This is a genomic window from Parabacteroides sp. AM58-2XD, from assembly GCF_003463685.1.
GTDB classification, from domain to species: Bacteria; Bacteroidota; Bacteroidia; order Bacteroidales; family Tannerellaceae; genus Parabacteroides; species Parabacteroides segnis.
This window is the reverse complement of record NZ_QSDP01000025.1, coordinates 1-57,671: the sequence shown is the minus strand read 5'-3', so window position 1 is coordinate 57,671 and position 57,671 is coordinate 1. Positions and strand designations below refer to the sequence as shown.

General features: G+C 42.3%; 49 protein-coding genes and 1 pseudogene (1 of these 50 running past the window's edge). 18 read left to right on the top strand and 32 right to left on the bottom strand.

All coding sequences use genetic code 11. From position 1 onward, the window contains the following. From DXA15_RS08315 to DXA15_RS08280, 8 genes are all read right to left on the bottom strand, one after another. Window positions 1–1,093, bottom strand: the 5' portion of a protein-coding gene (locus DXA15_RS08315; protein ID WP_128133728.1) for an aldo/keto reductase. 284 nt of this gene lie to the left of the window's left edge; only the first 1,093 of its 1,377 coding nucleotides appear in the window; its start codon is at window positions 1,091–1,093; its stop codon lies beyond the left edge, outside the window. Between the two features lie 22 nt (window positions 1,094–1,115). Then, a complete protein-coding gene (locus DXA15_RS08310) occupies window positions 1,116–2,636 on the bottom strand; it encodes a 4Fe-4S binding protein (RefSeq protein WP_128133732.1) in 1,521 nt (506 codons plus the stop codon). Between the two features lie 112 nt (window positions 2,637–2,748). Next, window positions 2,749–3,501, bottom strand: a complete 753-nt coding sequence (locus DXA15_RS08305; protein ID WP_128133727.1) for a LytTR family DNA-binding domain-containing protein — start codon at window positions 3,499–3,501, stop codon at window positions 2,749–2,751. Between the two features lie 7 nt (window positions 3,502–3,508). Next, entirely contained in the window at window positions 3,509–4,531 is a 1,023-nt protein-coding gene (locus DXA15_RS08300; protein ID WP_128133726.1) for a sensor histidine kinase, read from the bottom strand. A gap of 105 nt (window positions 4,532–4,636) precedes the next feature. Further along, on the bottom strand, window positions 4,637–5,656 hold the full coding sequence (locus DXA15_RS08295; RefSeq protein ID WP_128133725.1) for an immunoglobulin-like domain-containing protein: 1,020 nt from the start codon (window positions 5,654–5,656) through the stop codon (window positions 4,637–4,639). Window positions 5,657–5,692: 36 nt separating this feature from the next. After that, the gene (locus tag DXA15_RS08290) at window positions 5,693–7,054 is read right to left on the bottom strand and encodes an energy transducer TonB (protein ID WP_128133724.1); all 1,362 of its coding nucleotides are present in this window, start codon (window positions 7,052–7,054) and stop codon (window positions 5,693–5,695) included. 117 nt (window positions 7,055–7,171) lie between these two features. After that, window positions 7,172–8,587, bottom strand: coding sequence for an energy transducer TonB (locus DXA15_RS08285; protein WP_128133723.1), 1,416 nt, complete (start codon window positions 8,585–8,587; stop codon window positions 7,172–7,174). A 19-nt stretch (window positions 8,588–8,606) separates the two neighbouring features. Next, window positions 8,607–9,995, bottom strand: coding sequence for an energy transducer TonB (locus tag DXA15_RS08280; RefSeq protein ID WP_128133722.1), 1,389 nt, complete (start codon window positions 9,993–9,995; stop codon window positions 8,607–8,609). Window positions 9,996–10,097: 102 nt separating this feature from the next. On the opposite strand from DXA15_RS08280, the gene DXA15_RS08275 reads away from it, so the two are divergent. After that, window positions 10,098–10,277, top strand: a complete 180-nt coding sequence (locus tag DXA15_RS08275) for a hypothetical protein (RefSeq protein WP_233566993.1) — start codon at window positions 10,098–10,100, stop codon at window positions 10,275–10,277. A gap of 345 nt (window positions 10,278–10,622) precedes the next feature. Here the strand turns inward: DXA15_RS08275 and DXA15_RS26115 are convergent, their stop codons facing one another. The 9 genes and pseudogenes from DXA15_RS26115 to DXA15_RS08240 all read right to left on the bottom strand — a co-directional run bounded on the left by DXA15_RS26115 (window position 10,623) and on the right by DXA15_RS08240 (window position 23,969). Continuing rightward, the gene (locus tag DXA15_RS26115) at window positions 10,623–11,354 is read right to left on the bottom strand and encodes a hypothetical protein (RefSeq protein WP_233566992.1); all 732 of its coding nucleotides are present in this window, start codon (window positions 11,352–11,354) and stop codon (window positions 10,623–10,625) included. Next, complete coding sequence (locus DXA15_RS08270) at window positions 11,321–13,123, bottom strand: alpha/beta hydrolase-fold protein (RefSeq protein ID WP_233566991.1); 1,803 nt, start codon at window positions 13,121–13,123, stop codon at window positions 11,321–11,323. The genes DXA15_RS26115 and DXA15_RS08270 overlap by 34 nt, the downstream gene beginning before the upstream one ends. Window positions 13,124–13,620: 497 nt before the next feature. Continuing rightward, window positions 13,621–15,204, bottom strand: a complete 1,584-nt coding sequence (locus DXA15_RS08265) for a sulfatase (protein WP_128133721.1) — start codon at window positions 15,202–15,204, stop codon at window positions 13,621–13,623. Window positions 15,205–15,217: 13 nt separating this feature from the next. Next, window positions 15,218–16,627 carry a sulfatase gene (locus DXA15_RS08260; RefSeq protein ID WP_128133720.1) on the bottom strand — a complete coding sequence of 470 codons (1,410 nt, stop codon included), beginning with the start codon at window positions 16,625–16,627 and terminating at the stop codon, window positions 15,218–15,220. A 158-nt stretch (window positions 16,628–16,785) separates the two neighbouring features. After that, a complete protein-coding gene (locus DXA15_RS08255) occupies window positions 16,786–18,603 on the bottom strand; it encodes a RagB/SusD family nutrient uptake outer membrane protein (protein WP_128133719.1) in 1,818 nt (605 codons plus the stop codon). Between the two features lie 21 nt (window positions 18,604–18,624). Then, the gene (locus tag DXA15_RS08250; protein ID WP_233566990.1) at window positions 18,625–21,069 is read right to left on the bottom strand and encodes a SusC/RagA family TonB-linked outer membrane protein; all 2,445 of its coding nucleotides are present in this window, start codon (window positions 21,067–21,069) and stop codon (window positions 18,625–18,627) included. Continuing rightward, on the bottom strand, window positions 21,066–22,139 hold the full coding sequence (locus DXA15_RS26110) for a carboxypeptidase-like regulatory domain-containing protein (RefSeq protein WP_233566984.1): 1,074 nt from the start codon (window positions 22,137–22,139) through the stop codon (window positions 21,066–21,068). The genes DXA15_RS08250 and DXA15_RS26110 overlap by 4 nt, the downstream gene beginning before the upstream one ends. 182 nt (window positions 22,140–22,321) lie before the next feature. Further along, window positions 22,322–23,308: a FecR family protein gene (locus DXA15_RS08245; protein ID WP_128133718.1), complete on the bottom strand. Its 987-nt coding sequence runs from the start codon at window positions 23,306–23,308 to the stop codon at window positions 22,322–22,324. Window positions 23,309–23,372: 64 nt separating this feature from the next. Beyond that, window positions 23,373–23,969: pseudogene (locus DXA15_RS08240) on the bottom strand (RNA polymerase sigma-70 factor). A gap of 201 nt (window positions 23,970–24,170) precedes the next feature. Between DXA15_RS08240 and DXA15_RS08235 the strand changes: the two are divergent. Next, window positions 24,171–26,234, top strand: a complete 2,064-nt coding sequence (locus DXA15_RS08235; protein ID WP_128133717.1) for a DNA topoisomerase 3 — start codon at window positions 24,171–24,173, stop codon at window positions 26,232–26,234. 18 nt (window positions 26,235–26,252) lie between these two features. On the opposite strand, the gene DXA15_RS25255 is transcribed toward DXA15_RS08235, so the two are convergent. Together DXA15_RS25255 and DXA15_RS08230 are read right to left on the bottom strand one after the other, a co-directional pair. Continuing rightward, window positions 26,253–26,429 (bottom strand): hypothetical protein, encoded by a 177-nt coding sequence (locus DXA15_RS25255; protein ID WP_158579648.1) that lies wholly within the window; start codon window positions 26,427–26,429, stop codon window positions 26,253–26,255. After that, window positions 26,426–26,674 (bottom strand): hypothetical protein, encoded by a 249-nt coding sequence (locus tag DXA15_RS08230; protein ID WP_128133716.1) that lies wholly within the window; start codon window positions 26,672–26,674, stop codon window positions 26,426–26,428. Before DXA15_RS08230 ends, DXA15_RS25255 begins: the two co-directional genes overlap by 4 nt. Before the next feature lie 102 nt (window positions 26,675–26,776). Between DXA15_RS08230 and DXA15_RS08225 the strand changes: the two genes are divergently transcribed. Further along, window positions 26,777–27,268 carry an NUDIX domain-containing protein gene (locus tag DXA15_RS08225; RefSeq protein ID WP_046147495.1) on the top strand — a complete coding sequence of 164 codons (492 nt, stop codon included), beginning with the start codon at window positions 26,777–26,779 and terminating at the stop codon, window positions 27,266–27,268. Window positions 27,269–27,378: 110 nt separating this feature from the next. Here DXA15_RS08225 and glmM read toward each other — a convergent pair whose 3' ends face one another. The 10 genes from glmM to DXA15_RS08185 form a co-directional block, all read right to left on the bottom strand. Further along, window positions 27,379–28,767, bottom strand: a complete 1,389-nt coding sequence (gene glmM, locus DXA15_RS08220; RefSeq protein ID WP_128133715.1) for a phosphoglucosamine mutase — start codon at window positions 28,765–28,767, stop codon at window positions 27,379–27,381. A 12-nt stretch (window positions 28,768–28,779) separates the two neighbouring features. Continuing rightward, window positions 28,780–29,172, bottom strand: coding sequence for a DUF4827 family protein (locus DXA15_RS08215; protein WP_233566982.1), 393 nt, complete (start codon window positions 29,170–29,172; stop codon window positions 28,780–28,782). Beyond that, entirely contained in the window at window positions 29,169–29,315 is a 147-nt protein-coding gene (locus tag DXA15_RS27915) for a DUF4827 family protein (protein WP_369683044.1), read from the bottom strand. Before DXA15_RS27915 ends, DXA15_RS08215 begins: the two co-directional genes overlap by 4 nt. Window positions 29,316–29,415: 100 nt before the next feature. Next, on the bottom strand, window positions 29,416–30,465 hold the full coding sequence (locus tag DXA15_RS08210; RefSeq protein WP_048315739.1) for a bifunctional oligoribonuclease/PAP phosphatase NrnA: 1,050 nt from the start codon (window positions 30,463–30,465) through the stop codon (window positions 29,416–29,418). A 45-nt stretch (window positions 30,466–30,510) separates the two neighbouring features. Further along, window positions 30,511–31,788 (bottom strand): ComEC/Rec2 family competence protein, encoded by a 1,278-nt coding sequence (locus DXA15_RS08205; protein ID WP_199676261.1) that lies wholly within the window; start codon window positions 31,786–31,788, stop codon window positions 30,511–30,513. 34 nt (window positions 31,789–31,822) lie between these two features. Next, the gene (rpe, locus tag DXA15_RS08200; RefSeq protein ID WP_010802573.1) at window positions 31,823–32,473 is read right to left on the bottom strand and encodes a ribulose-phosphate 3-epimerase; all 651 of its coding nucleotides are present in this window, start codon (window positions 32,471–32,473) and stop codon (window positions 31,823–31,825) included. 75 nt (window positions 32,474–32,548) lie between these two features. Next, a complete protein-coding gene (locus tag DXA15_RS25475) occupies window positions 32,549–32,725 on the bottom strand; it encodes a hypothetical protein (protein ID WP_007658566.1) in 177 nt (58 codons plus the stop codon). Between the two features lie 82 nt (window positions 32,726–32,807). Then, complete coding sequence (locus DXA15_RS08195; protein ID WP_007658568.1) at window positions 32,808–33,401, bottom strand: RNA polymerase sigma factor; 594 nt, start codon at window positions 33,399–33,401, stop codon at window positions 32,808–32,810. A gap of 202 nt (window positions 33,402–33,603) precedes the next feature. Next, entirely contained in the window at window positions 33,604–35,202 is a 1,599-nt protein-coding gene (locus tag DXA15_RS08190) for an OmpP1/FadL family transporter (RefSeq protein ID WP_128133714.1), read from the bottom strand. Between the two features lie 84 nt (window positions 35,203–35,286). After that, on the bottom strand, window positions 35,287–36,618 hold the full coding sequence (locus tag DXA15_RS08185) for a hypothetical protein (protein ID WP_233566980.1): 1,332 nt from the start codon (window positions 36,616–36,618) through the stop codon (window positions 35,287–35,289). Window positions 36,619–37,160: 542 nt separating this feature from the next. Between DXA15_RS08185 and DXA15_RS08180 the strand changes: the two genes are divergently transcribed. Genes DXA15_RS08180 through DXA15_RS08145 form a run of 8 tightly spaced genes read left to right on the top strand, consistent with a single transcriptional unit; the run spans window position 37,161 to window position 45,706 of the window. Next, window positions 37,161–38,354 (top strand): saccharopine dehydrogenase family protein, encoded by a 1,194-nt coding sequence (locus DXA15_RS08180; protein WP_128133712.1) that lies wholly within the window; start codon window positions 37,161–37,163, stop codon window positions 38,352–38,354. Window position 38,355: 1 nt separating this feature from the next. Next, a complete protein-coding gene (bcp, locus tag DXA15_RS08175) occupies window positions 38,356–38,814 on the top strand; it encodes a thioredoxin-dependent thiol peroxidase (RefSeq protein ID WP_010802567.1) in 459 nt (152 codons plus the stop codon). A 6-nt stretch (window positions 38,815–38,820) separates the two neighbouring features. Then, on the top strand, window positions 38,821–39,864 hold the full coding sequence (gene recA, locus DXA15_RS08170; RefSeq protein ID WP_128133711.1) for a recombinase RecA: 1,044 nt from the start codon (window positions 38,821–38,823) through the stop codon (window positions 39,862–39,864). 54 nt (window positions 39,865–39,918) lie between these two features. Beyond that, entirely contained in the window at window positions 39,919–40,956 is a 1,038-nt protein-coding gene (locus DXA15_RS08165; RefSeq protein WP_128133710.1) for a GNAT family N-acetyltransferase, read from the top strand. Continuing rightward, window positions 40,953–42,254, top strand: a complete 1,302-nt coding sequence (locus tag DXA15_RS08160; RefSeq protein ID WP_128133709.1) for a polysaccharide deacetylase family protein — start codon at window positions 40,953–40,955, stop codon at window positions 42,252–42,254. Before DXA15_RS08165 ends, DXA15_RS08160 begins: the two co-directional genes overlap by 4 nt. Further along, window positions 42,251–43,336, top strand: coding sequence for a non-hydrolyzing UDP-N-acetylglucosamine 2-epimerase (wecB, locus tag DXA15_RS08155; RefSeq protein ID WP_128133708.1), 1,086 nt, complete (start codon window positions 42,251–42,253; stop codon window positions 43,334–43,336). Before DXA15_RS08160 ends, wecB begins: the two co-directional genes overlap by 4 nt. Next, a complete protein-coding gene (locus DXA15_RS08150; protein ID WP_128133707.1) occupies window positions 43,333–44,580 on the top strand; it encodes a glycosyltransferase in 1,248 nt (415 codons plus the stop codon). The genes wecB and DXA15_RS08150 overlap by 4 nt, the downstream gene beginning before the upstream one ends. Then, entirely contained in the window at window positions 44,573–45,706 is a 1,134-nt protein-coding gene (locus DXA15_RS08145; RefSeq protein ID WP_128133706.1) for a glycosyltransferase, read from the top strand. Before DXA15_RS08150 ends, DXA15_RS08145 begins: the two co-directional genes overlap by 8 nt. 4 nt (window positions 45,707–45,710) lie before the next feature. Here the strand turns inward: DXA15_RS08145 and DXA15_RS08140 are convergent, their stop codons facing one another. Both DXA15_RS08140 and DXA15_RS08135 read right to left on the bottom strand, forming a co-directional pair. Further along, window positions 45,711–47,108, bottom strand: a complete 1,398-nt coding sequence (locus tag DXA15_RS08140) for a glycosyltransferase family 39 protein (protein ID WP_128133705.1) — start codon at window positions 47,106–47,108, stop codon at window positions 45,711–45,713. Between the two features lie 25 nt (window positions 47,109–47,133). Further along, the gene (locus tag DXA15_RS08135; protein WP_128133704.1) at window positions 47,134–47,529 is read right to left on the bottom strand and encodes a 2-amino-4-hydroxy-6-hydroxymethyldihydropteridine diphosphokinase; all 396 of its coding nucleotides are present in this window, start codon (window positions 47,527–47,529) and stop codon (window positions 47,134–47,136) included. 104 nt (window positions 47,530–47,633) lie between these two features. Between DXA15_RS08135 and feoB the strand changes: the two genes are divergently transcribed. The 7 genes from feoB (at window position 47,634) to DXA15_RS27910 (ending at window position 56,663) form a co-directional block, all read left to right on the top strand. Beyond that, on the top strand, window positions 47,634–50,117 hold the full coding sequence (feoB, locus tag DXA15_RS08130; protein ID WP_128133703.1) for a ferrous iron transport protein B: 2,484 nt from the start codon (window positions 47,634–47,636) through the stop codon (window positions 50,115–50,117). 515 nt (window positions 50,118–50,632) lie between these two features. Then, window positions 50,633–51,979 carry a lipopolysaccharide biosynthesis protein gene (locus DXA15_RS08120; protein ID WP_128133701.1) on the top strand — a complete coding sequence of 449 codons (1,347 nt, stop codon included), beginning with the start codon at window positions 50,633–50,635 and terminating at the stop codon, window positions 51,977–51,979. Further along, window positions 51,960–52,694, top strand: a complete 735-nt coding sequence (locus DXA15_RS08115) for a DapH/DapD/GlmU-related protein (RefSeq protein ID WP_233566978.1) — start codon at window positions 51,960–51,962, stop codon at window positions 52,692–52,694. Before DXA15_RS08120 ends, DXA15_RS08115 begins: the two co-directional genes overlap by 20 nt. A 30-nt stretch (window positions 52,695–52,724) precedes the next feature. Then, entirely contained in the window at window positions 52,725–53,771 is a 1,047-nt protein-coding gene (locus tag DXA15_RS08110) for a glycosyltransferase (RefSeq protein WP_128133699.1), read from the top strand. Window positions 53,772–53,804: 33 nt separating this feature from the next. Next, a complete protein-coding gene (locus DXA15_RS08105; protein WP_128133698.1) occupies window positions 53,805–54,479 on the top strand; it encodes an acyltransferase in 675 nt (224 codons plus the stop codon). A gap of 57 nt (window positions 54,480–54,536) precedes the next feature. Beyond that, entirely contained in the window at window positions 54,537–55,571 is a 1,035-nt protein-coding gene (locus tag DXA15_RS08100) for a glycosyltransferase (RefSeq protein ID WP_128133697.1), read from the top strand. A gap of 168 nt (window positions 55,572–55,739) precedes the next feature. Continuing rightward, on the top strand, window positions 55,740–56,663 hold the full coding sequence (locus DXA15_RS27910) for an acyltransferase (RefSeq protein ID WP_128133696.1): 924 nt from the start codon (window positions 55,740–55,742) through the stop codon (window positions 56,661–56,663). A gap of 118 nt (window positions 56,664–56,781) precedes the next feature. Here DXA15_RS27910 and DXA15_RS08090 read toward each other — a convergent pair whose 3' ends face one another. Continuing rightward, window positions 56,782–57,543 (bottom strand): WecB/TagA/CpsF family glycosyltransferase, encoded by a 762-nt coding sequence (locus DXA15_RS08090; protein ID WP_128133695.1) that lies wholly within the window; start codon window positions 57,541–57,543, stop codon window positions 56,782–56,784. Window positions 57,544–57,671 lie beyond the last annotated feature (128 nt).

The following is a 57,671-nucleotide window of genomic DNA, read 5'->3' as shown; positions in this document are numbered from 1 at the left end:
ATTTGCAATCATTGCAGGGGATTGTCGGATATTTAATCATCAGTTGCGCAGTCTCTTCCAGAAAATCCTTGTCCTCATCTGTCAGCGGAATAAGCGGGGAATACGTGCGGATATTATCCTGCAAATGCTCCATATACGTCATACCGCTCAAAGCCGTCAGCACCAGTTCGGGCGAACCGGCAAAACGGAAAGCCCATGAGGCAACGCTATCTTCGGGGCGGCGTTGTTTCAACCGGGTAACGATATGCTGGGGCACATTCGACAAACGGCCGCCCAACAACGGCTCCATGATTATAGCCGGTACATTCCGCTTTTCCAACTCCTGATAAAGATATTCGGCATTCACATTCCTACCTGTCGCATGCCGCCAGTCGACATAGTTCAACTGTATCTGCACGAAATCCCAATGAACGGTATCGTGCATAGCCAGCACCTCATCGAAAACGTCCGACGTTCCGTGAAACGACCAACCCAGATGGCGGATACGCCCCGCTTCCCGCTCTTTCATAAGGAAATCCAACATTCCGTTATCGACATAGCGGTCGTTGAATGTCTTCATTCCCTGGCCACCACCGATGGAGTGGAGCAGATAATAATCCAGATAATCGGTTTGCAACTCGCTGAATGAACGGCGGTACATCGCCATCGAGTTTTCACGCGTATAGTTCGAGAAATTCGACAATTTGGTAGCCAGATAATACGAGTCCCGGGGATGCCGGCTAAGGGCAATTCCCGTAGCCTTTTCCGACCAGCCCTGCACATAAACGGGCGACGTATCGAAATAGTTCACCCCATGGGCGATGGCATAATCCACCAGTTCGTTGACGGCATCCTGGTCAATCAAGTCGCCTTTCCCGTCGGGTGAAGGGATAGTCGGCCAGCGCATACAACCGTAACCCAGCAGGGACACTTTATCCCCCAGTCCGGGGAATGTGCGGTAAGCCATCTGGTCGGTCGGGACAGGCGAAGAGGATTTGCTTCCGGAACCTCCCTGGTCTTTCGGGGCACAGCCATAGAGTGCCGCCGTAGTAGTTGCCGCCGTGATGCCTACGATATTCAGAAAATCGCGGCGATTGATATGTTGATTCTTCATAGGTCTATTCTTTAAAAACGGATTAAATAACTCGATGTCTTTCATGCCCTTCCACATAGATGGCCGTAAACGGGCGCGACGGGCAGAGATGTTCACAGGCACCGCAACCGATGCAACGTTCGGTATTAATGACCGGTATCTTCAGGGATTTCGGATTATCCGCATCAGATACAACCATTTCTATCGCATTCGTCGGACAATGCCGGGAACAGTTACCGCATTCAACACTGTCGGTCAGCGGGATACAATTCGCTTTCACCCATACGGCATGCCCTATCTGGACAGATGATTTATCAGCTTTCGTTATCGGCTTGATGGCTCCTGCCGGACAGACTTCGGAACACTTTGTACATTCGGGACGGCAATAGCCCCGCTCATAAGACATCTCCGGCTGCATCAATGTCATCAAATCGCCGGAAAGACGCAGGACATGATTCGGGCAAACAGAGATACAAAGCTGGCAGGCCGTGCAATGCTGCCTCATATTCCGTATGCTCAATGCTCCGGGAGGCACAATCGCCGTCAGTTTTTCCTGTTCTTTCCGTTCTTTGATAGGTGCCAGTCCCCCGTCTCTCTTCATGATAACCTCTTCCCCCTTTTTCTCCTGGGCTTTCAGGGCACTGCCCATCACAACCAGGGCTGTTGCCGACAAGGCCCGCCGACGGGAAAGGTTCGTTTTATCTTCCGGTTCAGGTTTCTCCGTGCCGGTTGCCTGTTTCTTCGTTTTCCATACCGGTGCGTAGGTTAGCGCATTCTTACGACAGGCGTCCAGGCAATTCATACAGGCTACGCAACGGCTGCCGTCGATTTTATGTTCCTTGCTGTCGATGCAGGCAGCTTTACACTGGCGGGCACAAAGGCCGCAACTGTTACATTTATCCGTATCTATCGTGACACGATACAAAGAATAACGGGAAATAAACCCCAACACCGTGCCAACCGGACAAATCGTATTGCAGTAAGTACGCCCGTTACGCCAGACCAATATGACAAGAACCACCAGCGTAGCCAAAGCCACCAAAAACGTCGGCAGACTCTTCATCCATACATCCACCTCATAAAAAGCATAACTCTCCACCCGTGCCGCCAGATAAGCAAATAAATTATTCCCCCACATCCAAAGCGGCTGAAACAAATTATTAGCGATACGCCCATACGCACTGTAAGGAGCCAGCAAAGCAACCAGAGAGCCTACCCCCGCAACCAACGCCAGCACAAAAACGAACAATACTCCGTAACGCAACCAGGACAACGCCGGCGAATAAGAATAAGGCAACTTCTTCCCTCTCCTGCCAATCCGCGCAATAACATCCTGAAAAACGCCCAACGGACAAATCACCGAGCAGTAAACACGTCCGAAAGCCAGCGTCAGAAAGACTAAAAATAACACAACCCCCACATTCAATGCTAACACGGCGGGTAAGAACTGGATTTTAGCCAGCCACCCGAACCATCCGTGCAACGTTCCTGTAAAGTCGAGGAACAGTAGAGTGATAAGCACGAAACATAAGGTAGCCGCTATCAGTCTGATTTTTCGTAACATCATGTATCCTATTATTGATTAATAATCCGGTACAAATATGCCGGATTTTTAATGTAAAAGATACAGCCGTTTCGTCAAAACGAAAAAAAAGGGAATAATCGCGAAATGCCGGTCAATCGTTTACCAGCCACGCTTTAAACTCGGATGCTTTATTCTTGCTGACATAGATACGTTCGGGAACCTCCACATCGAGCGTCACCAGCAGACGGCTGTCGAACCAGATAGTGATGTTGGATATACTGTCCCTGTTTATGATGAACTGTTTGTTCGCCCGGGTAAAATCAGCCGGATTAAGGGACGGCATTATCTGTTCCAATGTCCGGGAATACGGGTAACTGGCTCCGTCTTTCAGATAGATGAAGGTGTTTTTGCCGGATGTGTAAAAGCAGGAAACATCCTTCAGGTTGACCGGCAAGAGCTTATCCTTATAAGGGACCAGCAGTTTATCCTTGTATTTAGGGGCAGGGGCCAGCCGGGTTAGCTGTGACAGGTATTGGAGAATGTCCTGCCGGTTCAGTTTGCCGTATTTATCCAAAGCATGCCTGATATCTTCGACTTTAATCGGTTTCAGCAGATAGTCGATGCTATTCACTTTAAAGGCTTCTATCGCATAACGGTCGTAGGCCGTCGTGAAAACGATAGGCGTCTCCAATTCTATTTTATCAAAGATATTGAAGGCCGAACCGTCGGACAGGTGTATATCCATAAATATCAACTCCGGAGCCGGGTTCGACTGAAGCCAGTGGACAGTCTGGGTGACACTTTCGGTATTCCCGGCAATCTGTATATCCGGGGCAACCTCCATCAATATATCCACCAGGTTTTCGTAAGCTGCTGTTTCGTCTTCTACAATCAACACGTTCATACAAGTATCATTTTAAAGGGAGACAGACGCGGAAAGTTTCTTCTGTCAATTCTATCCGTATCTGCTTATTCATTAACAAAGTAAAACGGCTCTCCAGGTTCGCAAGTCCTGTTCCGTTGGTATCGGGAGCGGACAGCTTCGGATAGACCGGGTTCGATACGACCAGTTCGTCCTGTTCGTTCAGTACGATTGAGATTTCCATTTTATGTTCGCTGTCTATCCTGTTATGGACAACCACGTTATCCACCAAAGGTAGTAAAGACAGAACGGGCAGCATCAACAAATCTTTCCGTTCTTCTTCCACCCGGACTGAAAAGGTCAGTTTATTCGCAAAACGTACTTCCATGACATACTGGAAAGACAGCATAAACTCCAACTCTTCCCGCAATGAAACCAGCCCTTTCCGGTCACTCTGAAGGATATAGCGGAAGATATCGGATAACTGATGGACATACATCAGCGTCTTTTCGTCATCCTTTTTACGAATCAATGAAGAGATGCCGTTCAGCGAATTAAAAAAGAAATGCGGATTAATCTGGTTGGCCAGTGCATCGCAGCGGCTTTGCAGATTTTCAAAACGCAAACGCTCTATCTCCGACTCCTTCTCCCGCTGCCGGGAATACAACATGGAAATATATCCGATAAACGTACAGAGAAAGCATGTCACGAAGAACTGGAATATCAGAATACTGCCTAAAGCATCCGTATGAATGCCCAAAGAAGAAACCCCGTATGATATGGAGGCATAAACCAGATAAGCGATAAAAGAAAACAGGAAGTTACGCATCAGCCGTTGCTTGAACAGGGTAGCCGGCATCTTCTTCAGATTATAGCGTATCAGCAAACTGATTAATCCCCAGAAGAAAAGGAAGCGATACACAAAGAAGGAAAGAAGACCGGTAACGCCAGTCCCTTCCATATATTTCAACTCCCAGGGGATACAGGCGATGTTTGGGTATATGATAAAAACCGTACTAATCAAGCTGACCAGCGGAAGTCTCCGGGCAATATAGGTATCAAACGAATCCATAGCATCTTATTTCCTGTAACAAAGAAAAACAAAATAATCGGCACTTCACAATCCCCAGGTAGGAAAACGAAAAAAAGCAGCGTGAAGACGAAAAGAAAATCACTGTCAGAATACCGGAAGAGGCGTTTTAGTTGCCTGCTCCAACTCTTTTTTATTATCGGACAAACGAAATTCAGCCATCATCTTCAATCGGGCCCCTTCCCGATGGTCGCCAACAGTAACCTCATAAAAGAAACGGTATCGCCCCGGAGGATTCGAGTGTATTTTCGGATAAAGAAAAGCAGTAAACTCCCTGTAATCATCATCCGCTACCCAATAGCCTATGTCTACAAAATTTCCATTAATCGGCAATTCACGCCAGACGCCTCCGACATCCTCATAAGTAATAAAATGACGTTCGCCGCAATGAATAATTTTACCGCTACGATTATATAAGATAAACTTCACGCTGTCGCTTTCTGTCGAATAAACTGTATATTCCGGACGGATGGCAACGCCTAATGTATCATTCACCCCGACCGTTATGTTTTCAACTGGCGTTTCAACTCCAGTGAAACGGAAAGCGGGAGAATCCATGACTTGTTCGCGAAATTCCCTCCGCTTCTCCGGCGTATTAACGATTAAATGGATTTCGATATCGTGCGTACCGACTCCAGCTCCGGTTACGTTTCTCATTACAGACGTATTTTCCAAGGCTCTCCACCGTTCAACCAGTTTATCGTTAATAGCAAACAAATCCTTTTGTGTATATGTTTTGCACGGTTCGACAATAAACTCTTTCGATTGCAGTTCTTTCTCCAGTCGCTGACGAACAGTAGCAGAATCGCCTTTGATTTGGATAACCAACGTATCCCGGTCGTTAATATAGATACCGCCTATAAAGTCGGGGCAATTCTTGCTTTCGACCGAAAAGCCTACAACTCCGGGAAGATTATCGCCATAGAGTTCTCCCAGCTTATTCAATAACAGCATCGGAACTTCCTGAACAGGCATCTCCCTGCCTGACAGCTGACCGACACTGTCTTTCGGCACTAAATCCGTCTGTTTGCGGGAAGTGGAAACATTGCAGGAAGCAACAAGCCACACGCAACCGATACATACCAGTGAAAGATAATAATTTTCCATACCGCTTTTTAATTTAATGCTTTTGACTAACGATTCTTATTTCCCCGGGTCTGTAAATATAACAGGAACAGTATATCGACATTTCATAAAACGAGGTTGCTGATAGTAACCGACAGCCGGTTTCCAACGTGGCATAAGCCGAAGTACCCGCAAAGCCTCTTCATCAAATGCAGGAATATTGCTACCACGAACAACTTCAATATCCTCCAACTCTCCATACGTATTTATAGTAAATGTACAAGTAACCCTCACATTCTTATTCGAACCGATATACGAAGAAGGATATTGTAGATGTTTCCTGATAAACTCTAAACAGGCAGCACTACCGCCGGGAAACTCCGGCATCGATTCATAATCGACAAATATTTGATTTTCCTCCATCCGTTTATCCCATGCTTCGCGAATTTTCTGCCGGGTATAATGATGTTGCGGACGGAACGAGACATAAACAGCGTACATACATTCCACCCGTTTGCCGGCTTTATCATAGGCCGGAAGCCAATGCGACATTGTATTTATCAGACGCTTTACCTCTTTTTCACAGGCCGGCTCACTACTGTCCAGCGTGAAAGCATCTTTTGCCATTCCCATTGTGTCTATCGTAAACTGGCAAACGGCGTAACCTCCCCTATTTGCTTTTAACATATCTACAGGATACTCCATCTTATCATAAAAATACTTTTCAAGATCTGCAAAACCGGGAAATTGAGGCTCCTCACTTAACTCCACCGGATTCTTCTGTTGTAATCCCAGCTGCCAGATGCCACGATAAACCGGATTACGGACTGTATCGACAGGTTCTTTTTCCAACTTCTCCAAAAGGGTGGCAGCAACCTGCTTCGTCAAAGCCCAATCAGTCTCATTCCTGACAATCCGGCTGTAAACGGAATCCCCCAGGTCGGTCAATTCGCGGCACAAAGAACCGGCCTCAGGTGCCCATTTCAAAGCGACGCTCACTTTTCCACAGGTATCCGTCGAAGCGAAATAACAGGTATACCCATCCAGTCCGAGACTATACCCGTCTACATCTTCTGCCAGCAGAAGGGCACGACGGAACAGATTCGAAAGCAGGTCGTACAACTCCCGGTCAGCCGGTGCTTCCATCGTTTTAGCAGAGAATCTGTCTGTAGAATAATGAAAAAGATGATGGCCCTCAATCGCTTTGAACCGATAGATATCGTCCAACCGTTCTATTTCCCAGGCTTTACAATCATCCATGCAATCCTTATTCATAAAGAAAGCCTGCGGAGCAGAAGAAAATGTCGTACGCAGGAAGTTAGTACCAACCATTTCGACAGAAAGAGTATCATGAGTGAGTTCAAGATACCGGTCTTTTACCTGTGCACCCAAATCGGCCAACGAAAACAGGTACACGAATAGAAATCCTATAATTCGCATAAACAAGCCCTCCAATTAGATATTATACGGTTTCCAAATATACAGAATAAAAAGATGAGAGAAAGCGTACTCTTCACTTATTTTTTAAAAGATACAGAAAATCCCCTGCCTTCCATCTCATTCTTGTCGGTTATTTTCTTCTTTATGAAAATCTACCGGAACGGTAAATTTTACTTTTACCGGTTTACCGCGTTGCTGGCCGGGTATCCATTTCGGCATTTTCCGGACGATACGGATTGCTTCGTCATCGAGTTCTTTATACGAAGAAGAACGAATGACCTGAATATCACTTAACGAACCGTTTCTTTCCACGACAAACGAAACAGCCACACGTCCTTCTTTTGTTATGTTCTTCGAGATATTATCCTTAATGAATTTTAAAAGACCGGAATGACCGCCATCCGGAAATTCGGGCATTTGTTCTACGACATCGAATACCCGCGTTGCGAATAAATATTCCTCCTTTTCGCGATATTCCTGTTCAGATAAACCGCCCAGAACCGTTTCGGGAACAGGAGTTTTGGTAGCCTGTGCCAGTTCCTGTTTGCTATCCGACAGGCGAAAATCTGCCATCATCAAAAGTTTGTCACCAACGTGCATATCACCGACGGTAACCTCATAGAAAAAGCGATAACGTCCGGTATGGTTCGGATACACATCGGGATAAAGGGAAGCAGAAAACTCCCAACTGCCTCCATTTTCTACCCCATAAAGGATATCGACTGCAAAATCATTGATAGGCAGTTTGCGCCAGACATCTTTATCGTCTTCATAGGTGATATAATAATGTGCACCACAACAAACAGGACCTCCGCTATGATTGTATAAGATAAATTTTACCTGCTTGGTTTCCGTTGAATAAACAGTGTATTCAGGACGAAGAGCAACGCCTTTTATATCGTTCACTCCTACTGTAGTATTTACAGGGGGCACCTCAGGACCGGTAAAACGGAAAGCCGGGGAATCCATCACTTTCTCACGAAATTCTTTCTGCTTCTCAGGAGTATTGACAATCAAACATACCTCGATAGCATGTGTTCCAACCCCGGTACTTTTCACATTACGCATCACAGAAGTTCTTTCGAGTTGCCGCCATCGTTCAGTCAGTTTTTCGTTAATTGCTAAAAGTTCTTTTTGAGTATAGGTCAAACCTGGTTCGACTACGAACTCCTTCGACCCCAATATCTCTTCCAGTTGTTTACGGCCAGTGGCAGAGTCACCTCTGATTTGGATAACCAACGTATCCCGATCATTAATATAGACACCGCCGATAAAGTCGGGGCAATTCTTGCTCTCGACCGAAAAACCGATAACACCGGGAGGGTTATCGCCATAGAGTTCACTCAGCTTATCCAATAGCCGCATCGGAACTTCCTGGGCAGAGACTTCCCGGTCTGACATATTGTGAGCCGGAGTCTCACAAATACTGTCTTTCGGCATCGTGTCCGCCAATTTACGAGAGGTGGAGATGTTGCAGGAGAAAGCAAACAACAGACCACCGATACATACTGATAAAAGAAGTCGATTTTCCATACCTCATCTGATTTATTGATTATCCATTACTCGCCTGCTTCTTACGGAAAGTGACCGGAATGGTGTATTTCACTCTGACAGCCTTTCCGCGGTATTTACCAGGTATCCATTTCGGCATTTTCCGGATGATGCGGATTGCTTCGTCATCGAGTTCTTTATACGAAGAAGAACGGATAACCCGGATATCGCTCAACGAGCCATCCTTCTCTACAGTAAATGAAACTGTTGCGCGTCCCTCCCCGGGTATATTTTCCGGAATGTTATCTGCTATAAAAGCTAACAGGGCTTTTTGTCCCCCTTCTGAAAACTCGGGCATCTGTTCAACGACTGTGAACACGGTTGTTTCCAGCATATGTTTTTCCTGTTTGCGAAATTCCTGTTCAGACAAACCACCCAGGAAACTTTCGGGCATAGGATTTTTAGTTATTTGATTTAGTTCCTCCTTATCCTCCGAAAGGCGAAATTCAGCCATCATCAGTATTTTTGTTGCAAATCCCACATCTCCGGGAAATATATGAAAGAAAAAACGGTAACGTCCCGCATGATTCTTATGCATATCCAGGTTGAGACCGGCTGAAAACTCTGTATATTCACCACTCCCTACCCCGTTAGCAACATCTAAAAAAGCATAATGATTCCCGGATAATTGATGCCATATGCCTTCTTCATCCTCACTGGTAATAAAATAATATCCGTCGCAATGAACCATATGCCTGCTACTATTATACAAGATAAACCGGATATCTTTTGTTGCCGTTGAATAGACGGGATACTCCGGACAAAGAACAATCCCCATCGTATCACTCACTCCCATCACAGTATTTCCATCGGGAATTTCCGGCCCGGTAAAACAGAAAGCCGGAGAGTCCATGACCTGCTCACGAAACTTTTTTTGCTCCTCCGGAGTATTGACAATCAAGCATATTTCAATATCATGCGTTCTTATTTTAGTATAAGATACATTCCTGAAAAGAGGTAAATCGCCCAGTGTTATTTGTCTATCGAGCAGTTGTTCTTTGAGTGCTATCAGTTCCTTCTGGGTATATATGGCATCGGTTTCAATAAGAAAGTCTTTCGAATCCAACACATCTTCCAATCGTTTGCGTACCATAGCTGAATCGCCTTTAACCTGGACCACCAGCCTATTGGAATCGTTCACATATACACCACAAATAAAATCAGGACAGTTCTTATTGGTGACTGAAAAGCCGGTAAATCCCGGAAGTTCATCCCCATAAAGTTCCGCCAGCTTTTCCAATAACTGCATCGGTACTTCATCCCGGCCCGTTATCTGACCGACACTGTCTTTCGGCATTAAATCCATCTGCTTGCGGGAAGTGGAGACATTGCAGGAAGAAACAAGCCACAAGCAACTGAGACATACTAGTGAAAGATAGTAATTCTCCATACCGCTCTTTTTAATTTGTTTCCAAATATACGGAATTAAAGAAAGGATAATGCTTATCTCCGGCAAAATCATGTCCAAATAGTGGAACAAACACGCTATTCCGTGACCACAACGAGCATAAATCAACTGGAAAAAGTGTTAAAAGTCGCCGTTTTTGAGTCACAAAAGAGACATGGAAAGCCTCTTTTTGCCGTCATTGGACTGACGAACGACCAGGTAGAAGCCCGCCATAAGGGATTTGGATATAATCTACAAAAGGGAGGTGAACATCCTGACAGATAGATCAATAACGAAGTAACCCTTCTTGATTCTACACTCCTGTTTTAAGAATCGGGGGCGGATGGGGGCGACAAAAAGGCTTTTTGGGAAACTTCTGTATAGTGTGTTCCTTGTTCTTCTACGAACTGATCGTAGAAGGAACAAGGAACGTCTTATTATAAAGTTTTCAAAAACCTCTTTTTGTCGCCCCCATCTGCCCCCGAATAGATTGGCTGCCGCAGCTATTTTATTTGATTGCAGTAGCCACCGGAAACAGCTGCCGCAGCCAGTGAAAACAGTTGGGGCACCCATTTTTTTTATCCGCGTTATCCGCGTCTATTTAACTCATATTCTAAAACGCCATCCTCTTTATTCCGTTATAAAACAACCGTTTTCCACACTCCAGTCGTTACCGAAGAAACCGGATACCTGGATGCCATGAATACCTTCTTTCAACATATCAACATTGAATATCAGCAAATCGGGAAAGCCGGTAATGCCGGAGATATAGTCGTTCGGATAAGTTGCTTTCATGCCTTCGATGCCTGTTCCGGCCACTACACCGACACTGGCCATAGGGCTGTCGGGACGCGGGTAGACGAAATAAGTTCCCAGGTCGTTGCCTTTAAGCACTTTGTCTCCCATGCGGATTTCTCCCTTCAAGACTTGTATAGGGGCGTTCTTCAGGAGCTTGTTCCAGGCTTTGTTGTTACTGGCATTTCCGTAAAGCACCACATTCCGGTCTGCATAGGCGGAAGGGATGAAATCTTTGTCGGCAATCACGTCGATAGAGCCATTGCCCCTGTACAGGAAAGTCTCCGCATCAAAGCGGGCCTTGTTCTGATACCAGGTATTTTCTTCCTTATTTCCTCCGGTAGCATATACAAATACAACACGATTATCGAATGCTTGCTTGAAGCCGCCGTAACGGGAAGGATATTTCTCCGTTACCGGAATCTCTTCCACCAATGTCCATTTGCCGGAAACCTTCTTCAGCACAGCCGGCCGGGTTCCGTCTGCCGGAATTGTTTCGTTATCGATAGTGATGCTGGCTTCTGCCGGAAGTTTCAGAGCCGGAAAATCGAATGTAAGCGCTGCCACATTGGACGTCGTGCCCGAAATACCGTTATCCGTCTGTTTGAAGGAGACGGAAGAAAATCGTAAGCCGTATCCTGCTGGTTGATAGTCACCCAATAATCTTTGGCAGAGATAGCCGGGGAAGCGGTATGGAACTCCAACTGTTTCACTTTGTCGGCAGACGGTACACTGTGCCAACGGAAGTAATCGAAGATTGGTTTCCAGTCAACGCTTTCATTGCTATACCAATGGGAACCGCCCGGATATTCATAATAACAGAAGTCGGGATGGAAAGTACCCAGTATTTCACGCATGCGGCGAACCTGTTCGATAGGAACGACATTGTCCGAATCGCCGTGAAGAATGTAAATGCCCGATTGCAGGAAGTTCTTTCTCAAATCGAGGACACGTCCGGCATTGGCCGCCTGGCAAATCATCGGGAAATGTTTCTCACCGACATTCGCTGCATCCGCATTCGGCCTTGAATATTTGGCAATATCCGGATAGCTGGCGCAAGGAGCGATAGCGGCAAAACGGTCGGGATAGGTTACACCCAGGAACCAGGTTCCGTGGCCTCCCATCGAATGCCCGGTAAGATAAGTATGGGCGGGATCTGTCTTAAAGACCTTTTCTGCTTCGGCAAGCACTTCCATCGCGTCGATACGTCCCCACTCTTCCCAGTTGAAGCCGAATGGGCGGCGGTTGGTCGGGGCAATGATATGTCCCCAGTCTTTCGGTGCATAGGCACGGGCCTGGTTGCGGGCCTCCACGGATGCACCGTGGACGGACAGGAACAATGCCTGGTTATCACCTTGCGTAGTAGAAGGATTCACGCTGTAATACTGCACGCTTCCGTCCACATCGCTGATAAAGGTACGTTCGTGGATGGAAGAAGCATCTTTCTGTTGCAGGGAAATCTCCGTGCGGTCAATCTCTTTGCCGGATTTATCCTGCAAGATAACAGTCGCCTTCGTCTCCCCTTTCTTTGAAGAGGTAGCGCCGGGGATACGGAATTTCACCTTGCGAACCATCATAGGCATGACATCGTCCGTCGTAAAGATCGCAGACTCTCCGTTTTCCAGCGTACATTGTATCTTCAGTCCGGTAAGAGCTTTCTCCTGTGCATTGACGATACGGATGGCGGCCCATTTCTCTCCTTCCCCGTTGATAATGTCGGGAAGAGTCATATCCCTCTTTGTCAGCATCACCGGCTTGGTGGGGATAATCAGCTTGGCTTCTACCCTGCCGAAACGGCCGGGAGTGAATATAAACTCATTCATCCCTTTCTGCATCCGGAAAGGAATCAGCGTATAGGCAAAGTCGTAATGGTCGCCCTCGTGAGGCATGCCATTGATGAACGTACGGGTATTCCCACTTGATTCGAACAAGGCAATCTGAGGTTTATCCGCTTTATATTCCGTAAAGACATAGGCACGGCGTAAAGCACGGTTGGCGAACTTTCCGGTAGAGTCGGCCTCGATAGGAATCCATTGCACGGCTTCGCGGGTCCGTCCGTAATTTGTTGCCGTCAGGTCATTTGCAGAAGGCGCACGGAATTTGCCGGTCGCGATTTCCCAACCCAGCCCGTCGGAGGTCGTGAACAAATAACCGGAAGGAGCCGTCACCGGAACAAAATATCCCTGTTTGAAGGAATGAAGTATGATACCTTCGTCCACACGTTCAACCCTTTCTTTTCCGAAATACTCGACGATATTACCTGTCGTCTGTTGTGCCACCAATGGACTCAATCCTAAGAACAGGCTGGCAACAGTCATGATACATCTTTTCTTCATCTGTATTGAATTAGTAATTTGTTTGGATAATAAAAACAATCTGTTAGGGGATTAATTGACTCAGTTTTTATCAGATATGAACTATCCGATTATTGACCGGTTGTACCTAACTCCCCTCTTGAGAGGGGGAAGGGGGTGTGTTATATCCCCGCCATACAACCACCATAATCAGAGTCACTTGACTATTACAGGTTCATTTGCCGTCTGCTTCAGCTGACGGTGTACAAGTTGTTTCTCTCTTTTGGCTTCAGCCACATTTCTCCTAGATAGAAAACTGTAAGAAATGGGACTAAAGTCCAATGAGATAGACCCTTTACTAATCCGTCAGCTGAAGCAGACGGCAAATAAACCTGTTACAAGGCTTGTTTTATTGACTGGCTTTAACACACCCCCTACCCCCTCTCAAGAGGGGAGACAGTTACAACCAGTCAATAAACAGATAGTTCAATTTTGTCTAAACATAAATATTATTCTCCTCCAATAGATAAGAGCGCATATTACCAATAATACTGGTCCATAATTTCTTTCATCCGGGGAGTATCGGCATCGGTGTCGCCGACTTCCTGGCGGAGTGTCAGCAATTCCTGTTTCATCTCTTTGATGATATCCTGATACTGCGGTTCATTATACATATTCTTATCTTCTTTCGGGTCGACTTGCAGGTCATGAAATTCCCAGGCCGGTGTTGTCGGAGTTTCTTCCGAGCCGGTTGCATTCAGACGGTCGCCGTAAAGGAACATCAGTTTATACCGTTCGTTGCGGATACCCATGTGGGCAGGGCGGATGGAATGGTGTGTCCAGTAACGGTAATACATTTCCTTACGCCAGTCGGCCGGTGTTTCACCTTTCAGGTTCTGACGGAAACTTTCTCCCTGTGATTTTTCCGGTGCCTTGATACCCGCGTAATCGGCAAGTGTGGCAGCGAAATCTACATTCAGGATAATATCCTTGTTGCGTGTTCCCGCCGGAATCTCTTTCGGATAACGAATCACGAAAGGCATGTGCAACGGTTCTTCATACATCATACGTTTATCGAACATGCCGTGTTCACCCAGGAAATACCCCTGGTCGGAGACATAGACGATAATTGTATTCTTAGCCAGTCCTTCTTCATCCAGCATCTTGAGCAAACGTCCGATGTTGTCGTCGATGGTCGCGCCGCAACGCAGGTAATCTTTAATCATTTTCTGATAGATTTTCTTGCGGGCAGCCACTTTATCCATACCTTTCGTAGAGAAAGGCAGTTCCGGATAGCGGCACCACCAGGCATCCGGGTCCTTGGAAGCAGTCTCCCAACGCCATCCCATATTCTCTAGTTGCTGTCCAGTGAAGGCCCTACCCGATTTCTCCGGTCCGAACTCCATCATACTTTCCGGTTCCGGAAAGACAACATCATCGTACAGATGTTTCATCCGTTCGGGAAAATCCCAGGGTTCGTGCGTTGCCTTGAAATGACAGCACATCATGAACGGTTTGTTCTTATCCCGGTTACGTATCCAGTCGATGGTCTGGTCGGTAACGATATCGGTAGAGAAACCTTTTACCTCGGTGCCTTGCTTGCCCTTATCGTCGTCCACCCAGTTCTCGGCAGTCTTGAAGATCGGATTGACATATTCTCCCTGGTCATGGAACACATTGAAGTGGTCGAAGCCGGCCGGTTGCCTTTTCAGATGCCATTTACCAATTAAGGCAGTCTGATAACCGCCGGCCTGCATTTGCTTAGCGATATTATCGACTGCCGGGTCCAGCCCGTCCTCCAGCGTATAGACACCGTTGCGGTGGCTGTATGCCCCGGTCATAATGGCGGCACGGCTCGGTGCGGAGATTGAGTTCGTACAGAAACAGTTATCCAGCACGCAGCCTTCGGCGGCCAGGCGGCGGATATTCTCGTTCTTCACATAGTCGGCCAGAATACCTCCGTAGATCCCCCATGCCTGACCTGTATGGTCGTCAGACAAGATAAAGAGAATATTCGGACGTTCTTCTTGGCTTTTCTCTGATTTATTGGCCGAGTTACAGCCAATAAAAGGCAGGCATGTTGCCAACATACCTGCTTTTACAATTAGATTAGCGTTTCTCATTTCTATATTATTATTATTTCAGTTTTCCCGGTTCGCGGCGTCCTGTTCCCTTCACACGTGTCAGGTTATCTCCCAGGTCTTTACGCATATCGTCAGCAATCTTCATCAGCTTGGCTGCTTCTTCCGGATATTGGGAAATAACGTCGTAACGTTCTCCCGGGTCACGGCGCAGGTCATACATCTCGGCTTTCTTCAATTCCAGGTTTGTCAAATCTCCCGGCTGTCCGTCGTTACCCGGCACATAAGCGCCGTAGGTGACATATTTATGCGGGAAGACCAGCTTGAACTTACCGTCCGTGACTGCTTCCAAATCATTTTTGTGATAATAATAAACGAACGATTCGCGCGGGTTGGCATCTTTCTCCCCTTTTATCAAAGGCAGGATGCTGACACCGTCAATCTTACGCTGGGGCAGCGGTGCGCCGCTGATATCTGCCAATGTAGGAAGAAGGTCGATATTGGAAGCCAACTTATTACAGGTTGTTCCCGGCTGGGTAGTACCTTTCCAGTACATCACGCAAGGGATACGGTTACCTCCGTCGAAAGTGGTAGCTTTAGCCTCACGCAATCCGCCGGCCGAACCGGCATGGTTACCGTAGTTCGCCCACGGGCCGTTATCAGACGTAAGGACAATCAGTGTATTTTCTTCCAACCCCTGTTCGCGGAGTGCTTTCAATACTTCACCGACACTCCAGTCCAGTTCCATCATGACATCGCCATACAGTCCCTGTTCGCTTTTTCCTTTAAACTTGTCGGAAACGGCCAGCGGAACATGCGGCATGGAATGTGCCAGATAGATAAAGAACGGTTTATTCTTGTTCTTCTTGATGAAATTGACCGTACGGTTGGTATAATCCGTTGTAAACTGTGACTGGTCGGTGTTATAACCGATAATCTCATTTCCGTCATAGGTCGGCAGGTCCGGGAAATTGAATACCTCTCCCTGCTGCGGATGGAAAGGCCACATATCGTTTGAATAAGGCAATCCGTAATATTCATCGAAACCGTTCTGCAAAGGCAGGAACTGTTTCGCATCGCCCAAATGCCATTTACCGAAAACTGCGGTACTGTATCCTTTCTGCTTCAACAACTCTCCTATCGTCATTTCGTCCGGACTGATGCCATAATCAGAACCCGGTCCCGGAGCACCGGCAAATCCGATACGGTTCGGATAGCATCCGGTCAGCAGTCCGGCACGTGAAGCGCCACTGATAGGTTGCCCGGCCAGAAAATGAGTGAAACGGACTCCCTCTGCCGCCATACGGTCGATATTCGGCGTTTTATATCCGTATGCGCCATTATAAGAAAAATCCCCATAACCGGCATCATCGAGGTTGATGATAATGAAGTTGGTGTAGTTTGCTGCAAGTCCCGTTACTGATAGTCCGGAGGCCGCAGCCAAAAACATTAGCTTACTATTCATGATATCGTGTTTTTATTAGATAATGTTGTTATTATTACCGCATAAGAGCGTTAAAGATACGAATAAAATAAATTTCTTCCGAATGAAAAAACGATTTCATTCGGAAGAAATCAGAATTACTCCCGCATCCTGGTCCGGATGCGGTAAGGTATGTTCAATTATTTCCAACCTGGGTTCTGCACCAGATTTTCATTTAAAAGAGTTTGTTTCAAAGGAATAGGATACAGATAGCATTTATCTTCCCACCCCGGATTCGGTTTCTCGATATAAGTAACGCAGTTTACATAGCGAGGCATTTCCGAACCTTTATACAGACTCTTTGCCAGCGCTTCGCTATTGTAATCTTCTATATTATTAATCTTGACGCCGACAGGCTGTTCATTCAGATAGTTACCTTTTTTCCAACGTTTGATATCGTCAAAACGGAAACCTGAACCCATCAATTCGGAACATCTTTCACGGCGTATCTCCCACAAAACAGGAGCGACATCCGAATCACGGAACTTGTCGAAATCAGCACCGATATTGTTTATCACCATAGCCGCAACGCCGGCACGTGCACGCAACTTGTTGACAGTAGCATCGGCAACGGACTGGTCGAAACGTCCCAGCTCAAACATTGCTTCGGCATGGTTTATCAACACCTCTCCCATACGAAAGATAGGCCCGTCGGTACCTTGTACCTCTCCTTTATCAGCTCCGGGTAACGCATTATAATATTTGTACATGAAGTAACCGGTCTGCGTATCCACACCGCTGACTTTTACTGCCGTCAAATTCGGTATATTTGCAATATAAGAAGCCTTCTTCGACAGAGGCAACATTTTCCTCTCCGGATTATTTTTAGATAACTTACCCATTAAATCCATATACTCACGTTCCACAGCGTTGCCCGTATATTCCCAATGGGATAAATCCGTAGAAACCGTCACTTTATAAGGAGGACAAATTGTATAATACAGACGTAAGTCACGATTTCTGAATTCATCATACACCGTATTGTCGCCATCATAAACGGTAGAAGTAGAAATAGGCCGTCCGTCAGCACATAAGTATTGTTCTACGAGCTTCTTTGAACCTTCATACAAACGTTCGCCAGTCGTACGCTGAGTCAAATCGTGCCCCTTTCCGCTTTCGTTTTCCAGGTACTCCCGATACAGAAGGATACTGCTTTGTCCTTTCAGGCTGGATGAGTTAAACACATCATCATAATCCGCCATCAGTCCCAGATTCTGGTCGATAAGTTTCTGGGAGGCTTTCACGCTTGCTTCCAGATATTTCGTACCGTCTACATTATCCACACTGCCATGATACTTTCTCCAGGTCCCTTCATACAGGCCGAAACGGGAAATAAAAGCACGTACTACATTCGGATTGACGGTATTGTCGCCGTCACCTTTCTCGTTTATATGCTCTTCGGCATACAACAGATTTTCCAACATATGATTGGCAACCACCTCACGGGAATCTTGTTTTGCATACAACACATCCACGTCTCCGGTCCCTACCAGATGTTCCAGCCAGGGCAAGTCACCGAACTTCTGAAGAAGTTTGAAGTATTCATGAGCACGGAAAAAATAACCGACTCCACGCCAGTGCGCTTTCTCCTTTTCCGTCATCTGTGAGTTTTCGATATTATCCAGCATCAGATTCACCCGGCGGATAAATTCAAACGTCCATGTATCCGCACTTACATTCGAAGCAGACATACGGTTGTTTACCCAGGCGATACCACGGGCATCATTCGAATCGAACAACATATCCGATACATCTCCTGCCTGAGGATAGTTCTGATAAGCAATCAGTGTTTTATTGTACAATCCCCACGCGTACATTTTAAAATTATCATAAGTCGTAAAGACCGTGTTTTCCGTTTCTTTATCGATCGGGTATTTATCCAGGAATTCATCATTCAGGCAAGAAGTACCTCCAATAAGAAAAGCAGCCAGACATGCTGATAAATATATTTTTTTCATAAGAATCAAGTGTTATACAAATTATAAAGTAACATTAATACCAAAAGAGAATTTCTTCATGAACGGATATAAGTCATTAATACTCATCGTTTGTTCAGGGTCCATTCCTTTATACATATGATGTTTTGTCCAGAGGTCTTCACCACTAAAGAATACTTTAAAAGCCGAAATCGCTCTTGTTTTCTCAAGCCAGCTACTCGGGAATGAATAACTCAATGTGATATTTTTCAGTTTGATGTAAGAGGCATCCATCAGATATTTAGTCTGATTCCTTCTGTTGAAACCATCCGTTCCCTGATTCACACCTGTCTGGTTTCCTAAACGGGGATAATAAGCATTCGGATTTTCAGGAGTCCAATAATCCAGGTGGTGTTTCAATACAGTAGCAGCAGCATTCGGGTTATCCGTGTTGGTATGCGGCCATGCCAGGAAATTTGATTTACCGTCCGTACCGACAATCAGGTCACGTTTTCCAATTCCCTGGAAGAATACGGTCAGGTCAAAACCTTTCCAACCCACACCGGCATTGATTGCATACGGATAGCGTCTGGAATTATTACCGATAATCTTTCTGTCACCCGCATCTTTAGCCGTGTTATCACCTGAGTTATCAATTTTACCATTTCCGTTTAAGTCTTTGAACAGGATATCACCCGGTCTCGGGTCACGTACATACGGGTCGATAGTAGGAACTCCTTCTTTCAGTTTATAGATACCTTTCGCCTCATCAATCGTTTCGAAATCATCTTCCGTATAGAAACGGTCTGTAACAAATCCCCAGATTTCCCCTATTTCCTGACCTACACGATAAGTAGACAATGATTCTGTCGGGTTATCGAACTTCGTTACTTTTGAACGTGAATCATACAGGTTCAAACCGATGTTATAACGCCAGTCTTTACCGATACGGTCTCTCCAGTTTATTGCCAACTCCCAACCTTTTGTACGCAAGTCGGCCGAATTTTCCAACGGAGAAGAACCGCCAAGCACAGAAGGAAGTTCCTTACCCGGAGCCAACATACCTTTCGTATCACGACGATACCAGTCAAATACCAGGTCTAAACGGTTATCGAACATACCCAAGTCGAAACCGATATCCAGCGTCTCTACCTTTTCCCAGGTAAAGCTCGAACTAACCAAAGCCGGAACTTTACGGGTTATATTCCATAAGCCATTTTCCAGCCATCCGTTTTCCGTAGCCATTACGCCCAGGAATGCATAGTTCTTAATTGCCTGGTTACCTACCTGTCCGAAAGAACCTCTCAGCTTGAAGTTCGTAACATATTCCTTCGACCAATCCATGAATTTTTCTTCAGAAACTCTCCAACCCAACGAGAAAGAAGGGAAGAAACCGAAACGGTTGCCTGAAGGGAATTTGGAAGAACCATCATAACGCCCGTTCGTTTCAAACAGATATTTTCCTTTATAGTTATAAGAAGCTCTGTAATACAAACCACGTAGCGAATATTCGTCATATTCATCGCCGGTAGTCATGGTACCGTCCGCGCCGCTCAATGAGGGATGTTCCGGATTTACCACATGCAATTTCTTTCCCCAAACTCTACGCATGTAACTGTATTCCTGGTTGAAACCTGCCATTACACTGAAAGAGTGGTCGTTTATCGTCTTATCGTAATTTCCGTAAACGTTGATTGCATTGTAGTTGATATGCTTTTCATCCAACTGGTATGAAGAGTTACCGCTATAGGAGTCCGCCACTGAGAAATAGTTGTTTTCCGCATTGACATACTTCACTGTTTTCTGGTATTCGTCCTGGTCGTAATTTGTTCTGTTGAAAGTATATTCAGCATTGATTAACAGCCCTTCCATCGGATTAAAAATAGCTTTACCGAAAAGACGGATATCTTCGTTGTTCTTTGCCTGGACCGGAGAATTCATGATATTCCAGCGGGGAGTACCGATTGGATAAGTTTCCCCGTTTATCTCAACGTCACCTTCCGGATAATAAGTCGGCAGCAATTGGGCCAGACGATACGGAGACCAGTTTCTCAACGTATTCATATTCGGGTTAGTCGTTTTCGACTTGGAGTATTTAATATCCGCCTGCACTTTCAACCAGGAAGTAATTTCCGTATTCACGAAAGAAGACAGGTTGTATCTGTTATAACCGTCCTTATCCGTAACCAGAATACCGTCTTCATCCAGGTATCCGAAAGATAGACGGTAAGCAGACTTGGCTGTACCGCCGCTCACTGAAACATTATGTGTCTGCTGGAAACCATAATTATCCATCATACGTTCCAAGTGGTTGTTCTCTTTTAAATCGTAGCGGTTACCATTATCATCCATATAATAGCCTAACGGATATTTACCCGGATTTGCCTGGTAATCTTCCAGATAGCCCAACCACGCAGTGATATCCTGTCCGTTGTTATAACGGCCGTTCTTATATCCCATATCATTATAGAAACGGACTGTTTCCAGCGGAGACGCTTTTTCTATCAAAGACTGAGGCTTTGAGAATGCAAAGTTGTTGTTGTAATTGATAGAACCTTTTGCTCTTTATTCGCCTGTTTGGTTGTAATCAAAATAACACCGAAAGCAGCACGTGCACCGTAGATAGCAGCAGAAGCCGCATCCTTCAAGACTGTTACCGTTTCAATATCGGACGGAGAAATCATATTGATATCCATCGGAACGTTATCGACCAATACCAACGGTTCGCCTTCTCCGTATTCGTCGATATTCAGACGGTTGGTACCGCGAACATTCAATGTCATACTCTTACCCGGGCTACCGGCATTGGTGGTAATTGTCAGACCCGGCATAGCTCCCTGCAACGCCTGGCTGGCGGAAACGACCGGACGGTCACCCATTACCTCTTCCATCTTCACCGTACTCACGGCACCTGTCAGATTGGCTTTTTTCTGTGTACCGAAACCTACGACAACAACTTCATCCAGCGTCTGGGTATCTTCCAGCAACTTAACTGCATATTGCGACTGCTGTCCGTCTACACGTATCTCTTTGTTCAGATAACCGATGTAGGAAATCGTCAGTGTACTGCCGGACGGAACATCCAGGCTGAATTTACCGTCGATATCTGTAATTGTGCCGTTAGTGGTACCTTTCACTACCACATTCGCACCGATAACAGCATCTCCTCTGTCGTCTGTTACCACACCTGAAATTTTCTTTTCCGGCTGTGCCTGCTGACGGGACGGAGCAGCGTTGGTTTTACGCACGCTGACTGCAATGGTATTGTTCTCCCGGTTAAAATCCAGACCGGTCTGTTTGGATATTTCAGTTAAGACGTCTTTCAACGGTTTGCTATTAAAGGACAAATTGACCGTTAACTTGTTGTTGGTGACGATCTCGCCGTAGAAGAACTTGACTCCCGTTTGCTGGGAAATCTCTTTGAGGACCTTTTCTACCGGTTGATTGTGGACCTCAACGGTCACTACTTCTGATTTTATCGTTTGGGCCATCGCCGGTTGTGCGCATACAACTGCTAAAAAAACAAAAAGTACAGCATAACAAGCCCAACAATACTTCTTAATATTAAGGAAGTTCATAAATTTGGAATGTTTTATGGTTGTTTTGAATAGTAATTTAAAACGACTCCGTATAGATTGTCTGGCCTCCACTCCGGACAATCGGTAGAGTATAAGGGAGGTCTCTGTGACCTTCCTTTTCTTTTTGTGGATAAGTTAACTGGTGTCTTTCATGTAAGTATCAATTTAGAATAAGTTAATAATCAATTCTTATATAAAACTATTTTGTCATTTTCTATCCTGTATTTTATATCTGTTGAATATTGTATCGATTTAAGTACTGCTTCCAGACTTTTATTATCATGTTCCCCGTAAATATAATCGTCATATTCCGCACCCGGGGCAAATTCAATAGTCCGGTTATACATGCGGACCAGTTCATTGACAACGGTCCGTATGGGAGTCCTGTTAAAGTAAAGACCACCTTTTATCCAGACAGTGGAAAGCCTTGCATCTTCATTCCGTTTCTGGAACTCGCCTTTCGTCTTATCCATCACGAACTGTTCATCCGGCAACAGGCGCATCATCGCTTCCGGTAAATCGACCTGCACTTTCCCCGTCTGAACACTAACAGTCAACTGCTCGTCCATATCGAAGGCTTTCACATTGAAGGAAGTACCCAGCACCTTTACATCGGCATCTTTCGTATGGATAAGGAAAGGTTTCTCTTCATCCCGGGTTACTTCGAAAAATGCTTCTCCATTCATCTCTATCCGGCGGACATCAGTAATGAACTCCCGGGGATATCTTAAATAAGAACCGGCATTCAATGTTACGGAAGTCCCGTCCGGCAAAATAACCCGTTTATGTTCGCCGTTCTTCACATGCACTTCCGTATATGTCAATACCTTTTCCTGATTCGAACGTATCAGGCGGAATCCGCCCCAACCTATCGACAAGATGACAGCCACGATTACCACATATCTCAAATAGGGAATAAAGGAGAAACGTTTCTCCGGTTTCCGGATGCGCGACAATAACAAACGGGCCTCTTCCCTGTATTGCTGATGCTGCAACGACGAAACCTCATCTTCCTCCATTTCTTCCCATACAGTGTCCATTGCTTCGGATATTTCCGTATTGTACTTTCCGGCATGGAAATGCTTCAACAAGTCGTCGGCATCTTTACGGGTGTAGAGGCCGTCGACGAATCGTTTCAATAGGTTGTTTATATACTTCAAATCTGCCATATTATCGGTGCATGTATTTATAGTACCACGAAACGAGGTACAACTGGGATATGATTAACTTTTATTATGAATTCAGACAAAAGAGCAGTACTAGTAAATCGGCATACGTCCCGGAGTATTTCACTAAATATGAACGTATTACTTTCAAAGACGCAGAGATATGCTGCTGGACAGTATAAACTGAAATATTTAATTCTTCCGCTATTTCCTTATGAGACTTCATCTCTTTCCGGCTCATATCGAAGATACGGCGTTGCTGTGAAGTCAAATCGAGCAGAGCCTTTTCGAGCAGTTGGTTCAGGTCGTCATCCAATATTTTATCTTACGTATCATTGGTCACATCCACCGAACCGGACAAGATGATATTTTTAAGTTGTTGTTCTTTCTCTATCCCGGCCAGCAGATTGAGAATCCGGTTTTTCACAATTGTATAAACATAAGGTGCAAAAGGAGAATCCGGATTCAGGAAACGCCTGTTTTGCCAGACGGAGGTGAAAGCATCCTGAAAAACATCTTCTGCAAATTCTTTCGATTTAAGAAACTTCATCGCAAAGAACATCAGCCTGTTCTTATACAAAGCGTATAATTCACAGAATGCAGACTCGTCATCCTGAATCAAACCTGCAATAAGTATCTTTTCCTGTTCTGAATTATTATACATTTAAACTAATAAGTGGAAACACAATCCATACTCTTCATGTCCTAAGACTTGTCAAATATAGAGATATTCTATATACCTCACAAACATGTCTGTAAAATAAGACCGGCATTCCTGCGAACTTCTTTAATTCTATCTACGATTTTATTAAGTCAACAGGAAAGCGTACATTTGTGTGATTTTTACGAAAGGATTAGATTGCAGATGAAAGTATGTATTGCTGAAAAACCGAGTGTGGCACGAGAGATTGCCGAAGTACTGGGGGCTACAAAAAGAATGAATGGGTATATTGAAGGAAACGGATATCAGGTTACCTGGACATTCGGACATCTGTGTACACTCAAGGAACCTCACGAATACACTGACGACTGGAAACGATGGAGCCTGGGAGCACTTCCTATGATCCCCCCCCGTTTCGGCATCAAGTTGATTAGTAACCCGACCTACGAACAACAGTTCAAAGTGATTGAAAGCCTGATGCAGAATGCAGAGATGGTCATCAACTGCGGTGATGCCGGCCAGGAAGGAGAACTGATTCAACGTTGGGTGATGCAGAAAGCCGGCTGTAAATGCCCGGTTTACCGTTTATGGATATCATCCCTTACCGAAGAAGCCATTCGCGAAGGTTTCCAGCATCTGAAAGAACAGACTGAATTTGCCAGACTATACGAGGCCGGATTATCCCGTGCCATAGGCGACTGGTTGCTGGGAATGAATGCAACCCGATTATATACAATCCGTTACGGACAGAACCGGCAGGTGCTTTCTATCGGCCGTGTCCAGACACCGACACTGGCACTGATTGTAAACCGCCAGGCAGAGATAGATAATTTCAAGCCCGAACCTTACTGGGAGTTGAAAACCGTCTACCGGAATACAACCTTCTCCGCTACCAAGGGTAAATTCACCAAAAAGGAAGAAGGGGAAGCCTTCCTCGAAATCGTACAGCAGGAAGACTTTACCGTCACCGATATTTCCGAAAAGAAAGGGAAGGAATATGCCCCCCGCCTTTTCGACCTGACCTCGTTGCAGGTGGAATGCAACAAAAAGTTTGCATTTACCGCCGACGATACATTAAAACTGATTCAGTCATTATATGAAAAGAAAGTGACCACCTACCCCCGTGTAGATACCACTTTCTTGAGTGATGATATTTACCCGAAAGTTCCGAATACGCTGAAAGGGCTGGTCGATTATACCGAACTGACGGCTTCCCTGTTGAATGCCAAGATTCCCAAAAGCAAAAAAGTATTCGACAACTCAAAGGTAACCGACCACCACGCCATCATCCCGACCGGTGTACCCGCCCGTAACCTGACGGAGAATGAACGGAAGGTATATGACCTGGTTGCCCGTCGTTTCATCGCCGCCTTTTATCCGGACTGTGAAATCTCCACCACAACCGTACTCGGTAAAGTGGGTAAAGTAGATTTCAAAGTAACCGGAAAACAGATATTAAAACCGGGATGGCGCGTCGTATTCGGTGCGGAGCAAAAGGACCCGGATGCCGAACCGACCGAGGAAGAAGGCGTATTGCCGGACTTCACCAAAGGAGAAACCGGACCGCATAAACCTTTATTAAAGGAGACTTGGACGACTCCGCCCAAGCCTTATACAGAGGCTACGTTGCTCCGTGCAATGGAAACGGCCGGTAAGCTGGTCGATAATGACGATTTGCGTGATGCCTTGAAGGAAAACGGTATCGGCCGCCCTTCCACCCGTGCAGCTATCATTGAAACGCTTTTCAAACGTAACTATATCCGTAAAGAACGAAAGAACCTGTTCCCTACCGCCACCGGAAAGGAATTGATAGGTACAATACACGAAGAGTTACTGAAAAGTGCCGAACTGACCGGTTTATGGGAAAAGAAACTGCGTCAGATAGAACGTGGTACTTATGAGGCAAAAACATTCCTGGACGAACTCAAACAGATGGTCCACCAGGTAGTCATCAACGTCCTTTCCGACCAGTCCACCCGCACCATCACCATCGAGGAGGCCGCCAAAGAAGCACCGAAAGAGGAGAAAAAAGAAAAGAAACCCCGCAAGCCGCGTGCCAAAAAGGAAGAGGCTCCCAAAGAGAAAGCAGTCCCCCAACAACCGGCAAAACCGGTTTGTCCCATCTGCAAGAAAGGAAATATCCTGCGAGGCAAAACAGCTTACGGTTGTTCCGAATATAAGAATGGTTGTACATTCCGGCTGGATTATGCGACTTATGGGGAAGGGTTATCGGATGAGGAATTGGCAAAGGTCATCGGAAATTTGTAACGACACGGTCATTTATCATTATAGTGTTCTTTTGCTTGCACGACCGTTACAATTACCTTGTCTTCCTCGACTGGGATGTTCACGTAGTTCATTTAATAAAACATTCACTTTCTTAGCTCCTGCTTTATCACCGGCACGAGAAAAGGAAGCAATCTCTATCTTTGCCTCCTCAGTAATAATTAATGTATATTTCATAAACCAAGTAATTCCTTCTGAAGCTCAGGGGTCAATTCCACAACTTCACCATTCTCCCTCTGCTTCACTGATTTCCGGAAATGAGCAAGATTTGCCGGATTAGTAAAAAAGGGGTCTTCTTTCGGAGTGGTAATACGTTTGACGGAAGCTTTCACTTTCTTTACTAATTCCATATCATCCAAGGCTAATATAATTCTCGCCAGTTCAGCTTTTTCAGCTTCCATGGCCATAGTTGATTTTGTCATAGTTATTCTTTTTTATTATGTCCTTGACAAAAGTAATAATTAAATTCCACATTCCAACTACCTTTATTCCTTATCTTTGCAACCTCAAAAACAAAGAAAAAGATGAAAGAAGAATGGTTCCCTCTCGTCAACGAAATGGGAGAAACAATAGGTAAAGCGACCCGAAAAGAATGTCATAGCGGAAGCAAACAACTGCATCCGGTCATCCATCTGCATATCTTTAATGATGCCGGAGAACTATATCTGCAAAAACGTTCCATGACCAAAGATATCCAACCCGGTAAATGGGATACGGCTGTCGGAGGACATATCGATTACGGGGAAACGGTCGAAGAAGCTCTCCGCCGGGAAGTCCGTGAAGAGTTGGGCATTACAGCATTCACACCCCAATTCATCACCCGTTACGTCTTTGAATCAGCTATCGAAAAAGAGCTCGTCAATACATTCCGCACAATTTACAACGGAGAAATCAAACCGGACACCGAGGAACTGGACGGCGGACGTTTCTGGTCGCTCGAAGAAATCAAGTCGAACCTGGGACAAAATGTGTTTACTCCTAATTTTGAACAGGAGTTTAAGAGGTTGTTTCTATAATATTGGAATCTGCATTAAATACATGCAACTAAATAAATAAGGTGCTATTTCGACCAAAAAGAGGATGCTCTTTTGAAGCATCCTCTCTCACTTATTATATGTATAGAATTTTACTTACACATCTCATTAATCACCGCAATCAACTCGCCGCCGATCTCTTCAGCTTCTTTCATGGTGTGAGCTTCGGAATAGATACGGATGATCGGTTCAGTATTACTTTTACGGAGGTGAACCCATTTGTCAGGGAAGTCGATCTTTACACCGTCGATATCAGTGATATCATACTGAGCAAATTTTTCTTTCACCTTAGCCAGGATTGCATCCACATCGATCTCCGGAGTCAGCTGTACTTTCTGCTTCGAGATAAAATACGGAGGATAGCTGGCACGTAATTCGCTTGTTTTCATTTTCTTCTTTGCCAGATGAGTCAGGAACAAGGCAATACCAACCAAGGCATCACGACCGTAATGGCTGGCCGGATAGATCACACCACCGTTACCTTCACCACCAATCACAGCGTTTGTCGCTTTCATCTTAGTAACGACATTTACTTCACCTACCGCAGCTGCATTATATTCGCAACCATGAGCACGGGTTACATCACGTAACGCACGGCTTGAACTCAGGTTACTTACCGTATTACCCGGCGTATGACTCAATATATAATCGGCTACTGCCACCAATGTGTACTCTTCGCCGAACATTTCACCATCTTCGCAGATAATAGCCAAACGGTCTACGTCCGGATCGACAACAAAACCGACATCCGCTTTAGCATGTTTCATCAGGTCTGAAATCTCTGTCAGGTTTTCTGGAATAGGTTCCGGATTATGAGAGAAATTTCCGTGAGGAGCACAATGCAGTTTAAAGATTTCCTTCACACCCAAAGCATAAAGTAAATCCGGCAAAACAATACCACCCACTGAGTTTACAGCATCAATAGCCACCCGGAAGTTAGCCGCTTTAATCGCTTCTACGTCTACCAGGTCAAGATTAAGTACACTCTCGATATGTTTCTGTTTATATGTATCGTCAACGATCACTTTTCCCAAATGATCCACATCGGCAAATTCAAAACTTTCAGAAGCTGCAATATCCAAAACTTCAGCACCTTCGGCTGCATTCAGGAACTCTCCTTTTTCGTTCAACAACTTCAAGGCATTCCACTGTTTCGGATTATGGCTGGCAGTCAGGATAATACCACCGCAAGCGCCTTCCATAGCAACGGCTAATTCAGTAGTCGGGGTTGTAGCCAGGTCGATATCGACCACATCAAATCCCATACCGGTAAGCGTACCCAAAACCACCTGTTTTACCATCGGACCGGAGATACGGGCATCACGTCCTACTACGATTTTGTTTGTTGTAACTGTCGTGTTTTTTCTGATGAAGGTAGCATAAGCTGCCACAAACTTCACAATGGCTAACGGATTCAATCCGTCTTCCGGTGCTCCGCCTATTGTACCGCGAATACCGGAAATAGATTTAATTAGAGTCATAAGTATGTTAGATTATTTTTCGAATGTATATTTTACTTTACTAAAATAAACAGGAACATAACTGCTTTGGAAATAATTGCCCATTCTCTTAAATGGAACAATCATTCTGACAGTAGCGCCTTCTCCTACATGGTATAAAGCTGTAGCCAACCCTTCACCTACAAATAAATCCGGATCATAACTTCTACTCTCCCCGGAGTAAACATTATAGCCAAATACAAATTCTGTAGGGAAGCCATAATATCCAGGTCCATAAGTCAGATTATTAACCATGTTATATGCAGTATCAGAATCTAAGATTCCTTTAGCTTCGAAACGACAAAAAACTTTAGTTGTGCCCAATACTGCCCGATTTCCATTACCTGAGTCAATCACATTCAGATACACATCATTATCCAACTTCACAAATTCATTTTCCTTAAAAACGCCATCCGACGGGTAGTTTTAAGAATCTTAAATCCTTCATGATCAATCAACCGATCAATCGCTTTCCTCTCATCCTTCAACCTCTCAGTGTACGACTTCGTTTTATCGCATGACACCACCATTAGGGCTGCACACAAAATCATCAGGATATAAAAACCTTTCTTCATCTGTTATTCTTTAATGTATAAATGAGCGACAAATGTAAATAATATCTGCCATATCTCAGGCAAGTTTCTCTATTTCTTCTGTTTTATTAGGATTAAATTCTTTTAATCCCTTCTCAAACGTAGCTACAGCATCCTCTAAAGAGCCGAAAAACTCTCCCCCCGACGCATTTTTATGACCACCGCCATTAAAATACTGACAAGCAAACTGATTGCAAGGGAAATCACCTACCGACCGGAGAGATACTTTAATGTAATCCCTATCTTCACGGATAAAGACACTAAAAGTAACTCCTTCAATACTCAACGGCATATTGACAAAACCTTCCGTATCACCTGTTTTGTAATGAAACCGGTCCAATTCCTCCTTTGAAAGAGTTATCAAAGCCGCATGATGTTCCGGATAAATCTTCATCTTTTCATACAGAACATATCCCTGCATCCGTAACCGTGATTCGGAATACACCTGGAATACTTTACGATATATCAGATCTTTGTCTATACCTTTCTTTATCAACTCACTGACAATCGTGTAAATCTCCGGTTTATTGGAGTTATAGGTAAAAGAACCTGTATCCGTCATCATCCCGGTATAAATACATGCCGCCGCCTCTTTACTCATTAGGTCAAACATTCCCATCCGGCAAATAAAACGGAAAATCATCTCACTTGTTGACGACATTTCCGGATACGACATTGTTACGCGGCAAAAGTCAGCTGGGTTCAGATGATGATCGATCATCACCTTACGCCCTTCCGATGCAATAACCGCAGGCGCCAGTTTCTCTATGCGTTTGGGTTCATTAAAGTCCAGACAGAAGATCACATCTGCATCATGGATCAGCTGTTCCGCAAAATCAGGATACTTTTCATGTATCACAATATCTTTCGCCCCCGGCATCCATCTGTAAAATGACGGAAATTCATTCGGGACGATAACCGTTACATTGTCTTTACCGTAAGTAGTAAGGAAATGGTACAACCCCAAAGAAGAACCGAGAGCGTCACCATCAGGAGTAACGTGGGTTACAATAACAAAACTTTCGCCTTTCTCTACGTATTTCTTGGCTTTCTGAATTTTCTCTTCGTGAATGATTTTTGTAATCATATATTATCGTTGTTTACAGTGACAAAGGTACTACTTTTTTACGTTCTATGCAGTAAAAAAACGTTCAATAAGCAAATCAAACAATATAAATAACAATAGAAGCAAGCCGGCAAAAAGGACTCCCGGACGCCTGGTCTTCGTAAATAACAAGAAGGAAAGAATGGAACCATACCCCAATATAGTCAATAGTAAATCGATACGCCCGTAAAAGACCGCCTCCTCTACACGGCTAAAAGCATCGACAATCCAAAACAATGTATGCGTCAGCTTTTCTACGAATAATTGTAATAAACCGTAACCCGGAATGCCTACAGGAAGCAATAACCAGATCAGTCCGACCGGAATAAGGAAGGTAGCCAGGAACGTCAAAGGTAAATTGGTACACAGGAAAACCAACGAGAACTGCCGGAAATAATACAAACACAGTAAGGTTGTCCCGGCCTGGGCAGCCAATGTCACCGTGATCCATCCCCAGGGTATCGCAATAACCGGATTCCTCACTACGATAAGATTTTGCAGACGAGGTTGCAGATATAAAATAGACAATACAGCCAGATAACTCAGTTGAAAACCAATATCAAACAGATATAACGGATTGAACACCAACATACAGAAAGCCGCGGCAGCCAACGTATTATAACCGTCAGTCATCCGCCTGAGTACCCTCCCCGTGAGATAAAGCGTCAGCATCAAACCGGCCCGTACAGCCGATGCTGCCAGTCCGGTAATAACCACAAAACCCCAAAGCAGACAAAGCATCAACAGGTATCTCAGCCAACTGTAAAAACTATTCTTTGGCAAAAAAGAAAACAGCAAAGAAAGGAATCCGCAAACAACAGCCACATGAAAACCGCTTACAGCCAGCAAATGGGCTACCCCCGTGACAGAAAACCGTTTCCTCACCTCGCGATCCATCTCCTTACGATAGCCGAGGGTAATAGTGGCCAACACCGACTTTTCCTCTTTCGATAAATTCAGTCGCTCAAAAGGCTCCAGCAAACGTTCCTGTCCTTTCCCACCCAGTTCCATTAAAAGCGATACTTCACTACTATCTCCCCTCTCCTGCCAATAAGCTGTCCGCTGCATGGAAAGACTAAGTAATAAGGACAGAAACACCACACCCCAAACCCAGCGCAATTCATAATTACCGCCTCCGGGCTCTACCTTCGGGATCAGATAAGAAAACGCCACAACCAATAATGAAATGATAATCAACAACAGCGAGACAACGCTGCAATCAAAGAAGGCCTGCAACAAGATTCCGGTTATCCATATGAAAAGCGGCCTGATAAACGGCCGCTTTTGTATTTCTTTTATTATCATACAAAGGTCGGTTTTGGTTGGTTATCTAACTTCTCTACATTTCTTTCAATTCTTTTATCGTTCGTATCGGATCAGGAGAACTGAAAACAAAGCTACCGGCAACCAGCACATCGGCACCGGCTTCCAGCAAACGCTTCCCGGTTTCCAGATTCACACCACCGTCCACTTCTATTAAGGTATCCAACCCTTTTGCCCGGATCATTTCTTTTAAACGGGCCGTTTTATTGACCGAATGTTCAATAAAACGTTGTCCGCCGAAACCGGGATTGACCGACATCAGCAATACCATATCAAGGTCCTGGATAATATCTTCCAGCAGACTGATCGGCGTATGCGGATTTAAGGTAACGCCCGCTTTCATGCCGGCTTCCTTTATCGCACCGATAGTACGATGCAAATGGGTACAAGCCTCATAATGAACATTCATCATATAGGCACCAGCCTCAGCAACCTCTTTGACAAACTTCTGGGGTTCGACGATCATCAGATGCACATCCATCGGCTTCTTCAGGATGGGCTTTACCGCATCCAGCACCGGAAAACCGAATGAGATATTCGGAACGAAAACACCATCCATAATATCCATATGCAACCAGTCCGCCTCACTGTTATTTATCATTTCTACCTCTTTTTGCAGGTTCAGAAAATCGGCTGCCAGCAAAGAAGGAGCAATCTTATGTTTCATAATTTCAAGTCTTTTGCGCAAAGGTACAAAAAAAGAAAGAGAACACTGCGCAAGTGTCCTCTTTCCTTCAATTTCTTAGTTCATCACATAACCACCGAATTCCGGTTGCAGCGCAGGTTCCACATGGTAACTCCGTGCAAACTGAGACAGGAAATCAAGCGTTTGTCTGCTTGGTGTACTCTTCTTCTCGTTCCGGTTCTTTTTAGTTTTATCCTTCAATCCATCCATACATTGAGTAGAAAATCTCTTCATAGGCATCCCCTTTTTAATCGTTTGATAATAAAACGGGAGAATTTTCGACTTATTATATGAACCGAAGAATATTTTTATCTGATTATGCCATAGACAACTCAATACGGTTCTCATCTGCCATACGGCGCATGTTCAGGATAGCATAACGCATACGTCCCAAAGCCGTATTAATGCTGACACCGGTGATATCGGCAATTTCTTTAAAGCTCAGATCCTGGTAATAACGCATTTCCAGTACTTCACGCTGGCTGTCGGGTAAATGTTTCACCAACTTCTTCACATCCGACAAAACCTGGTGGCGCACGATGTTATCTTCAATCGTTCCGTCGCAAAGTTTAATATTATTGAACAGATCCACTTCTACCTCATCGTTGGACACAGTATTCTCACTGCGTTCCTGACGGAAGTTATCAATGATCAGATTATGTGCAATACGTGTAATCCAGGCTTTAAACTTACCGTTTTCGGTATAACGGCCCTGTTTAATAGTCATGATCACCTTAACAAAAGTCTCCTGAAAGATATCTTCTGTTAACTCTTTATTGCGGACTATAAAGTAAATGTAGGAATGGATACTGCTCTTATGACGGTTCAACAACACATCAAACGCAGTATTATCACCTTGCGCATAAAGGACGACCAGTTCTTCGTCGGTCATCGATTTTAAAGTCTTCATTACTTCTATGTTTTATAGTTTCTTTGAGTAATGTTTATGCTATAGGCAATGAGGTTTTAAATGTTAGACAATTTTGTTTTCGAAAACAAAAGAACAAAAAGTATTTTAAACAGACAAATATTTCTGTTATTTTTATACAAAAATGTCCCCTGCCTGTACGTTTTATGTACAAACAGGGGACATTTGGTAACAAACTATATTTTTAGAACTTATACCCCAAAGTTAAAGCAACCTGCGTTGTTTTTGTCTTCAATGAGGCTGGATCGGATTTAACAACAACCGAACCGTCCGGATTAAAAGTACTCGGAAAAGCATAAGCATCTTCTTTATATTCACGATAGACACAAGCCAGGTCTGCATAAAAACTTGGAGTAAAACGATAACCGACTCCAACCGAATAAGAATTCATGCCCTTATCGACTGTATAATTAGGAATAGTTCCCGCAACGTCTACAGCATTTATGTAATATTCTCCTGTCTTCGGATCTATCGCTGCAATTCCATCCTTTACATGCTGTTTCATAGGAGATGTTCTCCATAAAGTACCTGCCCGAACAGAAAACTGAGGAGTCACTTTATATTCCGCACCCACTTTTAAAGTACCGGACATACCAAAGTCACTTTTTATACCTTCTGTTTGTATCATATCATAACCATCCACATCACTCAGATTCATCCTCTTATAATTCGTAAGCTCATAATCTGCACTGATCAGGAAGTTTTGACCTACACCCGCCACACTGAATATCCAACGATCAGGAGTTCGAAGACGATATTCTCCCGCCTGATAGTCAGGAGTTTCTTTCACTTTCCCCTCTACATCATCTATTACAACTTGTGCCGAGCCATGAAAATAATCGGTCATTTTATACCAGGTTGGAGAGTTATAAGCAATTCCCACACGCAAGAAATCCACCGGACGAACTATTGCGCCGATATTAAAAGCATAACCAGTTCCATCAGTCGATAATCCGTTATCCAACCACAACAAATCTTTTACAGTAAAATCTTCTTGGTACTTTGTTGTCAGATTATAATCCATATCAGTTATAGCAACAGTTGCCCCCAAAAAGAAACGATCAGAAATATTGGTAGCAAATGAAATATTATACTGCCCTATCGAACCTTTTTCATTCACTAATAAATCAACATTTTGAGGACTATAAGCAGCACCCGGTGCCCCAAATGCCGAATGATAAGCATCCCCACCAGAAGTATTCGGTTTGAAAAAACCGGCCTCATAACCTAATACGGAAAGCCAATAGTTGTCTGCATCAAAATACGGATCAAACCTTCCACTCACAAGCGTCAAATCTTTTTCCGGTATTCCATGCGCCATATCGGCAGCATAGTCTGCCACCGAAAAAGGCTGGGCTCCGTTCATCCGATAAGAACGGTTAAAACTTTTTACCCGGTTATAGGAGAGACCGATATTCCAACCGACAATTCCTTCATCATTGCCCGTCGGAAAATAACCGACATAAGCGATATTATCAAAATTGAACTTTGTCTTGCTCTCATCTGCCTTCGAACCGTTCCAATTTGTATTGGCTTTGATAGAAGAAAGACTTATCGTAGTTACCACTTCCGAACTACGATATATCCCTAACCCTGCCGGATTAGTAGACATAGACGATATATCACCACCCAATGCACCAAAAGCCCCACTCATACCCAAATAACGGGCAGTTCCGTTCAAGTCAGTCTGAGACATAGTGTATGCATTCATCTCACCTTGTGCATATGCAATACCACCGGCAAGAAAAAATGCCGATACAAATAAGCACGCTATTCTTTTCATCGTTTCTGTTATTTCTTTAATATCCTAACTTATGTAAGGGCTCGAAATTACACGAACCCTTACATTATATTTACATTCACATTTTTATCTGCGTCCGCCGGAACGTCCGCCACCGCCACCACCGCTTGAACGGCTACTGCTTCCACTACTTCCGCTACTGTAAGAGCCGGAACTGCGGCTACTACTGCTACTTCTTGACGGTGCAGAATAGGTACTCTGACTTCTGGTTGTGGCAGGACTACTATTATATCTTGTAGAACTGCTTCTTGTTGTCGGAGCTGACTGTATTCCTGAAGAACGTGTAGATGAACTACCTATGCCACTTGAACTACTACGGGTAGAAGGCCGTGTACGAACTGTTGCTTCTGACTGCACCCGGTTTGAAGTCGTCCCTCTGCTTGAACGAATGCTACTTGCAGCCCCCCTTGTCGATGAAGAAGTGGAAGGACGTGAATAACGATCCGAACTCGTCCGGTTAGAACTAGTACGATTACTTTCACTTCTTAAAGAAGTTGCCCGGTTTGAATTTCGGTAAGAAGATGATCTATTGGAAGAACTATAGCGACTGGAAGAACTTCTTCCTGCGGAATAACGAGCAGACGTCGAACGCCCCGGAGATCTATAATTATACGGACTGGCATAATGGTGGTGATGGTGTCCCCAATAACCTCCATAATATCCGCCGTAATAACCACCCCAGTAACCCGGGCTGTAATAACCCCATGACGGACCGTACCAAGGACTGCTCCAACCGGCGTAGAAGCCACCCCAGCCCCAACCGAATCCCCAACGGGGACCATACCAGGAAGAGTACCAGGGATTGTAACTATAATACCAGGGATCATACCAGCCGGAATACCACGGAGAGTATCCCCAACTATTACCCATGTTTATATTTACATTCACATTGGTATTACCGTCCGAGTAATCGGTATCATAACCATAACTGTAATATCCGTCACTCAGATACAGATCGACTTGGTCTGCACCAGCTATCGTGATCTTACTCGGTGAATGATAACGTACGATACGTTCGGTATATTCATTATCCGAACGGCGTTCCGCTTTCTTCGTTACTTTCTGATTGTTATCAGGTAACTCTTCGATATAAGTACCGTCCGCTTCATCCAGGTCCTCATCATAAGGTTCCTCAACATCAACAGATGTATATCGACGATTATATTCATCCACATCTCTATCTTTATCAAACGCCGGATGTGAATCCGAAGCCGATGCCAATACAATTGCAGATGAAGACTCCGTTGCATTTTCTTTTTTGGGCTGTATAACCTTCTCTTCTGTTTTTTCTTTCTTTTTTTCTTTACTTGAAGAGAAATACACATCATCAAAGAACTCCTCCTGGGCTGCGGCACTGAAGCCGACCAGAAGCATCACCACTAAAGATGTTAATTTCATGGGTTTCATATTCGTTTCTCCTCTACATTAATATATTTATTCTACTGTTTAGACTACATATCCGTTGCCGGGTTTAAGATCATATCCTTAAATAAGAATAAAAACTACGCATTCTATTTACAAATATAACGCGTTCCCAATAAGTTACAAGCGTTTATATATACTTTAACTATAAAAAACAACTTATTCTGAAACAAAGCTACAAAATAGGAATCACAGACAACAAGAAATAACCAATCTGTATAAAAGCACATGGTTTATATACTTAGTAGATGCAACAAGAGACACAAACGCTGCAAAACCAATTCCGAATCAATGATAAAAATACATCCTTGGTAAAATCTGTTTCATACTAATGGAACAGTTGTTTCATTATGTAGAAACACTTGTTTCTTTAGGATGAAACAGTATCGTAAATACATTCGGGGAACTATTAAAATGAATTGGTCTCTTTTGTTATATGTTCAAAGATAAATCGTATATTTGTCCTTTGGTTTAAAACCTTGTAAACTGTATATTAACAAGATTAATTCTATTTGTAAATGGGAAGAGTATTAGTTATTGGTGCAGGGGGCGTAAGCACCGTTGCTGTTAAAAAGATCGCGATGAACGCTGATGTTTTTACCGATATCATGGTGGCCAGCCGCACGAAAAGCAAGTGCGACAAGATTGCTGCCGATATTAAAAATGTAAAGGTGAAGACAGCACAGGTCAATGCGGATAACGTGGACGAGCTCGTTGCATTGTTTAATGACTTTAAGCCCGAGTTGGTCGTCAACCTGGCTCTACCTTATCAGGACCTCTCCATCATGGATGCCTGCCTGGCTTACGGTGTCAGCTATCTCGACACTGCCAACTACGAACCGCTGGACGAGGCAAAATATGAATATAGCTGGCAATGGGCCTATAAAGACCGTTTCGAAAAAGCGGGTCTGACGGCTATCCTGGGATGCGGATTCGATCCGGGTGTAACGGGAGTATATACAGCTTATGCAGCGAAACATCATTTCGATGAAATCCAGTATCTGGATATCGTCGACTGCAACGCCGGCGACCATCACAAGGCATTCGCTACGAACTTTAACCCGGAAATCAATATCCGTGAAATTACTCAGCGTGGTAAATATTATGAAGACGGAGAATGGAAGGATACTGACCCGTTATCGATACATAAGCCGTTGAACTACCCGAATGTAGGTCCGCGTGAATCATACCTGATGTACCATGAAGAACTGGAAAGTCTGACAAAGAACTTCCCGACAATCAAGCGTGCCCGTTTCTGGATGACTTTCGGACAGGAATACCTGACTCATTTACGGGTGATACAGAATATCGGTATGTCACGTATCGATCCGGTCATGTACAACGGACAGGAAATCGTCCCGATCCAGTTCCTGAAAGCCGTATTGCCTAATCCGGGTGACCTGGGCGAGAACTATACGGGAGAAACATCGATCGGTTGCCGTATCCGCGGGATCAAAGATGGCAAAGAACAAACTTACTACGTATATAATAACTGTAGCCACGAAGCTGCTTACAAGGAAACAGGCGCTCAGGGTGTAAGTTATACTACCGGCGTACCTGCGATGATCGGTGCCAAATTATTTATGCAGGGAGTTTGGAAGAAGCCGGGTGTATGGAATGTGGAAGAATTCAATCCTGATCCGTTCATGAAAGAGTTGAACGAACAAGGACTGCCCTGGCATGAAATGTTTAATGTAGATTTGGAATTATGATATGGCATTACAAGTAGGAGATAAAGCACCCGACGTATTGGGGCTTGATCAGAACGGAAATGAAATAAGACTCAGCGATTTTAAAGGTAAGAAGTTAGCACTTTACTTCTACCCGAAAGACAACACCAGCGGCTGCACGGCAGAAGCCTGTAGCCTGCGTGACGGCTACAAGGAATTACAGGCAGCTGGTTACGAAGTGGTCGGGGTTAGTAAAGACAGCGCAAAATCCCATCAGGGATTCATCGCCAAGCAGGAACTGCCTTTCAACCTGATCGCTGACACGGACACAGCCCTGCAACAAGCTTTTGGCGTATGGGCAGAAAAGAAACTGTACGGACGTTCATACATGGGGACTCTCCGTACCACCTTTATTATCAACGAAGATGGTATCATCGAGAAGATAATCGGTCCGAAAGAGGTGAAGACAAAAGACCATGCTAATCAAATCCTTAATTCATAAAAAGGGATGGCAAAAGAAGACAATTTATTCGAAGAGGGAAAAACCCCGGAAGGAAAGCCGGCTGTTAATGCCGACAAGTTAAAAGCGCTGCGCGCCGCAATGGATAAGATCGAGAAGAACTACGGAAAGGGTTCTATCATGAAACTGGGCGACGAAAGCATTGAAAGTATCGAAGTTATCCCGACAGGTTCTATCGCCCTGAACGCAGCTTTAGGCGTAGGCGGTTACCCGAAAGGACGTGTAATCGAGATATACGGTCCGGAATCATCCGGTAAGACAACACTGGCAATCCATGCTATTGCCGAAGCACAGAAATCAGGTGGTATTGCTGCGTTTATCGATGCAGAACATGCCTTCGACCGTTTCTATGCGGAAAAACTGGGCGTTGATGTAGAAAACTTATGGATCTCTCAACCGGATAACGGTGAACAGGCTTTGGAAATCGCCGAACAGCTGATCCGTTCTTCTGCGGTAGATATCATCGTTATCGACTCTGTGGCTGCATTGACTCCGAAGGCTGAAATCGAAGGCGATATGGGTGACAGCAAGATGGGCTTACAAGCTCGTCTGATGTCTCAGGCATTGCGTAAACTGACCGGGGCGATCAACAAGACCAATACGACTTGTATCTTTATCAACCAGTTGCGTGACAAGATCGGTGTCATGTTCGGTAACCCGGAAACAACAACCGGCGGTAACGCATTGAAGTTCTACGCATCAGTTCGTCTGGATATCCGCAAGATCGGAACATTGAAAGATGGTGACGAAATGAAAGGTAACCAGGTACGTGTGAAAGTTGTAAAGAACAAGGTTGCACCTCCTTTCCGCAAAGCAGAGTTCGACATCATGTTCGGCGAAGGTATTTCCAAGGCTGGCGAGATCGTAGACTTAGGTGCGGAGCTGAATATTATCAAGAAAAGCGGTTCCTGGTATAGCTACAACGATACAAAACTGGGACAGGGACGCGATGCTGCCAAACAATGCATCAGCGATAACCCCGAACTGGCAGAAGAGTTATCCGGATTGATATTCGAAGCATTGAAAGGGTAACCCAGGTAATAGTTGACAAGTGACGGTTGACAGTTTAATATATAATTATAGAATATGCTACATACTGAAAAGAACAACATATCAGACTTACAAACACATTCTAATTCAGAAAACTGTCAACTGTCAACTGTAAACTATAAACTAAACAAAGACAAATACCGCCTGTTATGCAATACAGAAAACAGCTTTCCCCTTTTTTCACGCGATTGGTGGCTGGATGCCGCCTGTGGCGAAACTAAATGGGAAGTTTTGCTAACAGAAGAAAAAGGAAAAATACTAGCAGCTTTACCGGTATATATTCCTCACCGAGGAGTCATATCAATGCCTCCTTACACCCAGACAATGGGACCTTGGTTTGCTCCAGAATCCAAAGATACCAAATACACCAGGACTTTAGGAAAACGGCAAGCAATATGCAAAGAGTTTACGGATGTGTTAAAATCCTATCCGCATTTCCTCCAAAATTTCAATTATGGGATAACGGACTGGTTGCCTTTTTACTGGGAAGGTTACAAACAGACAACCCGTTATACGTACCTGCTGAACAATATACGGGACGAGCATACACTTTGGGAGAACATGAGTCCCAATATCCGCCGGAACATTACAAAAGCAAAAGAGAAATTTCTCATCACAATCAGGAAAGGGATTTCTATTGAAGATTTTCTGAAAATACAATCCATGACGTTTAAACGTCAACATCTCTCCACTCCTAAAAGACAGGACGTATTAATAAAATTGATCACCGCCTGCCGTCAACGTAACCAAGGCGACTTATGGGGAGCCTACGACGAGAAAGGGAAATTACATGCAGTGGCATTTATTGCCTGGCAGGAAAGTTCGGCTTATTATCTGGCCGGAGGCGGCGACCCGGCATTAAGGGCATCAGGGGCGCATAGCTTACTTCTTTGGGAATGTATCCGCCACGTTTCCCAATACACACCAATATTCGACTTTGAAGGTTCTATGATTCCGGGAGTAGAACGTTTTTTCCGTGAATTCGGAGCAATTCAAACGCCTTACTTCACAATAACCAGAGGAAATCTCAGTTTATTATATAGAGCTTGGTTAAAGATAAAAGAACGGATATGAATAATCACGCTATACATTATATAATACGTTTCCTTCTTGGGGAAGATATTTCCGAAGAGATTGTGGCTGCCATCGGATATACGAACAATAGCAAACATTATGACCGTTACAGTATTGTGATCATTCCATCCGGTTTTTTCACCAATCATATATATGGAACGGCATCTTCGCTTCCGGAATTACCGCTTCAAGAAATAGAAGGAACTCCCTTGCTATTCGGTTCTCCCCTTGTAGAACAGATAGGCGACACGTTGGTTATTCATGCGGATATTATTGCCAGTACCTACTTTCTCATCACTCGCTATGAGGAAATCATCCAACGAAATGTAAGGGATGAGCACGGACGTTTTCCGGGAAAGAATTCTTTACCTTACCGGGCAGGATTTCTCCATCGTCCGATCGTTGATGAATACCGTATACTTTTGCGTAAATGGTTACGGCAATATGGACTCCGCATACCGGAAATTCCAAAAGAGATACAACATATCTATCTGACACACGATTTGGACTCTCCTACTCTTTACCGGACATGGAAAGGGGTTATCCGTTCCATCCGGGATAAAAGGGGGATCATCCAGTCTATCCAAGGGAAATGCGGACCAGTAGAAAACGATCCGTATTATACATTTCCCTGGATATTCGAACAAAATAACTTGTTACGGGAACAAACGGGCAAAGATATCTGCCGGGCAATCCTTTTTGTTCGCAGTGGAGGCAAATGCAAACAGGATAAGCCCCATTATAGCCTACGCAATACAGATATATCTCAACTGATACAGTCTGCATTATCCAATGATATGACAATCGGCCTGCACAGCAGCTACCAGGCAGGTATAGCTCCTACCCTCATCAAAAAAGAAAAAACATGGCTGGAAAAGAATGTTGAGAGAAGTATACGCTTTAACCGCCATCATTTCCTTGCCAGCCGTGAACCGGAAGATATGACACACCTGGAGGCGGCCGGCATAACAGATGACTTCACCATGGGTTATGCAGATGTTGCCGGATTCAGGTTAGGGACTAGTTATCCGGTACACTGGATCAATCCGGTCACCCGTCGCTTATCCTCTATCTTATTGCATCCGCTGACAATTATGGATTGCACTTTGGAAGAAAAAAAATATATGGGATTAAATTATGAGGAGGCATTAGCATATAGCCTGAATCTTATCGAACAGGTAAAAAATACAGGCGGGGAGTTGACTCTCTTATGGCATAATACCAGTGCACAGGAAAATACAGACAGTTATTTACGCAAACTTTACAGCCATTTATTAAACGAACTTGCAAAAAAATGAAAATTGTTACTATTGTCGGAGCCAGGCCTCAATTTGTAAAGGCGGCCATGGTAAGCCGGGCGATTCTGGAATACAACAAAAATAATGAGAGACTGATTGAAGAACTACTTCTTCATACGGGACAGCATTATGATGCAAATATGAGCAATATCTTTTTCAACAGTATGAGTATCCCTCAACCCGTCTGGCAACTGCAATGTGGAAACGGAACACATGGAGAGATGACCGGCCGTATGCTGATTGAAATTGAAAAAATATTACTCGACACCCGGCCTGATTACGTATTGGTCTACGGTGATACCAACTCGACACTGGCTGGAGCACTAGCCGCCTCCAAACTACATATACCGGTAGTTCATGTTGAAGCCGGCCTTCGCAGCTTTAACAAACAAATGCCGGAAGAGATCAACCGTATCCTGACCGATCATATAGCGACCTTACTATGTTGTCCGACTTTCGCCGCCATCAAACATCTGGCAAATGAAGGAATACAACAGGGAGTCCATCATGTCGGGGATGTAATGTATGATGCCGCATTGATTTTTGGTAAACTGGCAGACAGTTCTTCCCAAATCATGCATCAATTGAATCTCAACAGTAGGCAATTCAGGCTTTGTACAGTTCACAGGGCAGAGAATACAGATAACCGGGAACGGATAATGGGAATTATCAGTGCTATAAAAGAAATATCAACTTCTTCTTTTCCGACCGTTTTGCCACTTCATCCCCGCACTCGAAATTGTCTGGAAAAATATGGGATGATACAATCACTTGAAAACCGGGAAGGAATACATATCATTCCGCCGGTAAGCTTCCTCGATATGGTTATGCTGGAAAAACATGCGGCAACCATTTTGACGGATTCAGGTGGCGTACAGAAAGAAGCATATTTTCATCATACCCCTTGTATTACACTACGGGATGAAACGGAATGGGTCGAAACTGTTGAAGCAGGTTGGAACCAAATAGCCGGTTCTGAAAAAGAAAGTATCCTGCATTGCCTGGAAAACCAACCGGAACAAAAAGAGATACAAGAATACGGAATTGGAAACGCATCAAAAAATATTATTGATTTGCTATGAAAAAAGTACTGATTATTTGCGATCTCTTTCCGCCGGCTTTCGGACCGCGTATGGGATATTTATGCAAATATCTCAGAAATTACGGATGGGAGCCTGTCGTTCTGACTGAAATGGTAGAAGAAAATACATTTACATTCCTTGCCAGTCAATGTGAGGCCGAATACATTAATTATTATACAGCCAAAAGTCCTTTTACCAGGAAACTACAATGGATCAGTATACTTTTACTGGATCTTTGCTTCGGATATAAGGATATCCGAATGTACAAAGAAGCCCGGAAGCTGGTCAAAAACAATAAAATCGATTTAGTTTTATGTAGTAGTTTCCGGACATTTCCCTTACCGGCTGCACTAAAAGTTGCAACTAAATATAAACTACCGCTGGTCGTTGACTTACGGGACATCATTGAACAATATACAGGAGATGAGTTTATTGCACATTCTCTCCCCTCTCTCTTGGGATTAAACAGATTATTCATATCTGTCTTTAAACGGAAAAGCCTACGGGATAGAAACCGGGTATTAAAAAAAGCAGATTATGTAACAACAATCTCTCCTTGGCATGTAGATATATTGAAACAGTATAACACTAATGTAGAATTGATTTACAATGGGTTCGACCCAGAACTATTTTATCCGGAACAAAAAAAAACGGAGAAGTTCATTATAACATATACAGGGCGGTTACTTAGTACAGCTATGCGTGATCCGGGACTGCTCTTTGAAGCATTAAGTATTTTGTCTGCCCGTAATATATTGACACCCGACAAATGCCGTGTCTACTGGTATGTCGATGAAACGTCCCGTAAAATCATTACGGAAGAAGCTGAAAAATACCAGATTCTCCCTTTTATGGATTTCAAAGGATATGTTCCGGCGTCAGAAATACCTTCCATACTGAACAGTAGTTCCGTACTGTTGTTATTGACTAACCGTGCGGCAAACTCCGGTCCCAAAGGTGTTATGACGACAAAGTTTTTTGAATCGCTGGCTGTAGAAAAACCAGTACTTTGTGTTCGGAGTGACGAAAGCTATCTGGCTGAAGCAATCAATGATACGAATGCCGGCCTTGCCGCAACGAATGTGAATGAGGTATGTGACTTTCTTAAATCGTATTATCAGGAATGGAAAGAAAAAGGATATACATCGTCTTCCATAAAGAAAAGCAAGTTAGTCCGTTTTTCACGGAAAGAACAAGCAAAACAATTTATACAAATCTTCGAAAAGGTTGAAATCAATGGATAAATATATCAATATAGTGTCTTTCAATATCCCTTGGCCTGCTAATTATGGCGGGGTTATTGATGTGTATTACAAAATGCAGGCCTTACACAAATGCGGCGTAAAAATTATTCTACATTGTTTTGAATATGAACGCCCTCATTCCAAAGAACTGGAGTCTCTATGTGAAAAAGTATATTATTACAAACGGAAAACCGGACTATTGACTAATATAACTCTGTTACCATACAATGTTTTCAGTCGTAAAGACCCGGAATTACTTAAGAATTTGCTCGAAAACGATTATCCAATCTTATTCGACGGATTGCATACCTGCTACTATATTAATCATCCTCAACTACAGGGACGAATGAAAATATACAGGGAAAGTAATATCGAGCACGATTATTACCGTCACTTGGCTAAGGCAGAAACAAACCTGATCAAAAAACATTTCTTTCTGGTTGAAGCTTGGAGGTTTGAACGGTATCAGGAGATATTAAAACATGCCGATCTGATGTTGGTCGTTTCTATCACTGATACAAACTATCTCCGGAAAGTCTTTCCCAAAAAGAAAATTGAATACATGCCCAGTTTCCATGTCAATGATGAGATATCTGTAAAGAGCGGATCGTCTGATTTTGTCTTATATCATGGGAAACTATCCGTTACAGAAAATACACTGGCTGCGTTATATCTGATCAAAAATGTCTTCTGCAAATTAAAATATCCTTGTATCATTGCAGGTATGAATCCACCGGCAACGTTGTTTGCGGCTGCGGCTCCTTATCCCAACATCAAAATCGAAGCCAATCCTTCCAACGAACGTATGGACTATCTCACTCACGAAGCGCAGATACACATGTTGATCACTTTTCAGGATACCGGACTAAAACTCAAATTACTAAACAGTCTTTTTGGCGGAAGATACACGATTGTAAACCAGGAAATGATCACTGGCAGTGGTTTGGAAGCTTTATGTTATATCGCTAACACTCCGGAAGAAATGATAGAAACATGCAAACGGTTGATGGAGCAACCAATGACTCCCGAATTAATTGAAAAAAGAAAAGAATTACTATTCCCTACCTACTCAAACAGGCAACAGGGAGAGCGTCTTTACAAACTGATTTATAATCAGGGAGAATAAAAAACTATTCTCCCTTTTCTTTGGGGACGTATAAACGCAGAAAAATTAATCCACTTTTCAGTTCTTTCTGAAGTTTCCATTGGGAGTAAATTGTTTCAATGTGTTCGTCATCCCAATTGAAGAGATTCGAATATAAAACATAACGACTATTTTCTAACTCAGCAGAAGAAAAACGCCGGTTATCATCAGTTATATCCATATTTGCAAACAAGGCATCCATTGGAAATGCTGCTGTTACAGAATTAATCTCTATATGTTCATTCTCCAAATAATCGATCATCTCTTGGCGCAATGAATAATAAGGCAGATGACATAACACACTGTCCCAAGCTTTTGACATCTTCTCCGAATAAACCCAAAAGTTTCCGCTGACCAGTATACAAATCATCCCTACCAATAAAATTCGCACAGACCTTGTTTCATATACTTTAAATAAAAGCTGAGCAGTGATTAATGCCAGTAATATGTACAAAACCAGAAAATATCGGTCTCCAAAGGGGTTTGTTACTGGAATTGTAACTAACATCATAGTAAATAAGACACTCAAATAAATGAGAGATAACGGAGATTTGGAAAGATAAAGAAAGAAATTTTTTATCCCCATTTTAATGATTGAAGCAAATAGCAAAATCCAGACAACAATTCTCCCTGAATCCAACATCCTTACAGCCAAACTTGCTATATTCTTAACTATTTGCCCAAATGTTGCAAACTGCCGATGATCCTCATATCCAAAACCGGGTTGATACAGAAAATATCCGGTTTCCACCTTCCGGTATATAAACCATCCGCCTATCGCCAAAAGAGTCGGTATAAATACAGGGAAAACATATAAGAACGAATTTTTGAAAGATTTCTTATGAATAACATTTTCTATCAGCAAATATCCCAACCCCAATCCTGAACAAACAACCAGCCCTCTAATACTTACCAATCCCAGGCACATGGCAGATACAGCCAACCAAATTCGCCGGTTATCCAAAATCAAATTGATACTCAACAAAGCAAAAAAACACAGGATGACATCCGGAGAAATTAAAATCATCTGGGTGGAAAGTGCCGGTTCCAATAAAACCAACAAAAATATATAAGGTGTATATTTCGTCTCCAGCCTTTCACACAAGCGATAAACTTGCCAGATCACTCCCAATGAAAATACAGTTATAGATAAATGAGCTACCAACAAACTTTTTCCGAATAAAGACCAAAGAAGAGCCAGATACAGATGAGCCAAAGGGGGTTCTGCAACATATTGGGCCGGATAGACAAAAGACAGAAACCCATTTTCTAATAAATAACTTGCCGGCATAGAATACCCGGCAGTGTTATCCCAGAAAAAACAGTTCTCTAACGTAAAGAATTTCAACACCAGAAACAAAATCAGTACTACATATTTTATCATAATAATTTATTATATCGGATTTACACTATTTCATTTGTTTAAATTCTTCATTTTCTAAAGCTCTGATTCCTTCTATTATATAATCTCTTCTTAAATCGTCCGGTTTTAAAATCAACTCATTCCATTGAAGCAGATCAATATCAATTGGAACAATTCCGAAATTTTTATCGTCAGGCATACGTTGCAGTTTGTACTCTATACGCTTCAACAAATGCTTTATTTCATCCGGCTGTTCTGATGTATAAGCTACGGCCACCCGATTCAAAAAAGGAGCAGACCCTGTTAATCCGATCGGCTTCGTATATACAGAATTTGAAAAAGCTATAGAAACAAACTGGTTTCGCAATATACGCACCGCCTCCGCCATATTCTTTTCCTGATCTTGATTTGAACCTAAGCTCAATATAATTTTATTCAGCATATCGCTTATTTTATTTATTCAATGCAAAACTAGGAAAAAATACCTATTAGTTGGTATTGATCATGTAAGCATTTCACCATACCTTTGTGCGAGAATTTAAGAAAATGAGATTATCAGAGCTTCACACAGGTGAAAAAGGCGTTATAGTCAAGGTGATGGGACGCGGAGCATTCCGCAAACGCATCATTGAAATGGGATTTATCAGGGGAAAAGAGGTGGACGTTATACAAAATGCTCCACTGAAAGATCCTATCCACTATCGTGTAATGGGTTATGACGTTTCTTTGCGACGGAATGATGCAGCAATGATTGAAGTAATCAGCGCAGCCGAATACGCAAAGGCACAAATGTCACAACAAAGTGAAGAACGTTCCGCCGACTCTTATATACTACCTTCAACAGAAGATTTACAGGCACTTGCAATACATAAAGGAAAAACAATAAACGTTGCCTTGGTTGGAAATCCCAACTGTGGAAAGACTTCTTTATTCAATTTTGCATCCGGAGCCCACGAACACGTAGGAAACTACAGCGGAGTCACTGTTGATGCCAAAGAGGGAACCTTCCAACAAGATGGCTACACATTCCGGATCGTAGATTTACCCGGAACTTATTCCTTATCGGCCTATACTCCGGAAGAACTTTATGTCCGCAGGCATCTCAGCGAAGAACAACCGGACGTTGTGATCAATGTCCTGGATGCATCAAACCTGGAAAGAAATCTTTATCTGACCTGTCAGCTCATCGATATGGACGTCCGGTCTGTCATCGCCTTGAATATGTATGACGAATTGGAACGGTCTGGAAATAAATTCGATTACGAATCGTTATCCCGGATGATCGGTACCCCGATTGTTCCGACAATCAGCAGAACCGGTTTCGGTATTGAAGACCTTTTCAAACGGGTCATAAAAGTATATGAAGAAGAAGATCCTGTTATCCGTCATATCCATATAAATTATGGAGAAGTACAGGAAAAAGGTATTACAAATGTACGGCATGTCATAAAACAAAACGGAAATGTAGCAAAAAGCCTTTCCAAACGTTATCTCTCCATCAAGCTATTGGAAGGAGACCCTGAAATAGAACGTTTTATCCAGACATTACCCGGTTCCGAAACAATCATAGAAGAACGTGACCAGAATGTTACACAGATAGAAGAGTTATTGCTTGAAGACAGCGAAACGGCGTTTACCAATGCCCGCTACGGGTTTATCTCCGGTGCGCTACGGGAAACTTATGAGCAAAATAAAATAAAAGAAGCGACCAGCACTCAGATCATAGACTTATTCGTTACACATAAAGTATTGGGATTCCCCATATTTATTCTCTTTATGTGGATCATGTTCGAGGCGACATTCCGTTTGGGAGCCTATCCTATGGAGTGGATCGAAAATCTGGTTGGCTGGATCGGTAATTTTGTACGGGGAAACATGAGTGAAGGTCCGTTAAAAGACTTGCTGGTCGATGGTATCATCGACGGTGTCGGCGGTGTCATCGTTTTTCTTCCAAACATCCTGATACTGTACCTGTTTATTTCATTCATGGAAGATTCGGGTTATATGGCACGTGCTGCTTTCATTATGGATAAGATCATGCACAAAATGGGACTCCATGGTAAATCTTTCATTCCTTTGGTAATGGGATTCGGTTGTAATGTGCCGGCTATTATGGCCTCCCGTACGATTGAAAGCCGCAATAGCCGTATGATCACCATGTTGGTTAATCCGCTAATGAGTTGCAGTGCCCGTTTACCGGTATATGTGTTACTTGCTGGTGCATTTTTCCCTAATAACGCAAGTTTCATTCTCCTGTCATTATATGTTTGCGGTATTCTTCTGGCTGTTGTTATGGCACGGCTGTTCAAACGTTTCCTTTTTAAAGAAGAAGACGTACCTTTTGTGATGGAACTTCCCCCCTATCGAATGCCTACTGCAAAATCGATTATGATCCATATGTGGGAAAAAGCGAAGCAGTATCTCCACAAAATGGGAGGTGTCATTTTAGTCGCTTCTATTATTATCTGGTTCCTGGGATACTTCCCCCGCCACAGTGAGATGGGAGATGCATTCGACAAGCAAATTGCAGAAGTGGAAAATGCCGAACTGGATTCCAAGGAAAAAACGGAAACAATTGCGGAGTTGGAACGGTTAAAGAATATGGAGCACCAAAAGAACTCTTATATCGGAACGATAGGACAAACAATCCAGCCTGTTCTTCACCCATTAGGATTCGATTGGAAAATGAGTGTCAGCTTATTGACCGGTATGGCAGCAAAAGAAGTCGTAGTCAGTACGTTAAGTGTCCTGTACACCGGAGATGAAGAGGATAGCCAGGTTTTATCCGAACGTATAAAACAGGATTTGGATGAAGAAGGCAATCCGGTCTTTACACCTCTTATCGCTTTGAGCCTGATGCTGTTTGTTCTCATTTATTTCCCATGTATCGCAACAATCTCGGCCATCGTCAATGAATCGGGATCATGGAAATGGGGAATATTTGTAATTGTGTATACATGCGTTTTAGCATGGATCGTCTCGTTTGTGGTTTATCAGACGGGGAGTTTGTTTATTAATTTATTAAATTAAAGACTATTGGTTATGTGGCAGGAAATAGCAATCATATTAATAGGTATTATCATTATACTGTATCTTGGACGGAAAATATATCGATTCATAATTCATCCGTCCAAGAAGGACACCCCTTGTGCTGGTTGCTGTGGATGCTCGTTAAAAGAAAAAAGATGAAGTAATTTTACTGTCACATAACACTCGCAGTTACTTGATTTCATTCTTTTCAGATTTATCATTTGTGCGATATAAAAAATCTTGTATATTTTAGTCAAACCCAGAACCGAACAAGTTGTTTGTGTCGTTCTCATATAATATATCCATCCTCTTTTACGATAAATCAAACTAATTTACTCCATATTAAAACACATTTCGTATATTTGTCAATTAATTCATATTCTGGTTTAACAACTTCAAAATGATAATATCAAATTTACAGAATCAGGAATTACGATTAAAATAAAACAGATTCTATGAGATAGTATCACTACCGGAAATCCGGTAAAAGTAATAAAGAAAATTAATCTTATACAATGAATTTTCACTTTCATAATATACTGGGTGGGAGCAAGCGGACTTCCCTTCTGAAAAAAAATATTGCAGCCTCAATTTTTATAAAAGGAATAAGCATACTTAGCTCACTGCTTTTGGTACCGCTTACTTTGGATTATGTAAACAAAGAGTTGTATGGAATATGGTTAACACTATCCTCCATCGTGGTATGGATCAATTTTTTTGACATAGGCTTAACGTTAGGGTTAAAGAACAGATTAACAGAGGCACTGACAACTCACGATTATGCGCGTGGGAAAAGTCTGGTGTCAACCACCTACTTTATGATGCTCGCGATATTCATTCCTGTATCTATTGTAGTAATGCTGTTGATCCCATTCATCAATTGGCCTGAATTACTGAATGTCCCAACTATCTACAATAAAGACATCCAGATTGTGTTATACTTATTAGTAATCTTCATGACTATACAAATGTTCTTCAATGTGTTGAATACAGTTGTATCAGCCTATCAGAAGACTGCTATGGCATCCTTATTTGCCATGTTAGGGCAACTGTTATCATTATTGCTGATATTCATCTTAACTCGTACAACCCCGCCTTCCTTGATCGGTTTGGCCTTTGCTATATCCTTATCTCCTATTGTTGTTTTAATAATTTTCTCACGTATTTTATACACAAGCTCTTTCAAAGAAATATCCCCGTCCTATAAATATATAGATTTAAAACAAATAAAAGACCTATTCAACCTCGGTATCAAATTCTTCATTATACAAATACAGGTTATCGTCCTATACCAATCAACCAATATCATCATTTCGCATATTTCTGGTCCGGAAGCCGTCAGTCAATACAACATTGCCTACAAATACTTAGGGATATCTACTATGATTTACAATATCATCCTAACTCCTCTTTGGCCGGCTTTTACCGATGCATACGCTTTAAAAGACTATACTTGGATGAACCGGATATATAAAAAAATGTGCTTGGTTTATTCGATAGTATTACTCGGCATAATAATCCTTATCGCTTTATCTCCATACCTCTACTATTTCTGGGTCGGAGATAAAATAGAAATCCCATTTGAAATAACGCTATGTCTCGGTATTTTTTTGGCTGTAAATTCATGGGATTCATTACAGGTATATATGATTAATGGTGTTGGTGCTATTAAACTTCAAACCTATGTTGTATTAATCGGTTTGATTTTTCACATACCATTAGCCTTATTTTTAGGCAATAAAATGGGTACTATCGGCGTTATATTATCAATGACTTGTATTAATCTTATCTATTCTGTCATTTTCACAACGCAGATCAATAAGATCTTAAAACACAAAGCTCATGGTATTTGGAATAAATAATCCTATTAATATGAACAGATTAAAGAAACATATTAAAAATAAATTACCATTTATCATCCGTTTAAAAACCATTTGGAATCAATTACGATTCAACTACATATCACCTCTGAATTTAGAAAATTTTGGATTCAGAGGTAAAGAATCACATATCATGCTTCCTGCACATATTGCCAATGCTCAAAATGTATATATGTACGAACAAACTCGTATTCAATCCAACGCAAAGATTATTACATATACGGGTAAGTTTATCATGAAAAAGTATTCCGGCGCAGCTCCCGGATTAACTGTTATAACAGGAAACCATACACCAACAGTAGGTATCCCTCATTATTTATTACCTCTATCAAGAATAAATGACATGGAAAAAGATGTTATTGTTGAAGAAGATGTTTGGATTGGAGCTAATGTTACTCTTTTATCGGGAGTTACTATAGGACGTGGTGCCATAATTGGAGCTTCAAGTGTCATAACAAAAGATGTTCCACCTTATGCAGTCGTAGTTGGAACTCCTTATAAAATCATCGCTTCTAAATTTTCCATGGAAGAAATCATGGAACATGAAAAACGACTTTATCCAAAAGCGGAACGCTTTGACAAAAACTTCTTAACACAACTTTTTAATCAGTATTACATAGGGATGCATTCTATTGGCAAAACGATGACAGCAGAAGATGAAATACGATATCAAAAGTTTCTCAAAAAAATCAATTAAACTAACATCTCTAAAAAAGATTTTATCGTCATGAAAGTAGTTCATATTGTATTTGGAATGGAATATGGAGGTATTGAGACTATGCTGGTCAATATAATGAACGAGCAAATAAAACATACCGACATATCTTTGATTATTGTTAACAATCAGGAGGAAAAATCCATTACTCGGGATATTAATGACAAAATCCGAATTACAAGAATTAATCGTCCTGCAGGATCAAAAAATCCTTTTTATATATTTGCTCTTAATTATTTGTTATGGAAAAGGCACTATGATATAATACACGTCCATGTCCCAAACACCATAAAATTCATATTCTTGAAAGCTATTACAAATAAAATATGCCTCACTGTACATCATATAAGTACTTCTGAAGACATCTCTTATTTACACAAATACAAGCATATCTTTGCCATTTCAAACTCCGTACAAGAAGATCTGGCTAAATATCTGAAAAGAAAAGTTCCTATTGTATTAAATGGAATAGATTGTACTAATATTGTTTCTCAAAAGGGAGTTACAGACCATCCTGTTTTCCGTATAGTACAAATCGGCAGATTAGTACATACGAAAAAAGGGCAAGATATCCTAATCGAAGCAGTTTCCATACTACATCAAAAAGGGTACAAAAACATATCGGTTGATCTTATTGGAGACGGTGAATCCAAAAGCTTCTTGAAAAACTTAGTGAAATCAAAGCAATTGGAAGAACAAATCCATTTTTTAGGAAGTAAAGAACAATCATACATATTCAGCCATCTGAAAGAGTATGACTTATTTGTACAACCGTCACGAAAAGAAGGTTTTGGCCTGACAGTAACAGAAGCCATGGCAGCCAAAGTGCCGGTATTGGTCTCCAATCAAGAAGGTCCAATGGAAATTATTGAAAACGGAAAATACGGATACTATTTTAAAAGTGACGATGCGACCAACTGTGCCCATGAGATCGAGAAAATAATGAACACTCCAACACACGAGATAGTATCCAAGGCATATCAACAAGTTATAAGCAGGTTCAATGTCAAAAAGACAGCGCAGGAATATATCGAACAATACAAAAAAATAAACTCCTAATTACACGAGTCATAAAAATATTAAATAAAAATCATGAAGTTAACATTTGAAAAATTATTTTCTATTCCTAAAAGCTTCTGGGTTAGTATTCATTATTTCCCATTTAAAGAGGCTATAAAGCTTCCTATTTTGGTGAGGTATAACACTCGTTTAATTGCTATCAGCGGTTTAATAAAAATCAACAAATCCGAGGGAGTAAAAACAGGTATGCTATCAATCGGTTTTGGGAATGTGGGAATATTCGATAAAAAATATGAAAGAAGCATTTGGGAAGTAACCGGATGTATAGAATTAAAGGGTAAGGTAGCATTCGGGCATGGTTGTAGGTTATGCGTCGGAAAAAATGGCACACTGACTATTGGTTGCCATTTTAATAATACAGCAGCAATGACTATTATATGTCAAAAGCATATAACATTTGGAGACAACGTCATTACGAGTTGGAACACTTTAGTGATGGATACAGATTGGCATTCTATTGTAAATGTGGAAACAAATGAAATTTATCCTATATCAAAAGATATCGTTATTGGTAATAATGTATGGTTGTGTACTCGTAGTGTAGTTCTTAAAGGTTCCGTTATTCCAGACGGCTGTATCGTGGGAGCCAATTCATTATGTAGTAAAAAATACACTCTGGATAATTCTCTGATAGCAGGGAACCCGGCTGAAATACGAAGGAAAAATGTAACAATGTATAGAAATTAAGTGAATAGACTATAAGCATCCGTTATATTGTTTTTATATTTAAATATATTTTATAAAATGAAAATTTTGATAGATCCTAGATGCATGTTTAACTATGCTTCTTTTTACATACAAGGTTTGCATGAATTTTATGGTAAAAACAATGTAAGTTTTGCAAAACATGAATTTAAAGAAGTTAGCTATGAATACTATCGTATAATGTGCTATGAAATAAGAGACGGACAGAAAATTAAACGAATTGTAATCGATTACCAAGATTTTAATACTATAGTAAATGATGCCTACGCATGGTGCGATATATATGCTAAAATCAATGTAAGCAAAGAGGATTACAACTCTGGTAAATACAGCAAACTCCTATGTATTCCCCCTGGATTCGGTATTAAAATTTACGGATTATGGGGAAGCTGTTGGCAAGCCTTAAAAAACACATTTAATATACATAAAAACGGTTGGAATTTATATGGAACCAAGAGTATGTATATCAGAGAATATCTTTCCAATTGGCATTCAAGAGCTACACTTAATACATATTTAGCAGAACAACGCTCATTTCCTAATTATATATTTTTTATAAGTACTTTATGGGATAATCGTATTCAATCTACTCCGACCAATCAGTTAAGAGCAAAATTCATAAGAATATGTAAATCTTTAAAAAACAAACACTTCGAAGGAGGATTATTTGCAAAACCGACTAATCCGGATTATGAAAAATATAGCGATTTAGTCTTTAAACAAAAGTATAAACATATAGATTACATCAAATCTACCCAAAAATCTGCTATCGTATTCAATGTGCCAAGTGTCCTTGATTGCCATGGATGGAAATTAGGAGAATTTTTAGCAATGGGAAAAGCTATCATTTCAATGCCCTTATTCAATCATTTGGCTTTTCCTTTAATAGATGGAACCCATATTCGTTTCTGCCAAGATGAAGAGGATATAGAAAAAGCCATTCTCGATATAATATATGATGAGCAAAAACGGGAGAAGATGGAGCAAGCAGCCAAAAAGTATTTTTTAGATTATGCCACTCCCCTCAAAGTTATTGAACAAATACATTGCAAGGCATTAAGCGACTATCCTTAACAAATGGGGAAACGTCATATTTAGATTGTTACCATATCAATATATTAAATTATTATATGTAGAATAGGACTTGACTTTTTATTTCAGCTGGCTAAAAACCATTTATTTTATATAAGTAACTGTAAGCGATTTAATAATAATAATCGTAGCAACAAATATTTATACATTATGACACTACTCCAATCGTTAAGCAAAGACAGGAATTATTACATGGGAACTGCTATAATCTTAGTATTGTTCTACCATTTAATGGGCGCCTGCGGATCTTCTTTCAAACTCCTGAAAATATTCATGGGAGGATATATAGGTGTAGATATCTTTCTATTCCTAAGTGGACTTGGTTTATGCCATTCATACGACAACCACACGCTTAAAGATTTTTATAAAAGACGATTTGTTCGAATTTATCCCTTATTTTTATTATTCGCTATCATTCGGACACTAATGCACGCCAACCTCTTAAACATAAATGTCAGTTTATGGGACTGGTTTTGCAATCTGACCACTTTATCATATTACCAGATAGGGGGGTTCTTCATTGATTGGTATTTAAGTGCATTATTTATTTTATACCTACTTTTTCCTATATTCAGAAAAAAAACCAACATTGTAACTATATCTTTATCAATTGCCTTAATTATAATAATATATTATTTTGTAGGGAAACCTTATTGGACTTACGACTGTTTAATTTCAAGAATCCCCATTTTTATGGCGGGCATATATATGCATGACCATCCTAACAAATTCAAACAACTCTTTTGGGGATTCACTCTCTGTCTATTGCCGGCTTTTTTACTTAACTCTTCAAACTTCTTGTATGCCACTTTATCTACACCTTTACTCTTTATAGCTTTATATGCCTTAATACAACCTATAAATATAATCAAAACAAAACATTGGGTGGAGATTTTAGGTAAGTATTCCTTAGAAATCTATATAGGGAATTGCTTGACTATGGAAATATTCCATGACATAATAGTAGAAAAAGGCATCGATATTATCGTATATACATTCGGCACAATTTTATTTTCGATTGTTTTTGTTTTATTAGGCAATTTATACGAACAAATTTTAAGACGCAGAGGATAGATTCCGTAGCAAAAATTCCTCCATAAAAGAAAAGCAAAATCTTATGAAGACGCTACGTATAAGATCATACCACATATCTAAAAGAAATTAAATAAATACATTATAGAATATTAAGCAATCATTCCTTATCAAACGGATTTTCATAAATATGTAACAATTGCTGTCCGAAATAATAAAAAAATCTAATATCATCAATAAAATAACGTTTAAACAATCTCTTTGGTTCCTGTATGCAACGATACAACCACTCCATACCTATTTGTTGCATAAACCTAGGAGAACGTTTCAATGTTTTAGCTTCAAAATCTATAGTAGCTCCCAATCCCATAAACAAATCTATTTCAGGGAGAAATTCCCTGTACTTCATAATCCACTTTTCTTGTTTAGGAGCGCCTACCCCAACTAATAGCACATTAGCACCAGATTTACGTATTATATCTATAATAGAACGACATTCTACCTCATTTTTTTCGAAACCAAAAGAAGGAGAATGAGCACCCACTATAATCTTTCTTCCTATTTGATCATTTATTTCCGCCATGGCTTTTAAAGCGACTCCTTCAACTGCTCCCAATAAAAATATTTTACAATTCGGATCATCTTTATGATATTGATAAAATGCAGTAAAAAAACTACTACCTGGAATAGCTTGAGGAAATGACCGCTTTAAGAATTTTGAGACAAAATATAAAATCTTACTATCGCATATTACCCACTCAGCCTGTTGATATACATTGTAAAATTCTTTATCTTTTTGGAGCTTGACTAAATGATCTATATTCGGTGTTATTAAAACACCTTTTTTTAACCGAAAGAGTAACTCCGCTTGCGTTATTGACAAGATGTCCACATTTAGTATTCTTATAGTATTTTTTATCATAGAGATATAACTTGATATTCCTTCATAATAAAGCAAATTTACTCAAAAATTTCAAATCTCAATAATAAAGGCATCTATTTGTCACAATATTCTCCATTAAGTTTATCGAATGAAAACACCCTGACTTC

What these genes read in the sequence shown, in the direction of transcription:
- DXA15_RS08310 (WP_128133732.1), bottom strand. Translation starts at nt 2,636, where the DNA reads ATGTTACGAAAAATCAGACTGATAGCGGCTACCTTATGTTTCGTGCTT.
- DXA15_RS08305 (WP_128133727.1), bottom strand. Translation starts at nt 3,501, where the DNA reads ATGAACGTGTTGATTGTAGAAGACGAAACAGCAGCTTACGAAAACCTG.
- DXA15_RS08300 (WP_128133726.1), bottom strand. Translation starts at nt 4,531, where the DNA reads ATGGATTCGTTTGATACCTATATTGCCCGGAGACTTCCGCTGGTCAGC.
- DXA15_RS08295 (WP_128133725.1), bottom strand. Translation starts at nt 5,656, where the DNA reads ATGGAAAATTATTATCTTTCACTGGTATGTATCGGTTGCGTGTGGCTT.
- DXA15_RS08290 (WP_128133724.1), bottom strand. Translation starts at nt 7,054, where the DNA reads ATGCGAATTATAGGATTTCTATTCGTGTACCTGTTTTCGTTGGCCGAT.
- DXA15_RS08285 (WP_128133723.1), bottom strand. Translation starts at nt 8,587, where the DNA reads ATGGAAAATCGACTTCTTTTATCAGTATGTATCGGTGGTCTGTTGTTT.
- DXA15_RS08280 (WP_128133722.1), bottom strand. Translation starts at nt 9,995, where the DNA reads ATGGAGAATTACTATCTTTCACTAGTATGTCTCAGTTGCTTGTGGCTT.
- DXA15_RS08270 (WP_233566991.1), bottom strand. Translation starts at nt 13,123, where the DNA reads ATGAAGAAAAGATGTATCATGACTGTTGCCAGCCTGTTCTTAGGATTG.
- DXA15_RS08265 (WP_128133721.1), bottom strand. Translation starts at nt 15,204, where the DNA reads ATGAGAAACGCTAATCTAATTGTAAAAGCAGGTATGTTGGCAACATGC.
- DXA15_RS08260 (WP_128133720.1), bottom strand. Translation starts at nt 16,627, where the DNA reads ATGAATAGTAAGCTAATGTTTTTGGCTGCGGCCTCCGGACTATCAGTA.
- DXA15_RS08255 (WP_128133719.1), bottom strand. Translation starts at nt 18,603, where the DNA reads ATGAAAAAAATATATTTATCAGCATGTCTGGCTGCTTTTCTTATTGGA.
- DXA15_RS26110 (WP_233566984.1), bottom strand. Translation starts at nt 22,139, where the DNA reads ATGAACTTCCTTAATATTAAGAAGTATTGTTGGGCTTGTTATGCTGTA.
- DXA15_RS08245 (WP_128133718.1), bottom strand. Translation starts at nt 23,308, where the DNA reads ATGGCAGATTTGAAGTATATAAACAACCTATTGAAACGATTCGTCGAC.
- DXA15_RS08235 (WP_128133717.1), top strand. Translation starts at nt 24,171, where the DNA reads ATGAAAGTATGTATTGCTGAAAAACCGAGTGTGGCACGAGAGATTGCC.
- DXA15_RS25255 (WP_158579648.1), bottom strand. Translation starts at nt 26,429, where the DNA reads ATGAAATATACATTAATTATTACTGAGGAGGCAAAGATAGAGATTGCT.
- DXA15_RS08230 (WP_128133716.1), bottom strand. Translation starts at nt 26,674, where the DNA reads ATGACAAAATCAACTATGGCCATGGAAGCTGAAAAAGCTGAACTGGCG.
- DXA15_RS08225 (WP_046147495.1), top strand. Translation starts at nt 26,777, where the DNA reads ATGAAAGAAGAATGGTTCCCTCTCGTCAACGAAATGGGAGAAACAATA.
- glmM (WP_128133715.1), bottom strand. Translation starts at nt 28,767, where the DNA reads ATGACTCTAATTAAATCTATTTCCGGTATTCGCGGTACAATAGGCGGA.
- DXA15_RS27915 (WP_369683044.1), bottom strand. Translation starts at nt 29,315, where the DNA reads ATGGTGGTGTCATGCGATAAAACGAAGTCGTACACTGAGAGGTTGAAG.
- DXA15_RS08210 (WP_048315739.1), bottom strand. Translation starts at nt 30,465, where the DNA reads ATGATTACAAAAATCATTCACGAAGAGAAAATTCAGAAAGCCAAGAAA.
- DXA15_RS08205 (WP_199676261.1), bottom strand. Translation starts at nt 31,788, where the DNA reads ATGATAATAAAAGAAATACAAAAGCGGCCGTTTATCAGGCCGCTTTTC.
- rpe (WP_010802573.1), bottom strand. Translation starts at nt 32,473, where the DNA reads ATGAAACATAAGATTGCTCCTTCTTTGCTGGCAGCCGATTTTCTGAAC.
- DXA15_RS25475 (WP_007658566.1), bottom strand. Translation starts at nt 32,725, where the DNA reads ATGAAGAGATTTTCTACTCAATGTATGGATGGATTGAAGGATAAAACT.
- DXA15_RS08195 (WP_007658568.1), bottom strand. Translation starts at nt 33,401, where the DNA reads ATGAAGACTTTAAAATCGATGACCGACGAAGAACTGGTCGTCCTTTAT.
- DXA15_RS08190 (WP_128133714.1), bottom strand. Translation starts at nt 35,202, where the DNA reads ATGAAAAGAATAGCGTGCTTATTTGTATCGGCATTTTTTCTTGCCGGT.
- DXA15_RS08185 (WP_233566980.1), bottom strand. Translation starts at nt 36,618, where the DNA reads ATGAAATTAACATCTTTAGTGGTGATGCTTCTGGTCGGCTTCAGTGCC.
- DXA15_RS08180 (WP_128133712.1), top strand. Translation starts at nt 37,161, where the DNA reads ATGGGAAGAGTATTAGTTATTGGTGCAGGGGGCGTAAGCACCGTTGCT.
- bcp (WP_010802567.1), top strand. Translation starts at nt 38,356, where the DNA reads ATGGCATTACAAGTAGGAGATAAAGCACCCGACGTATTGGGGCTTGAT.
- recA (WP_128133711.1), top strand. Translation starts at nt 38,821, where the DNA reads ATGGCAAAAGAAGACAATTTATTCGAAGAGGGAAAAACCCCGGAAGGA.
- DXA15_RS08165 (WP_128133710.1), top strand. Translation starts at nt 39,919, where the DNA reads ATGCTACATACTGAAAAGAACAACATATCAGACTTACAAACACATTCT.
- DXA15_RS08160 (WP_128133709.1), top strand. Translation starts at nt 40,953, where the DNA reads ATGAATAATCACGCTATACATTATATAATACGTTTCCTTCTTGGGGAA.
- wecB (WP_128133708.1), top strand. Translation starts at nt 42,251, where the DNA reads ATGAAAATTGTTACTATTGTCGGAGCCAGGCCTCAATTTGTAAAGGCG.
- DXA15_RS08150 (WP_128133707.1), top strand. Translation starts at nt 43,333, where the DNA reads ATGAAAAAAGTACTGATTATTTGCGATCTCTTTCCGCCGGCTTTCGGA.
- DXA15_RS08145 (WP_128133706.1), top strand. Translation starts at nt 44,573, where the DNA reads ATGGATAAATATATCAATATAGTGTCTTTCAATATCCCTTGGCCTGCT.
- DXA15_RS08140 (WP_128133705.1), bottom strand. Translation starts at nt 47,108, where the DNA reads ATGATAAAATATGTAGTACTGATTTTGTTTCTGGTGTTGAAATTCTTT.
- DXA15_RS08135 (WP_128133704.1), bottom strand. Translation starts at nt 47,529, where the DNA reads ATGCTGAATAAAATTATATTGAGCTTAGGTTCAAATCAAGATCAGGAA.
- feoB (WP_128133703.1), top strand. Translation starts at nt 47,634, where the DNA reads ATGAGATTATCAGAGCTTCACACAGGTGAAAAAGGCGTTATAGTCAAG.
- DXA15_RS08120 (WP_128133701.1), top strand. Translation starts at nt 50,633, where the DNA reads ATGAATTTTCACTTTCATAATATACTGGGTGGGAGCAAGCGGACTTCC.
- DXA15_RS08115 (WP_233566978.1), top strand. Translation starts at nt 51,960, where the DNA reads ATGGTATTTGGAATAAATAATCCTATTAATATGAACAGATTAAAGAAA.
- DXA15_RS08110 (WP_128133699.1), top strand. Translation starts at nt 52,725, where the DNA reads ATGAAAGTAGTTCATATTGTATTTGGAATGGAATATGGAGGTATTGAG.
- DXA15_RS08105 (WP_128133698.1), top strand. Translation starts at nt 53,805, where the DNA reads ATGAAGTTAACATTTGAAAAATTATTTTCTATTCCTAAAAGCTTCTGG.
- DXA15_RS08100 (WP_128133697.1), top strand. Translation starts at nt 54,537, where the DNA reads ATGAAAATTTTGATAGATCCTAGATGCATGTTTAACTATGCTTCTTTT.
- DXA15_RS27910 (WP_128133696.1), top strand. Translation starts at nt 55,740, where the DNA reads ATGACACTACTCCAATCGTTAAGCAAAGACAGGAATTATTACATGGGA.
- DXA15_RS08090 (WP_128133695.1), bottom strand. Translation starts at nt 57,543, where the DNA reads ATGATAAAAAATACTATAAGAATACTAAATGTGGACATCTTGTCAATA.